This is a genomic window from Streptomyces sp. NPDC050264, assembly GCF_040655895.1.
In the GTDB taxonomy this organism is placed as follows: domain Bacteria; phylum Actinomycetota; class Actinomycetes; order Streptomycetales; family Streptomycetaceae; genus Streptomyces.
Window position 1 is genome coordinate 1 of record NZ_JBFAKV010000039.1, and the last position, 55,161, is coordinate 55,161.

41 protein-coding genes and 1 riboswitch are annotated in these 55,161 nt (G+C 71.1%); of the genes, 20 read left to right on the forward strand and 21 right to left on the reverse strand.

Features of this window, described 5'->3' with window-relative positions; genetic code table 11:
- Window positions 1–126: 126 nt before the first annotated feature.
- Genes AB0J02_RS40400 through AB0J02_RS40420 form a run of 5 tightly spaced genes read right to left on the reverse strand, consistent with a single transcriptional unit; the run spans window position 127 to window position 5,769 of the window.
- On the reverse strand, window positions 127–1,437 hold the full coding sequence (locus tag AB0J02_RS40400) for a DUF58 domain-containing protein (protein ID WP_363198906.1): 1,311 nt from the start codon (window positions 1,435–1,437) through the stop codon (window positions 127–129).
- Between the two features lie 22 nt (window positions 1,438–1,459).
- Window positions 1,460–2,452, reverse strand: coding sequence for a MoxR family ATPase (locus AB0J02_RS40405; RefSeq protein ID WP_363198907.1), 993 nt, complete (start codon window positions 2,450–2,452; stop codon window positions 1,460–1,462).
- The gene (locus tag AB0J02_RS40410; RefSeq protein ID WP_363198908.1) at window positions 2,449–3,741 is read right to left on the reverse strand and encodes a DUF4350 domain-containing protein; all 1,293 of its coding nucleotides are present in this window, start codon (window positions 3,739–3,741) and stop codon (window positions 2,449–2,451) included. The genes AB0J02_RS40405 and AB0J02_RS40410 overlap by 4 nt, the downstream gene beginning before the upstream one ends.
- Complete coding sequence (locus AB0J02_RS40415) at window positions 3,738–4,412, reverse strand: DUF4129 domain-containing protein (protein WP_363198943.1); 675 nt, start codon at window positions 4,410–4,412, stop codon at window positions 3,738–3,740. The genes AB0J02_RS40410 and AB0J02_RS40415 overlap by 4 nt, the downstream gene beginning before the upstream one ends.
- Before the next feature lie 22 nt (window positions 4,413–4,434).
- Complete coding sequence (locus tag AB0J02_RS40420) at window positions 4,435–5,769, reverse strand: glycerophosphoryl diester phosphodiesterase membrane domain-containing protein (RefSeq protein ID WP_363198909.1); 1,335 nt, start codon at window positions 5,767–5,769, stop codon at window positions 4,435–4,437.
- 140 nt (window positions 5,770–5,909) lie between these two features.
- Here AB0J02_RS40420 and mtnA point away from each other — a divergent pair, with 140 nt between their 5' ends.
- From mtnA to AB0J02_RS40455, 7 genes are all read left to right on the forward strand, one after another.
- A complete protein-coding gene (gene mtnA, locus AB0J02_RS40425; protein WP_363198910.1) occupies window positions 5,910–7,100 on the forward strand; it encodes an S-methyl-5-thioribose-1-phosphate isomerase in 1,191 nt (396 codons plus the stop codon).
- A 4-nt stretch (window positions 7,101–7,104) separates the two neighbouring features.
- Window positions 7,105–7,794, forward strand: coding sequence for a two-component system response regulator MtrA (gene mtrA, locus AB0J02_RS40430; protein ID WP_363198911.1), 690 nt, complete (start codon window positions 7,105–7,107; stop codon window positions 7,792–7,794).
- A 1-nt stretch (window position 7,795) separates the two neighbouring features.
- Window positions 7,796–9,946, forward strand: coding sequence for an MtrAB system histidine kinase MtrB (mtrB, locus tag AB0J02_RS40435; RefSeq protein WP_363198912.1), 2,151 nt, complete (start codon window positions 7,796–7,798; stop codon window positions 9,944–9,946).
- Window positions 9,947–10,031: 85 nt separating this feature from the next.
- Window positions 10,032–11,798, forward strand: a complete 1,767-nt coding sequence (locus AB0J02_RS40440) for an LpqB family beta-propeller domain-containing protein (RefSeq protein WP_363198944.1) — start codon at window positions 10,032–10,034, stop codon at window positions 11,796–11,798.
- Window positions 11,799–11,959: 161 nt separating this feature from the next.
- Entirely contained in the window at window positions 11,960–12,748 is a 789-nt protein-coding gene (locus tag AB0J02_RS40445) for a ComF family protein (RefSeq protein ID WP_363198913.1), read from the forward strand.
- 337 nt (window positions 12,749–13,085) lie between these two features.
- The gene (gene raiA, locus AB0J02_RS40450) at window positions 13,086–13,787 is read left to right on the forward strand and encodes a ribosome-associated translation inhibitor RaiA (RefSeq protein WP_363198914.1); all 702 of its coding nucleotides are present in this window, start codon (window positions 13,086–13,088) and stop codon (window positions 13,785–13,787) included.
- Between the two features lie 219 nt (window positions 13,788–14,006).
- Entirely contained in the window at window positions 14,007–14,756 is a 750-nt protein-coding gene (locus AB0J02_RS40455; RefSeq protein WP_363198915.1) for a response regulator transcription factor, read from the forward strand.
- Window positions 14,757–14,781: 25 nt separating this feature from the next.
- Here the strand turns inward: AB0J02_RS40455 and AB0J02_RS40460 are convergent, their stop codons facing one another.
- Window positions 14,782–15,945, reverse strand: coding sequence for a crosslink repair DNA glycosylase YcaQ family protein (locus AB0J02_RS40460; protein WP_363198916.1), 1,164 nt, complete (start codon window positions 15,943–15,945; stop codon window positions 14,782–14,784).
- 29 nt (window positions 15,946–15,974) lie between these two features.
- Window positions 15,975–16,547: a GNAT family N-acetyltransferase gene (locus AB0J02_RS40465; RefSeq protein WP_363198917.1), complete on the reverse strand. Its 573-nt coding sequence runs from the start codon at window positions 16,545–16,547 to the stop codon at window positions 15,975–15,977.
- Between the two features lie 197 nt (window positions 16,548–16,744).
- On the opposite strand from AB0J02_RS40465, the gene secA reads away from it, so the two are divergent.
- Window positions 16,745–19,555 carry a preprotein translocase subunit SecA gene (gene secA / locus AB0J02_RS40470; RefSeq protein ID WP_363198918.1) on the forward strand — a complete coding sequence of 937 codons (2,811 nt, stop codon included), beginning with the start codon at window positions 16,745–16,747 and terminating at the stop codon, window positions 19,553–19,555.
- Between the two features lie 94 nt (window positions 19,556–19,649).
- On the opposite strand, the gene AB0J02_RS40475 is transcribed toward secA, so the two are convergent.
- Window positions 19,650–20,087, reverse strand: coding sequence for an Rv3235 family protein (locus AB0J02_RS40475; RefSeq protein ID WP_363198919.1), 438 nt, complete (start codon window positions 20,085–20,087; stop codon window positions 19,650–19,652).
- Window positions 20,088–20,399: 312 nt separating this feature from the next.
- On the opposite strand from AB0J02_RS40475, the gene AB0J02_RS40480 reads away from it, so the two are divergent.
- The 3 genes from AB0J02_RS40480 to AB0J02_RS40490 all read left to right on the forward strand — a co-directional run bounded on the left by AB0J02_RS40480 (window position 20,400) and on the right by AB0J02_RS40490 (window position 24,119).
- Entirely contained in the window at window positions 20,400–20,915 is a 516-nt protein-coding gene (locus AB0J02_RS40480; protein WP_363198920.1) for a hypothetical protein, read from the forward strand.
- 57 nt (window positions 20,916–20,972) lie between these two features.
- Window positions 20,973–21,647 carry an HAD hydrolase-like protein gene (locus AB0J02_RS40485; RefSeq protein ID WP_363198921.1) on the forward strand — a complete coding sequence of 225 codons (675 nt, stop codon included), beginning with the start codon at window positions 20,973–20,975 and terminating at the stop codon, window positions 21,645–21,647.
- Window positions 21,648–21,827: 180 nt separating this feature from the next.
- Entirely contained in the window at window positions 21,828–24,119 is a 2,292-nt protein-coding gene (locus tag AB0J02_RS40490) for a LuxR C-terminal-related transcriptional regulator (RefSeq protein WP_363198945.1), read from the forward strand.
- Between the two features lie 415 nt (window positions 24,120–24,534).
- Here the strand turns inward: AB0J02_RS40490 and AB0J02_RS40495 are convergent, their stop codons facing one another.
- A complete protein-coding gene (locus AB0J02_RS40495; RefSeq protein ID WP_363198922.1) occupies window positions 24,535–25,101 on the reverse strand; it encodes a DJ-1/PfpI family protein in 567 nt (188 codons plus the stop codon).
- Between the two features lie 444 nt (window positions 25,102–25,545).
- On the opposite strand from AB0J02_RS40495, the gene AB0J02_RS40500 reads away from it, so the two are divergent.
- The 3 genes from AB0J02_RS40500 to AB0J02_RS40510 all read left to right on the forward strand — a co-directional run bounded on the left by AB0J02_RS40500 (window position 25,546) and on the right by AB0J02_RS40510 (window position 32,977).
- Entirely contained in the window at window positions 25,546–30,486 is a 4,941-nt protein-coding gene (locus tag AB0J02_RS40500; protein WP_363198923.1) for an NAD-glutamate dehydrogenase, read from the forward strand.
- A gap of 210 nt (window positions 30,487–30,696) precedes the next feature.
- Window positions 30,697–31,497: a polyprenol monophosphomannose synthase gene (locus AB0J02_RS40505; RefSeq protein WP_363198946.1), complete on the forward strand. Its 801-nt coding sequence runs from the start codon at window positions 30,697–30,699 to the stop codon at window positions 31,495–31,497.
- Window positions 31,481–32,977, forward strand: coding sequence for a hypothetical protein (locus AB0J02_RS40510; protein ID WP_363198924.1), 1,497 nt, complete (start codon window positions 31,481–31,483; stop codon window positions 32,975–32,977). The genes AB0J02_RS40505 and AB0J02_RS40510 overlap by 17 nt, the downstream gene beginning before the upstream one ends.
- On the opposite strand, the gene AB0J02_RS40515 is transcribed toward AB0J02_RS40510, so the two are convergent.
- Window positions 32,958–33,362 (reverse strand): VOC family protein, encoded by a 405-nt coding sequence (locus tag AB0J02_RS40515; RefSeq protein WP_363198925.1) that lies wholly within the window; start codon window positions 33,360–33,362, stop codon window positions 32,958–32,960. The two genes, AB0J02_RS40510 and AB0J02_RS40515, sit on opposite strands and share 20 nt — an antisense overlap.
- A gap of 130 nt (window positions 33,363–33,492) precedes the next feature.
- Between AB0J02_RS40515 and AB0J02_RS40520 the strand changes: the two genes are divergently transcribed.
- Window positions 33,493–34,488, forward strand: a complete 996-nt coding sequence (locus AB0J02_RS40520; protein ID WP_363198926.1) for a YafY family protein — start codon at window positions 33,493–33,495, stop codon at window positions 34,486–34,488.
- On the opposite strand, the gene AB0J02_RS40525 is transcribed toward AB0J02_RS40520, so the two are convergent.
- The 4 genes from AB0J02_RS40525 to AB0J02_RS40540 all read right to left on the reverse strand — a co-directional run bounded on the left by AB0J02_RS40525 (window position 34,461) and on the right by AB0J02_RS40540 (window position 40,309).
- Window positions 34,461–36,125, reverse strand: a complete 1,665-nt coding sequence (locus AB0J02_RS40525; protein WP_363198927.1) for a glycosyltransferase family A protein — start codon at window positions 36,123–36,125, stop codon at window positions 34,461–34,463. The two genes, AB0J02_RS40520 and AB0J02_RS40525, sit on opposite strands and share 28 nt — an antisense overlap.
- Window positions 36,125–38,353 (reverse strand): CDP-glycerol glycerophosphotransferase family protein, encoded by a 2,229-nt coding sequence (locus tag AB0J02_RS40530; protein ID WP_363198928.1) that lies wholly within the window; start codon window positions 38,351–38,353, stop codon window positions 36,125–36,127. The genes AB0J02_RS40525 and AB0J02_RS40530 overlap by 1 nt, the downstream gene beginning before the upstream one ends.
- A gap of 200 nt (window positions 38,354–38,553) precedes the next feature.
- Window positions 38,554–39,393 (reverse strand): ABC transporter ATP-binding protein, encoded by an 840-nt coding sequence (locus tag AB0J02_RS40535; RefSeq protein WP_363198929.1) that lies wholly within the window; start codon window positions 39,391–39,393, stop codon window positions 38,554–38,556.
- Window positions 39,386–40,309: an ABC transporter permease gene (locus AB0J02_RS40540; protein WP_363198930.1), complete on the reverse strand. Its 924-nt coding sequence runs from the start codon at window positions 40,307–40,309 to the stop codon at window positions 39,386–39,388. Before AB0J02_RS40540 ends, AB0J02_RS40535 begins: the two co-directional genes overlap by 8 nt.
- 182 nt (window positions 40,310–40,491) lie before the next feature.
- Between AB0J02_RS40540 and AB0J02_RS40545 the strand changes: the two genes are divergently transcribed.
- Window positions 40,492–41,115: a TetR/AcrR family transcriptional regulator gene (locus AB0J02_RS40545; protein WP_363198931.1), complete on the forward strand. Its 624-nt coding sequence runs from the start codon at window positions 40,492–40,494 to the stop codon at window positions 41,113–41,115.
- Window positions 41,116–41,297: 182 nt separating this feature from the next.
- Here AB0J02_RS40545 and AB0J02_RS40550 read toward each other — a convergent pair whose 3' ends face one another.
- Window positions 41,298–41,786 (reverse strand): carboxymuconolactone decarboxylase family protein, encoded by a 489-nt coding sequence (locus tag AB0J02_RS40550; RefSeq protein WP_363198932.1) that lies wholly within the window; start codon window positions 41,784–41,786, stop codon window positions 41,298–41,300.
- 196 nt (window positions 41,787–41,982) lie between these two features.
- Between AB0J02_RS40550 and AB0J02_RS40555 the strand changes: the two genes are divergently transcribed.
- Window positions 41,983–42,873, forward strand: coding sequence for an RNA polymerase sigma-70 factor (locus AB0J02_RS40555; RefSeq protein ID WP_363198933.1), 891 nt, complete (start codon window positions 41,983–41,985; stop codon window positions 42,871–42,873).
- 13 nt (window positions 42,874–42,886) lie between these two features.
- On the opposite strand, the gene AB0J02_RS40560 is transcribed toward AB0J02_RS40555, so the two are convergent.
- Entirely contained in the window at window positions 42,887–43,930 is a 1,044-nt protein-coding gene (locus AB0J02_RS40560; protein ID WP_363198934.1) for an NlpC/P60 family protein, read from the reverse strand.
- 300 nt (window positions 43,931–44,230) lie between these two features.
- On the opposite strand from AB0J02_RS40560, the gene AB0J02_RS40565 reads away from it, so the two are divergent.
- Entirely contained in the window at window positions 44,231–44,584 is a 354-nt protein-coding gene (locus AB0J02_RS40565) for a hypothetical protein (protein ID WP_363198935.1), read from the forward strand.
- Here AB0J02_RS40565 and AB0J02_RS40570 read toward each other — a convergent pair.
- Both AB0J02_RS40570 and AB0J02_RS40575 read right to left on the reverse strand, forming a co-directional pair.
- Entirely contained in the window at window positions 44,562–45,548 is a 987-nt protein-coding gene (locus tag AB0J02_RS40570) for a tellurite resistance/C4-dicarboxylate transporter family protein (protein WP_363198936.1), read from the reverse strand. The two genes, AB0J02_RS40565 and AB0J02_RS40570, sit on opposite strands and share 23 nt — an antisense overlap.
- A 25-nt stretch (window positions 45,549–45,573) precedes the next feature.
- Window positions 45,574–46,755, reverse strand: a complete 1,182-nt coding sequence (locus AB0J02_RS40575) for an NlpC/P60 family protein (protein ID WP_363198937.1) — start codon at window positions 46,753–46,755, stop codon at window positions 45,574–45,576.
- A gap of 6 nt (window positions 46,756–46,761) precedes the next feature.
- A riboswitch (cyclic di-AMP (ydaO/yuaA leader) is annotated at window positions 46,762–46,931 on the reverse strand.
- A 266-nt stretch (window positions 46,932–47,197) separates the two neighbouring features.
- Here AB0J02_RS40575 and pcrA point away from each other — a divergent pair.
- Complete coding sequence (pcrA, locus tag AB0J02_RS40580) at window positions 47,198–49,729, forward strand: DNA helicase PcrA (protein WP_363198938.1); 2,532 nt, start codon at window positions 47,198–47,200, stop codon at window positions 49,727–49,729.
- A 23-nt stretch (window positions 49,730–49,752) separates the two neighbouring features.
- Here the strand turns inward: pcrA and AB0J02_RS40585 are convergent, their stop codons facing one another.
- Window positions 49,753–51,234 (reverse strand): M23 family metallopeptidase, encoded by a 1,482-nt coding sequence (locus tag AB0J02_RS40585; RefSeq protein ID WP_363198939.1) that lies wholly within the window; start codon window positions 51,232–51,234, stop codon window positions 49,753–49,755.
- Window positions 51,235–51,548: 314 nt separating this feature from the next.
- Complete coding sequence (locus AB0J02_RS40590; protein WP_363198940.1) at window positions 51,549–52,502, reverse strand: alpha/beta fold hydrolase; 954 nt, start codon at window positions 52,500–52,502, stop codon at window positions 51,549–51,551.
- 426 nt (window positions 52,503–52,928) lie between these two features.
- Here AB0J02_RS40590 and AB0J02_RS40595 point away from each other — a divergent pair, with 426 nt between their 5' ends.
- Window positions 52,929–53,345 (forward strand): cobalamin B12-binding domain-containing protein, encoded by a 417-nt coding sequence (locus tag AB0J02_RS40595; protein WP_363198941.1) that lies wholly within the window; start codon window positions 52,929–52,931, stop codon window positions 53,343–53,345.
- A gap of 75 nt (window positions 53,346–53,420) precedes the next feature.
- On the opposite strand, the gene AB0J02_RS40600 is transcribed toward AB0J02_RS40595, so the two are convergent.
- On the reverse strand, window positions 53,421–55,019 hold the full coding sequence (locus AB0J02_RS40600; protein ID WP_363198942.1) for a DUF5691 domain-containing protein: 1,599 nt from the start codon (window positions 55,017–55,019) through the stop codon (window positions 53,421–53,423).
- Between the last annotated feature and the right edge of the window lie 142 nt (window positions 55,020–55,161).

The following is a 55,161-nucleotide window of genomic DNA, read 5'->3' on the forward strand; positions in this document are numbered from 1 at the left end:
TACTGCAGGGGGGACCCTGTGGGAGAGTAGGACGCCGCCGAACTAAATTTGATAAAGCCGCAACCCCCGAGCGATTGCTCGGGGGTTGCGGCTTTATTGCGTTCCAGGCGGGGTGCCGCCGCCCCCTCAGAGGCGGCCGGCTGATTTCAGGGAGAGGTACGCGTCCGCGAGAGCGGGGGCCAGTTCGGAGGGGGTCGCGTCCACGACGGAGACGCCGTGGCGGGTGAGCTTCTCCGCGGTACGGAGACGCTCTGCCTTGGCCTGGGCCGCTGAGGCCGCGTTGTACACGGACTCCGTTGTGCCCCGGGCCGCGGCCATCATGTCGACCGCGGGGTCGGCCACAGAGGCGACGATCACCGTGTGGCGTTTCGTCAGGCGGGAGAGGACGGGGAGGAGGCCCTCCTCGACCGGGGCTGCCTCCAGAGACGTAAGAAGGACGATGAGGGAGCGGCGGGGGGCCGTGTGCAGGGCCGTGGCGGTGAGGCCTCGGGCGTCTGTTTCGACCAGCTCGGGCTCCAGGGGGGCCATGGCATTGACCAGGGCCGGGAGGACCTGGCCGGCTGTGCGGCCCTGGACCAGGGCGCGGACGCGGCGGTCGTAGGCCAAGAGGTCGACACGGTCGCCGGCCCGGGAGGCCAGGGCTCCCAGGAGGAGGGCCGCGTCCATCGAGGCGTCCAGGCGCGGTGCGTCGCCGACGCGGCCTGCCGAGGTACGGCCCGTGTCGAGGACCAGCAGGATGTGGCGGTCGCGTTCCGGGCGCCAGGTGCGGACGGCCACCGCCGATTGGCGGGCGGTCGCGCGCCAGTCGATGGAGCGGGTGTCGTCCCCGGGGACGTACTCGCGGAGGCTGTCGAATTCGGTGCCCTCGCCTCTGGTCAACACGCTGGTGCGGCCGTCGAGTTCGCGCAGCCGGGCCAGTTTGGAGGGGAGGTGTTTGCGGCTGTGGAACGGCGGCAGCACACGGACCGTCCAGGGGACGGCGTGGGTTCCCTGGCGGGTGAACAGGCCGAGTGGCCCGTAGGAGCGGACGGTTACGCGGTCCGCCTGGCGGTCGCCTCTGCGGGTGGGCAGCAGGCGGGTCGTGACGCGGCGGCGTTCGCCCGCGGGGATCGTCACGTGGTGGCGGGACGCGTCGTGTTCCGTGCCCGGGAGCCAGGCACTGGGGGCCCACGCGTCGCGCAGGCGCGCGCGGAGGAGGCGGCGCGAGGGGTTGGTGATCGTCAGGGTGACGTCGGCCGGGTCTCCGAGGCGTACGGAGGTGTCGCCCGAGCGGGTCAGGCGTAGTCGGCGTACGGGGGCCGCGAGGGCGAAGTCGCAGGCGCAGGCCAGTGCCAAGGGGGCGTTGACGGCGAGGATGCCCGTCCAGCCGGGCTCCCAGATCCCGATGGGGAGGGAGCCCAGGGCGGCGAGCAGGGCCGTACGTCCGGTGAGGGCCATGTCGTTGTCGTCTCCGGGCCGGTCAGCGGGGGACGGGGACGTGGGTGAGGAGCGCGTTGATGACCGCGTCCGGGGTGACGCCTTCCATCTCTGCCTCCGGGCGGAGCTGGATGCGGTGGCGGAGCGTGGGGAGGGCGAGGGCTTTGACGTCGTCGGGGATGACGTAGTCGCGGCCGGTCAGCCAGGCCCAGGCGCGGGCCGTCGCGAGCAGGGCCGTGGCGCCTCGCGGGGAGACGCCGAGGGTGAGCGACGGGGATTCGCGGGTCGCGCGGCAGATGTCGACCACGTAGGCCGTGATCTCCGGGGAAATCGTGGTCTTCGCGACCGCGGCCCTGGCCGCTTCGAGGTCGGCTGCCGTGGCGACCGGGCGGATGCCGGCCGCGTGCAGGTCACGGGGGTTGAAGCCGGCGGCGTGCCGGGTCAGGACGTCGATCTCGTCCTGGCGGTTGGGCAGGGGGACGTTCAACTTGACGAGGAAGCGGTCCAGTTGGGCCTCGGGGAGAGGGTAGGTGCCCTCGTACTCGACCGGGTTCTGGGTCGCCACCACCATGAACGGCTCGGGGAGCGGGCGCGGGGTGCCGTCGACCGTGATCTGGCGCTCCTCCATGGCTTCCAGGAGGGAGGACTGGGTCTTGGGCGGGGTCCGGTTGATCTCGTCCGCGAGGAGGAGGTTGGTGAAGGCCGGGCCGGGCTGGAAGGAGAAGCGTGAGGTGTGGGTGTCGTAGACCAGCGAGCCCGTGACGTCGCTGGGCATCAGGTCCGGGGTGAACTGGACGCGCTTGGTGTCGAGTTCGAGGGATGCCGCGAGGGCTCGTACGAGAAGCGTTTTCGCTACGCCGGGGACTCCCTCGAGGAGGACGTGGCCGCGGCAGAGCAGGGCCACGACCAGGCCCGTGACGGTGGGGTCCTGGCCGACCACGGCCTTGGCGATCTCGGCGCGCAGGGCCTCCAGGGACGCTCGTGAGCTGCGGGGATCCGTCGTGGGCCCGGCGTTGTCAGTGGTCGGGTCCATCATGAATTCCGTACCTCTCTTTCGAGGGCGTCGAGGTGGTCGGCGAGTGCGATGAGCGCTGCGTCGGAGGTCGGCGCAGGGCCGAAGAGGAGGGTGTGCAAGTCCTGGTCGGGCGTCGGGAGTTGGCGTGCCAGGGCGGGGAGGAAGGTCTCCGGTGAGTGCGCCTGGGACGGGGGGACGCCGATGAGGGGGGCGAGCTTGGTGCGGGTGGAGATACGCAGGGCCGTGGCGGCGCGGTCGCGGGCGTTCGCCTTGCGGTAGAGGCGGGCGCGGCCTTCGACCGTTTCGGAGGCGCGGATCGCGACGGGCAGCCGCTCGGCGACCAGGGGGCCCAGACGGCGTGCGCGCCACAGGGCGGTCAGGGCTGCCGCGATGAAGAGCTGCAGGGTGCCCCAGAGCCAGCCCCTGGGGATCAGGTCGAAGAAGCTGCGGTCGTTCTGTGCGTCGCCGGCCGCGGCGTCGTCGGAGAGGGAGGGGAGGTACCAGACCAGGTGCGGGTGGGTACCGAGGAGTTGGAGAGCGAGCGAGGCGTTGCCCTGCTCGTCGAGGCGGTCGTTGATCAGGATGTCGGGGGAGCCGATGACCACCGTGTCGCCGTCGGTTGTGGTCGAGGGCAGGCGAAGGAGGGTGGGGGAGCCGTCGCTCGGATAGCAGGATTCGGCGTCGGCGAGCTTCGTGTTGTAGCGGTGGCCGCCCGTGTCGGCGGGGCCGGCTCGGCGGGCCGCAGGCAGGGAGCAGGCCGGGGCGAGCGTCGTGTCGGTGCTGGGCTTGGAGTCCGCGGTGACCCCGGGGGCCAGTCGGCCGACGGACGCGGCGCCGGGGGCGACGAGGAGCGTACGGCCGCCGGAGTCTGCGGTCGCGGCCCGCAGTTGCTCCTGCTGGTGCGGGGTGAGCAGGTCGGGGACGGCGACCAGGAGGGTGGTGTCGCGGTCGGTCGCGGCGCGGGCTTCCGCGGTCGTGGTGACCAGGCGGGTGTCGACGCCGTGGTCGGCGAGCAGTTCGGCGACGGCCCGGCTGCCGTACTGGTCGGCGGAGCGCGGGTCGAGCGTGCCGTGCTTCTCTCCGGAGCGGACGGCCGCGATGGCGACGCCGGCGATCAGGAGGAGGACGAGGGCGAGGGCGATGCCGCGCGTGCGGGTCCAGACCTGGCGGGCCGTGGGGGTGACGGAGGTGTCGCCGGAGGCAGGGGCCGGGGGTGGCGGTGCCGTGAGCGTCGTCGAGGCCGCGGCGGGCTGCTGGTCTCCCTGGTTGCCGCTGTCCTGGCGGGAGTTCGAGGTGCGGGGCCGGGTCACCGGGGCGCTCCCGGGGCGGCGGCCAGGGCCGGGGTGGCGCTCTCCACCTCGGTGTCCAGGGCGGCCAGGCGCTGGTACGTGTCCGGGGTGGCGGTGCGGCCGCCGTACGCGACGTCGTCGAAGTCGCGGGCCGCGGCGTGCAGGCGGTCCGCGTGGCCGGGGAGCGGCCGGGCGGCTTCCGAGGCGGCTTCGTCGGCGGTGCGGCCGGGGCGCGGGTCGAGCAGGGCGCGCTCCTCCAGGGAGCGGACAAGGGCGCGCATCCGCTCCTGGACGGCCTGGTTCCAGTGGCCCTGGGCGGCGTGCGCCTCGGCGGCCGCGCGGTGTTCGGCGGCGCTGCGCGGACGGTCGTCGAAGAGCGGGGCCGCCGGGACGGGGGAGCGGCGGGGGGTGCCGAGGCGCCACCACAGGGCGATCGCCACGGCGACGACGGCGATCAGGATCACGACCAGGCCGAGCGTGCCGCCCGGAGTGGCGTCGGAGGCGGCGGAGAACAGCTTGTCGACCCACTCCCAGAACTTGTTCAGGGCGCGTACGAACCAGCTCGGGTCATTCTCGTGGTACGCGGGCTTGGACAGCTCGCGCTCGGCCGCTTCCCGCGCGGGATCACGCGGGATAGTCACCGGTGGCTCGTCGCCGCCGGCGCTCGTCAGCCGGACCGAGGCTCTGAGCACTCCCCCTGGCGCGCTCACCGCATCAGCTCCCCGGGGTGGCGCCGGGGGTGCCGCCGTAGCCCTGCAGGCCCGCGGCGCCGGCGAGTTCGATGTCGAGGGCCTCGCGGCGGATGCGCTGGTCGATGTAGAGCAGCACGGTGACGCCCGCGGTGATCGGGAAGGTGATGGTGGAGCCGACCACGGCGCCGATGCCGCTGATGATCAGGAAGGTCCAGCCCACGTCGCCGCTGCTGTCGAGGAAGCTGCCGAGGCCGTCGCCGCTGACCGTTCCCGCGATGAGGCTGAAGGGGACCAGGATGATCGACGCCACGACACCGGCGATGATCGACGCGAGGATCTGGATGCCGAAGACCCGCCACCACGCGCCGCGGACGAGCTTGGTGGAGCGGCTCATGGCCTTGCGGATGGTCTGCTTCTCCAGCATCAGCGCGGGCGAGGCGAGCGAGAAGCGGATCATCAGCCAGATGGCGACCACGAGTCCGGCGAGGCCGCCGATGACGGCGAGGGCGAGGCCTCCGTTGGACGAGCCGAGTACGGCGACGAGGATGCCGGGGATCGTGCCGACGAAGACGATCGCGGCGGCGATCAGCGGCAGCAGCAGCGTCAGGCCGAGCAGCCGCAGGAGCTGCGGGCGGGCGTCGCGCCAGGCTTCTCCGATGGTGACCGAGCGGCCGAGCACGGCACGGCTGGTGACCGTGGTGAGCAGGGCCGTGGCGACGATCGTGCCGAGCAGCGTGACCACCTGCACCACGCCGGAGCCGATCAGGATCCCGCCCATGGCGCGGGTGACCTCGCCCGCGCTGGCGCTGGGGTCGTCGAGGGCGTCGGTGGTCGAGTCGTCGAGGACGAAGCCCTGGAGGAGGACGACGAGGACTTCGGTGATCACGGCGACGGTGAGCGAGATGCCGAGGACGGTGCGCCAGTACGTGCGCATCGTGGACACCGCGCCGTCGAGGATCTCGCCGACGCCGAGCGGGCGCAGCGGGATGACGCCGGGCTTGGCGGCGGGCGGCGGGCCGCTGCCCCAGGCACCGGGTCCCCAGCCGCCGGGGCTGCCGTAGCCGCCCGGTCCGCCGGGCGGCTGGTTGCCCCAGCCCTGACCGCCCCAGCCCTGGCCGCCCTGGCCGGGAGGTGGCGGCGGCGGTGGCGGGGTCTGGCCGGAGTCGGAATTGGGCGAGCCGGAGGGGGCGGACCACTGGGCGGGCGGTGGCTGTTCCTTGGACCACTGGGGGCCCTGGCCCGCGGTGTCCTGCGGGCCGGCGCCCTGGGCGTCGCCGCCTCCGTCGTCCTGGCGGTTGCCGTCGGGGCCGTCGGAGGGGGCGGATCCGGGCGATGCCCAGCCCGGAGTGTCGTTCATCGTCGCTCCTTCAAGGTGCCCGTCCGCGGTCGCGGCGGCAGGTTGGCTGCCATCGTGCCATGGGGTGGGCGCCAGGTGACCTGGCCCCGTAAGGGCTGGACACCTTCAATTGTCGGGCCTGTACGGGGCAGACTGGGCGGATGGCTGATCAGTACGCGCAATCCGGTGAGGACATACGGCACAGCGAAGACATACAGCCCAAGACTGTCGACCTGTCGGCGATCCGATGGGAGGAACCGGCCGAAGGGCCGGTTCTGGTACTGCTCGACCAGACGCGGCTGCCCGCCGAGGAAGTCGAGTTGGTGTGCACGGACCCGCAGGGTCTGGTGCAGGCGATCCGGTCCCTGGCCGTGCGCGGGGCTCCGCTGCTCGGCATCGCGGGTGCGTACGGGGTGGCGCTCGCGGCGGCCCGTGGGTTCGACGTGCGGGACGCGGCGGACGCGCTGGCGGGGGCGCGGCCCACCGCGGTCAACCTCGGGTACGGCGTGCGCAGGGCGCAGGAGGCGTACCGCGCCGCGCTGGAGAGCGGGCCGGGTGGCGAGGCGGCCGTACGGGAGCGGGCCGCGGCGGCGGCGGCGCTCGCCGCCGCGCGGGCGCTGCATCAGGAAGATGCCGAGGCCAGTGTCAAGATGGCCGGGTACGGGCTGCGGTTGCTCGATGAGCTGCTGCCCGGCGGGAACCACCGCATTCTGACGCACTGCAACACCGGGGCGCTGGTCTCCGGCGGTGAGGGCACCGCCTTCGCCGTGGCGCTCGCCGCGCACCGCATGGGGCAGTTGCGCCGGCTGTGGGTGGACGAGACGCGTCCGCTGTTGCAGGGTGCACGTCTGACCGCTTACGAGGCCGCGCGGCACGGGATGGCGTACACGCTGCTCACGGACAACGCCGCGGGGTCGCTGTTCGCCGCCGGTGAGGTGGACGCGGTGCTCATCGGGGCGGACCGGATCGCCGCCGACGGTTCGGTGGCCAACAAGGTGGGGAGCTATCCGCTCGCCGTGTTGGCGCGCTATCACCACGTGCCGTTCATCGTGGTGGCGCCGGTGACGACCGTGGACCTGGAGACGGCCGACGGTGCGTCCATCGAGGTGGAGCAGCGGGCCGGACACGAAGTGACAGAGGTCACGGCGCCGCAGGCGCCGCTGGCCGGAATGGAGGCAGGAGGCGGGATTCCGGTGGCACCGCTGGGAACGCAGGCGTACAACCCCGCGTTCGACGTGACGCCGGCTGATTTGGTGACGGCAATCGTCACAGAGTGGGGCGTTGTTTCGCCTGTGACAGCTGAGAGCCTGGGTGAGCTGTGTTCCAGGTCACGCCAGGTAACGAGTAGCTAATGGGATGATGTGGTCCATGAAGGGACGAGTCCTTGTCGTCGACGACGACACGGCACTGGCCGAGATGCTCGGCATTGTGCTGCGTGGTGAAGGTTTTGAGCCGTCGTTCGTAGCTGACGGCGACAGGGCGCTGGCCGCTTTCCGTGAGACCAAGCCTGATCTGGTTCTCCTGGACCTGATGCTGCCCGGCAGGGACGGCATCGAGGTGTGCCGCCTGATCAGGGCGGAGTCCGGGGTTCCGATCGTGATGCTCACGGCGAAGAGCGACACCGTCGATGTGGTCGTGGGCCTGGAGTCGGGTGCGGACGACTACATCGTCAAGCCGTTCAAGCCGAAGGAGCTGGTCGCCCGGATCCGGGCGCGGCTGCGGAGGTCGGAGGAGCCCGCCCCCGAGCAGCTGGCCATAGGTGACCTGGTCATCGATGTGGCCGGGCACTCGGTGAAGCGGGACGGGCAGTCGATCGCGCTGACGCCGCTGGAGTTCGACCTGCTGGTCGCTCTCGCGCGCAAGCCGTGGCAGGTGTTCACGCGTGAGGTGCTCCTCGAGCAGGTCTGGGGCTACCGGCACGCCGCGGACACCCGCCTGGTCAACGTGCATGTGCAGCGGCTGCGGTCGAAGGTCGAGAAGGATCCCGAGCGGCCGGAGATCGTGGTGACCGTCCGTGGCGTCGGTTACAAGGCAGGGCCGAGCTGACGTGTCCCGGGACAGTGCCGCTTCGGCGCCCCCCGGCAAGCGGGGGTCTCGCTCGGAGCGGCCTGTGGGACCGGCGGCCGGGCGCGGCTCCTGGCTGCGCCGGGTGACGGACGGCGGGCTGCTGCTCCAGGGCGGGATGAACGGCAGCCCGGTGCTGCGTCTGTTCACCCGCTGGGTGCGGCGCCCGCTGCTGCCCGCGATGCGGCTGTGGCGGCGCAACATCCAGCTGAAGGTCGTCGTCACGACGCTGCTGATGTCGCTCGGTGTGGTGCTGCTGCTCGGCATCGTCGTCATCGGCTCGGTGCGCAACGGATTGCTCGACGCGAAGGTGAAGGCGTCACAGAGCCAGGCCGAGGGCGGATTCCGCGCGGCCAAGGACAAGGCGGACCTGACGGTGACCGGCTCGGGCGGCGGCGCGTCCGAGGAGAGCCGCACCAGTCAGGTCCCCAACAGCTGGCTGAGCGACCTCGTCACACAGCTCTCCAGCGGCGGTAAGGGCGCTTTCGACGTCGTGACGCTCAGTCCTGGTGACACGGACAGCGGCAACGGACGGGGTCCGCGCGGTTCCGGCGGCGTGGTGCCGGACCGCAGTGTGCCCGACGACCTGCGCGCGCGGGTCGACCGGATGACGGGCGCGTCGCAGGAGTACGCGCGGATCATCTACAGCAGCGGCGATTCGCAGCCGGCCCTGGTCATCGGCAAGCGGCTCACCGACCCGCAGGGCCAGGCGTACCAGCTGTACTACCTCTTCCCGCTGACCCAGGAGGAGAAGTCCCTGGGTCTGGTGAAGGGCACCCTCGCGACGGCCGGACTGTTCGTGGTCGTCCTGCTCGGGGCCATCGCGTGGCTCGTCGTGCGGCAGGTCGTCACGCCCGTGCGGATGGCGGCCGGGGTGGCCGAGCGGCTCTCGGCGGGCCGTCTCCAGGAACGTATGAAGGTGACCGGCGAGGACGACATCGCGCGCCTCGGCGAGGCCTTCAACAAGATGGCGCAGAACCTGCATCTGAAGATCCAGCAGCTGGAGGATCTCTCCCGGATGCAGCGGCGGTTCGTGTCCGACGTCAGCCATGAGCTGCGGACGCCGCTGACGACCGTACGGATGGCAGCCGATGTCATTCACGAGGCGCGGGTCGACTTCGATCCGGTGACCGCGCGCTCCGCGGAGCTGCTCGCCGACCAGCTGGACCGGTTCGAGTCGTTGCTGGCCGACCTGTTGGAGATCAGCCGGTTCGACGCCGGCGCTGCGGCGCTGGAAGCCGAGCCGATAGATCTGCGGGAGGTCGTCCGCCGGGTCGTCGGCGGTGCCGAGCCGCTCGCCGAGCGCAAGGGCACGCACGTGCGCGTCGTCGGCGACGAGCAGCCGGTGGTGGCCGAGGCGGACGCCCGGCGCGTGGAGCGCGTCCTGCGCAACCTGGTCGTGAACGCCGTGGAGCACGGTGAGGGCAAGGACGTCGTGGTGCGGCTCGCGGCCGCGGGCGGCGCCGTCGCCGTGGCGGTGCGCGACTACGGGGTCGGGCTCAAGCCGGGCGAGGCGACCCGGGTGTTCAGCCGTTTCTGGCGGGCCGACCCGGCACGCGCGCGTACCACCGGTGGCACCGGGCTTGGCCTGTCGATCGCCCTGGAGGACGCGCGGCTGCACGGCGGCTGGCTGCAGGCGTGGGGCGAGCCGGGCGGTGGCTCGCAGTTCCGGCTCACATTGCCGCGGACGGCCGACGAGCCGCTGCGCGGTTCGCCGATACCGCTGGAGCCGGAGGACTCGCGGCGTGCCCGGGAGTCCGGCGAGGCGGGGCCGGTCGCCGGCGAGGGCAGGAAGCTCGCGACGGTGCCGGCCCAGATACCGCCCCGGCCGGCGCAGGCGCCGATGGCGCCGCGTTTCGCGCAGACCGCGGTGTCCGCCGATCCGACGGCGCTGCCGGGCAACGGCTCGCGCGTGGTGTCCCGCGGCGGCGGTGCGAGCGTGCCGCGGCAGCCGGAGGAGCGAGACGGTGAGGTGGGCCCCGTCGAGCCGGTGGACGCGACGGAGCTCGACGGGAGCGGGCCGGACGGGACGCGCCCCGGTTCCGGCGCGTGGCGGGGTGACGTGGCCGTGGGCGGACGCCGTACCGCGGAAACCGACGAGCGCGGCGAGGGGAGCGACGGCGGTCGTGAGTGAGCAGCAGGCGTCGCGTCGGCGGCGCGCGGTACGGGCCGGTGCGCTGGCCGGGTGCGGTGTGATCGTGCTCGCCGGGTGCGCGTCGATGCCGGACAGCGGTGGGCTCGAATCGGTCGAGGCGTCGCAGCGGCCGGACTCGCAGGTGCGGGTCTTCGCGCTGCCGCCGCGGGACGGTGCCAGCCCCTTGAACGTGGTCGAGGGCTTCCTTGAGGCGCTGACCAGTGACGATCCTTCGTACTCGATGGCGCGTAAGTATCTGACGCCGCAGGCCGCGAAGAGCTGGCGGCCGGAGCACGAGACCGTGGTGCTCGCCGACGGACCGAGCCCGCGGCCGGAGAGCCAGCAGAACGCGGGCAACGAGGGCCGCTCCTTCGTGCTGTCGGGCAGCCAGGTCGCCGCGGTCGACCAGCAGCAGGCCTACCAGCCGAAAGCGAAGCAGTACGAGACGAACCTGCATCTGTCGCTGGTCAAGACCGCCAAGGGAAACCAGTGGCGGATCGACAGCCTGCCGATGGGCGTCGTGCTCGGCAAGAACGACTTCCGGCGCATCTACCAGTCCGTCAACAAGTACTACTACGCGGTGAATTCGGGGGCCGAGGACGGTGCGCCGCAGCGGCAGCTCGTCGCCGATCCCGTCTTCGTACGGCAGTGGACGGACCCGCTGACCGAGACGGTCAAGGAGGTCCTCGCCGGGCCGACACGCTGGCTGGACCGCGGGGTGCGGACGGCGTTCCCGACGGGCGCGGAGCTCAAGGACGGCGTGGAGTCGCTCGCCCCGGACGACGCGAACAAGCTGACGGTGCCGCTGAAGCTGAAGAAGGACGCGGACACGGTCACCATGACCAAATGCAAGGAGATGGCGGCCCAGCTGCTGTTCTCGCTGCGGGACCTGTCGTCGTCGAGCGTGAGCGAGGTCGCGCTCAAGCGCCCCGACGGCAGCCTCATGTGCGCGCTGGACAAGGACGACGCCGACTCCTTCGTGGCGCCGCGCAGGTCCCCCGTCCCGGACGACCAGTACTTCCTCGACAGCAAGGGCCGGCTCGTACGGATGCCCGGGAACAGCCGCTCCGACCAGGACCCCGAGCGGGTGCAGGGGCCGCTCGGCCAGGGCGAGCAGCCCCTTCGCTCCGTGGCGGTCTCGCGCGACCAGGAGCGCGCCGCGGGGGTGTCCAGCGACGGCCGGTCGCTGTACGTGGCGTCGTTCGTCAGCAGCGCCTCCTTGGGTGACGCGCTGGTGCACAGCCAGGCCGCGGACGCGAAGGACGGCCTGTCGACGCCCAGTTGGGACGGGCGCGGGGACCTGTGGGTGGCCGACCGGGACCGGAAGAACCCGCGGCTGCTCGCGTTCGGACAGGGTCTCGGCGACAGGATGCAGGAGGTCTCCGTCGAGGGGCTCGCCGACGACGCCCGGATCGAGACGGTCAAGATGTCCGCCGACGGCCTGCGCATCGCGCTGCTCGTGAAGGAGAAGGGTGCGACGACGCTGCGCATCGGACGCGTCGGGCGGCAGTCCGACGGGAAGGGCGGCGTCGAGCTCTCGGTGGCCGATCTGCGCTCCGCCGCACCCGACATGGAGGATGTCACGGCCGTGTCGTGGGCGGGCGGCAGCCGGCTCGTGGTGGTCGGCCGGGAGGCCGGTGGGCTGCAGCAGATGCGGTACGTGCAGTCCGACGGGTCCACGCCGACCGGGCAGGCCCTGCCGGGGCTGACCCGGGTGAGCGAGATCGCCGCGTCCGAGGACGACAGGTTGCCGCTGCTGGCGCATTCGGACGACGGGATCGTGCGGCTGCCCTCCGGGGCCGCGTGGCAGTCGGTGCTGAAGGACGGGACGGCGCCGGTCTACCCGGGGTAGCGCACTTGTCCCTCCGGGGGCGGGCCCGAGCTGTCCGGGGCGGCGTAGGACGACGGTCGGGGGCTGCGCACGGTCAACCTCCCGGCAGCGCTGCCCAGTTGTCCACAGGGCGTTGTCCACAGGGGTGGCAGCCAGGCGCGCGTGTTGGCACAGTGGTGGATATGCGGGGGTGGTGGCAGGACCTCTCCGACCTGGTGCTGCCGGCCCAATGCGCAGGCTGCGGCAGGTCGCGTACGTCGCTGTGTGCGCGGTGCTCGGCGGCGTTGCGCGGCGACGTGCCCAGCCGGGTGCGGCCACGGCCGGAGCCGCCGGGGCTGCCCGTCGTGCACGCGGCCGCGCCGTACCGGGACGCGGCGCGTGCCGTGCTGCTCGCCCACAAGGAGCGCGGCGCGCTCGGGCTGGCCGGGCCGCTCGGCGTGGCCCTCGCCGGGGCCGTACGGGAAGGGCTGCCCGCACCGGGGCACGGCGGCGGTACGGGGGTCGTGGCGCTGGTCCCCGTGCCCTCCGCGCCCCGGGCCGTGCGGGCGCGCGGGCACGACCCGATGCGGCGGATCGCATACGCGGCGGCGGCCGAGCTGCGCCGCGCGGGCGTGTCCGTCAGGGTGCTGGCCGTCCTGCGGCAGCGGCGTGCGGTGGCCGACCAGGCGGGGCTCGACGCACGGCAGCGGCTCGCGAATGTGACCGGTGCGCTGGAGGCGGTGGGCGCAAGCGTCGGGCTGCTCCGAGAAGTTGGCCGGATTGTGCTGGTCGACGACCTCATGACGACCGGCGCGTCTTTGGTGGAGGCGGCCCGCGCAATACATGTATTGACCCGTTCGGCAGCGGGTAGCGGAGAAGGCGGAGCGGGCCGGGAACGCTCCGCGGCAGAGCCCGGAATGGCGGGCCCTGGCATGGTCGGAGCCGCGGTGATCGCCGCGTCTCCGGATTCCTTCGAAATAAACCGGAACTGACTGAGAATCTACGTCGTTGCAGGTAGAGAGAGGGTTATTTCATCTGGATGGAGGTACGCGCCAGTAGAGGGTGACGACATCCGTCCGGGCGAGATATGTTCGGTTGTGAGGAACTTGGCTGTAAAAGGCAGCCGCCGTACCTCGCATATCGGAATGCCGTGCCATGGGATTGCACAGAGATTCTCGCAATCACCCGGGACGGTGGGGTGGAGATCTTGTCCGTGGGGGAGGAGGAGGTGGACGTCACCGAGTCCGAGGCTCCGGAAGTGGCCGGAGCCTGGTGCAAAAGGGAGAAGCTCCGCCTCAGGAGCGGAGCTATCCGGGAACGGAGTTCTGCGTGGACATCGTCGTCAAGGGCCGCAAGACCGAGGTGCCGGAGCGGTTCCGCAAGCACGTGGCCGAGAAGCTGAAGCTGGACAAGATCCAGAAGCTCGACGGCAAGGTGATCAGCCTCGACGTCGAGGTGTCCAAGGAGCCCAACCCCCGACAGGCCGACCGGTGCGACCGCGTGGAGATCACGCTGCGCACCCGGGGCCCGGTGATCCGGGCGGAAGCCGCGGCCAGCGACCCGTACGCGGCGCTCGACCTCGCCACGGACAAGCTGGACGCACAACTGCGCAAGGAGCACGGCAAGCGGTCGACGCGGCGCGGTACCAAGCGGATCTCGGCGGCCGAGGTCGCCGAGCGCGTCCCGGACGCCGCGACGCTGAACGGGGACGGTTCGATCGCCAGGGACGAGACCGAGGGCGACGGCGTACCGACCACCAAGATGGGATCGCTCGAGGTCCAGGGCGAAGGCCCGCTCATCGTGCGCGAGAAGACGCACGTGGCGGCAGCCATGACACTCGACCAGGCGCTCTACGAGATGGAGCTGGTCGGGCACGACTTCTATCTGTTCGTCGACTCCGAGAGCAAGGAACCCAGCGTCGTCTACCGGCGCCACGCCTACGACTACGGCGTCATCCACCTCAGCACCGATCCCATGGTGACCGACGCCGAGGTGCGCAGCGCCGACGCGGGCGACGCCATCGGCGGCTGAGCCCGCTCGGGCCCGACTGTCCGAAAACCCACTCATCCGGTGCCCCTGGAGTGCGTGTGCGCCCCCGGGGGCACCTTTGTGCGACCCCCCGGTGCACCGCACCGTCGTCGCGCGGGCGCCGCGGCATGAAATCATGGCTGTGCCGGGTCAACCGGCGTGACGGCGCCTCGGGTTGGCGCGGCACAGGAAGACGGGCCACGGCCTTCAGGGGGAGGAACGATGGCGGACAGCTTCGGACCGATGCGGGGCGAGGACGCCGGCGCTGCCGACGGCGCCGGCATGGGACCGGACGCGGGCTCCCCGCGCAAGGAGCCCATCCGGGTCCTTGTGGTCGACGACCACGCACTGTTCCGGCGCGGCCTTGAGATCGTGCTCAAGGCCGAGGAGGACATCCAGGTCGTCGGTGAGGCGGGCGACGGTGCGGAGGCGGTGGACAAGGCGGCCGACCTGCTGCCGGACATCATCCTCATGGACGTCCGGATGCCCAAGAGGGGCGGCATCGAGGCGTGCACCTCCATCAAGGAGGTGGCGCCCAGTGCCAAGATCATCATGCTGACGATCAGCGACGAGGAAGCGGATCTCTACGACGCTATCAAGGCGGGCGCGACCGGCTATCTCCTCAAGGAGATCTCGACCGACGAGGTGGCCACGGCCATTCGCGCGGTGGCCGACGGGCAGTCGCAGATCAGCCCGTCGATGGCGTCCAAACTGCTCACCGAGTTCAAGTCGATGATCCAGCGCACCGACGAGCGCCGGCTCGTGCCCGCGCCCCGGCTGACCGACCGGGAGCTGGAAGTGCTCAAGCTCGTCGCCACCGGAATGAACAACCGGGACATCGCCAAGGAACTGTTCATCTCGGAGAACACCGTGAAGAACCACGTGCGCAACATCCTGGAGAAGCTGCAGTTGCACTCCCGGATGGAAGCCGTCGTCTACGCGATGCGCGAGAAGATCCTCGAGATCCAATAGCCGCGGCGGCACTCGGCAGACGCGCTCAGGTGAGTGCCTTCACCAGGGCCGGCTTGAGCTCCGCCGCGTCCACGCGCTCCACCCGTACGCTGTCGCAGCCGACCCAGGCCGCCGCCTCCAGCAGGGCTTCCGCCACGGCCTGGACCGCCTTCGGGCCGTCCAGCGAGACCTGTCTGGCGATGAGTGTGCTGCCCTCGCGGGCGGGGTCGACACGGCCCACCAGACGGCCGCCGGCCAGGACCGGCATCGCGAAGTAGCCGTGGATCCGCTTCGGCTTGGGGACGTACGCCTCCAGACGGTGGGTGAAACCGAAGATCCGCTCCGTGCGCGCCCGCTCCCAGACCAGGGAGTCGAACGGCGACAGGAGCGTGGTGCGGTGGCGGCCGCGCGGTGTCGACGCCAGCGCCGCCGGATCGGCCCAGGCCGGCTTGGACCAGCCCTGGACCGTCACCGGGACCAGTCCGGTGGCCTCGACCACCGCGTCGAACTGCTCGCTCTTCAGACGGTGGTAGTCCGCGATGTCCGCGCGGGTGCCGACGCCCAGCGCCTCGCCCGCCTGGCGGACCAGACGGCGCACGCACTCCCGGTCGTCGATGTCGTCATGGAGCAGTTCGGCGGGGATCGCGCGCTCCGCCAGGTCGTAGACCCGCTTCCAGCCGCGGCGCTCGACGCACACCACCTCGCCGTACATCAGCGCGCGCTCGACGGCGATCTTCGACTCCGACCAGTCCCACCACTCGCCCTTGTTCTTCGCGCCGCCCAGCTCGGTCGCGGTGAGCGGGCCCTCGGCGCGCAGCTGCTTGATCACCTGCTCGTACGCCCCGTCGGGCAGGTCGTGGTGCCAGTGCGGGCGGGTGCGGTAGGCGCGGCGGCGGAACGCGAAGTGCGGCCACTCCTCGACCGGCAGGATGCACGCCGCGTGCGACCAGTACTCGAAAGCGTGACCGTCGCTCCAGTACGCCGACTCGACCTTCTTGCGGCCGACCGCGCCCAGACGCGCGTACGGAATCAGCTCGTGGGAGCGGGCCAGCACCGAGATCGTGTCGAGCTGGACCGCGCCGAGGTGGCGCAGCACGCCACGGACCCCGCCCCTGCGGTCCGGGGCGCCGAGGAAGCCCTGGGCGCGCAGCGCGATGCGGCGGGCTTCGTCGGCGGACAGATCGGCGGCGGGACGCGGCAAGGTCGTCATGTCCGAACGATAAGGCCGGGCACTGACAGTCAGGCGGGCATCGGCAGGTAGGGCAGGGGGCACGGCAGGCCCAGGTCCGAGGGGAGCAGGGCGCCGATCCAGCAGTCGCGCAGCACTCCCTTGTTGAGCAGGCCCGAGCGCAGCACGCCCTCTATCGTGAAACCGGCTTTCTCGGCGACCGCACGCGAGCCCACGTTGCCCACTTCGGCCCGCCACTCCAGGCGCGTACAGGCGAGGTCGGTGAAGGCCCAGCGGGCCAGGCCGAGGGCGGCTTCCCGCATGTAGCCGCGGCCGCGGTGCTCCTTGGCGGTCCAGAAGCCGATCTCCCAGGCGCCCGCGCGCGGGTGGTGCAGCGAGATCGCGCCGAGGACCGGGCCGTACTCCTCGGTGCGCAGGGCGAACGTGTACTCGGTGTCGGTGCGCCAGCCGTCCGCGACCATGCGCAGCACGAAGTATTCCGCGTCCACGCGCGCGTACGGCGAGGGGACCGGGACCCAGCGCTGGATCTCGGGATCCTGGACCGCCGCCCACACCTCGTCGATGTCGGCGGGCACGAATGTGCGCAGTTGCAGGCGGCCGGTGGTCAGCGTCACGGGGTCCATCGCCCGATTGTGCTCGGCGTCATGGAGGGATGTCACCACTTTTCGTGTCCCTTACCGGCACCTTCCGAGGGCCCTGTCCGTTGGACCTCACGGCAGACCTCCCGGCGCGGTGGGGTCCTCGCATACGATGGCCGTTGCTCAGGCTGTCGCTTGAGTAACCGACCGTGCCAGGCCCGACCGGCAAGGAGACCAACCGCGTGTCCGTCCTCCAGAAGATCATGCGTGCAGGCGAAGGCAAGATCCTGCGCAAGCTGCACCGCATCGCGGACCAGGTCAACTCCATCGAAGAGGACTTCGAGAGTCTCTCCGACGCCGAGCTGCGCGCCCTGACGGATGAGTACAAGCAGCGCTTCGAGGACGGCGAGTCCCTCGACGACCTGCTGCCCGAGGCCTTCGCGACGGTGCGTGAGGCCGCCAGGCGCGTCCTGGGCCAGCGTCCCTACGACGTCCAGCTGATGGGCGGCGCCGCACTCCACCTCGGTTACGTGGCCGAGATGAAGACCGGTGAGGGCAAGACCCTGGTCGGCACGTTGCCGACGTACTTGAACGCGCTGTCCGGCAAGGGCGTCCACCTGATCACGGTGAACGACTACCTGGCCGAGCGCGACTCCGAGATGATGGGCCGCGTCCACAAGTTCCTGGGACTGAGCGTCGGCTGCATCCTGGCGAACATGACGCCGGCGCAGCGCCGCGAGCAGTACAACTGCGACATCACCTACGGCACGAACAACGAGTTCGGCTTCGACTACCTGCGCGACAACATGGCGTGGTCGCAGGACGAGCTCGTCCAGCGCGGCCACAACTTCGCGGTGGTCGACGAGGTCGACTCCATCCTCGTCGACGAGGCCCGTACGCCGCTGATCATCTCCGGCCCCGCCGACCAGGCCACCAAGTGGTACGGCGACTTCGCCAAGCTCGTCACGCGCCTCAAGAAGGGCGAGGCGGGCAACCAGCTGAAGGGCATCGAGGAGACCGGCGACTACGAGGTCGACGAGAAGAAGCGCACCGTCGCCATCCACGAGCCCGGCGTCGCCAAGGTCGAGGACTGGCTGGGCATCGACAACCTCTACGAGTCGGTGAACACCCCGCTCGTGGGGTACCTGAACAACGCCATCAAGGCCAAGGAACTCTTCAAGAAGGACAAGGACTACGTCGTCATCGACGGCGAAGTCATGATCGTCGACGAGCACACCGGCCGTATCCTCGCCGGCCGCCGCTACAACGAGGGCATGCACCAGGCGATCGAGGCGAAGGAAGGGGTGGACATCAAGGATGAGAACCAGACCCTGGCGACCATCACCCTCCAGAACTTCTTCCGCCTCTACGGCAAGCTCTCCGGCATGACCGGTACGGCGATGACCGAGGCCGCCGAGTTCCACCAGATCTACAAGCTGGGCGTCGTGCCGATCCCGACGAACAAGCCGATGGTCCGCAAGGACCAGGCCGACCTGATCTACCGCACCGAGGTCGCCAAGTTCGACGCGGTCGTCGACGACATCGCGGAGAAGCACGAGAAGGGCCAGCCGATCCTCGTCGGTACGACGTCGGTCGAGAAGTCCGAGTACCTCTCGCAGCAGCTCAGCAAGCGCGGCATCCAGCACGAGGTGCTCAACGCCAAGCAGCACGACCGTGAGGCGCCGATCATCGCCCAGGCCGGCCGCAAGGGCGCCGTCACCGTCGCCACGAACATGGCCGGCCGTGGTACCGACATCAAGCTCGGCGGCAACCCGGACGACCTCGCCGAGGCCGAGCTGCGCCAGGCGGGCCTCGACCCCGTCGAGCACGTCGAGGAGTGGGCCGCGGCCCTGCCCGCCGCCCTGGAGAAGGCCGAGCTGGCCGTCAAGGCGGAGTTCGAAGAGGTCAAGGACCTGGGCGGGCTGTACGTCCTTGGTACCGAGCGGCACGAGTCGCGGCGTATCGACAACCAGCTGCGCGGTCGTTCCGGCCGTCAGGGCGACCCCGGCGAGTCGCGGTTCTACCTCTCGCTCGGCGACGACCTGATGCGGCTCTTCAAGGCGCAGATGGTCGAGCGCGTCATGTCGATGGCGAACGTGCCGGACGACGTGCCGATCGAGAACAAGATGGTCACCCGCGCCATCGCCTCCGCCCAGTCGCAGGTCGAGCAGCAGAACTTCGAGACGCGTAAGAACGTCCTGAAGTACGACGAGGTGCTCAACCGCCAGCGCGAGGTCATCTACGGCGAGCGCCGCCGCGTCCTGGAGGGCGAGGACCTGCAGGAGCAGGTCGTGCACTTCATGGACGACACCATCGACGAGTACATCGGCGCCGAGACCGCCGAGGGCTTCGCCGAGGAGTGGGACCTCGACCGGCTGTGGGGCGCCTTCAAGCAGCTCTACCCGATCAAGGTGACGGTGGAGGAGCTGGAGGAGGAGGCCGGTGACCGGGCCGGTCTGACCGCCGAGTTCATCGCCGAGGCCGTCAAGGACGACATCCACGCGCAGTACGAGGAGCGCGGGGAGCAGCTCGGCGCCGAGATCATGCGTGAGCTGGAGCGGCGTGTGGTCCTCTCCGTGCTCGACCGCAAGTGGCGCGAGCACCTCTACGAGATGGACTACCTCCAGGAGGGCATCGGCCTGCGCGCCATGGCGCAGAAGGACCCGCTGGTCGAGTACCAGCGCGAGGGCTTCGACATGTTCACCGCCATGATGGAGGGCATCAAGGAGGAGTCCGTCGGCTACCTGTTCAACCTGGAGGTCCAGGTCGAGCAGCAGGTCGAGGAGGTCCCGGTCGAGGACGCGGCGCCCACCACGTCGCTCGACAAGGAGGACGCGATCCCGGCGCAGGCCGGCTCCCGTCCGGAGATCCGGGCCAAGGGCCTGGACGCTCCGCAGCGGCCCGACCGGCTGCACTTCCAGGCGCCGAACGCCGAGGGCGGCGTCGACGAGGGTGACTTCCTGACCGAGGACGGGCCGGCGCGGTCCGAGTCGGACGGGCTGACCCGGGCCGAGCGCAGGAAGCAGTCGAAGGGCCGTCGTCGCAAGAAGTGACAGTCGCTTTTTGAGGGGCGTTTCCTGAAGGGCGCATTTTCTGGGAAGGACCGGGCACGGTGTGCCCGGTCCTTCCTTTGTCTCAGCTGCCTTTTCAGAACGTGTCCCGGGGCGGGCGGCCGTCCAGTTCCACCGCTGTGACGCGCCAGCGATGGTCGTGGGAGAGGTGGAGGCGAAAGGCCAGGGCGTGCAGGCGGGGGCCCGCGGTGATGCGGGCGAAGACCTCGTAGGTGCCGGTCGACGGTTCGAAATGGCCGATGCGGTGGATCGTCGGGCGGGGACCCCCGGTGCCGAGAGGACGCCGGGCCACCAGCCACAGGAGGTCGTCGTAGGCCTGGTTCGCGGTGTGGCGGGCGAACCAGTACGGGGGCTTGTGGCCGGACAGGACCAGGAGCAGGCGCTGCGTGAAGAGCTCGGTCGGGTGCGGCGGGGCCTGCGGCGGCACCCGGTGGTCGGCCGGGCGCCGGGAGTCCCGGCGGGTCGGGGGCCGGGTGGTTCCGCGGGGCCCCCGCCTGGTCATCACCTTCTGCATGTCGCCTCCGGATACCAGTCGGTAACTCTGTGTGGGGATCTTGTACGGGCTCCGGCGAGGCCCGCGCAAGAGAGGACGGAGCCGGTCGGGCAGGGGCGGGGAGTTCACCTATCCGGGTGGCCGGGCGGCGGACGGGCCGGTGATCGGGCGGGCGTGGCGAGTGGCCGGGGTCGGCCCCGTTGACGTGCGTGCGAGGGGCGGTCGGCAGTCCGAAGGGGGACTCCCGCACGTATCCTGAAGGCCCCGTTCGACCATGAGCACGGCTCCGACCGACCGTGAGCACGGCTCCGAAGACGACGAAAGCGGCCCGTCATGCGCGTGTACGTACCTCTGTCCCTGCCCCGCCTCGCAGAGGCGTACAAGGTGGGCGAGCTGGGGCCCGCGCCGCTGACCGCCTACGCCGTGACGCCCGCACTGCGCGAGTGGTACCTCTCCGACGACATCGAGGAACTGGAGTACGCGGCCCTCAACCGCGCCGCGCTGGCCTCGCTGCGACTGCTCGCCGGGGAGCCCGACGCGGCGCGGCGGCGGGTCGTCCTCGCCGTGGACGTGGCGGACAAGGCGGCCGTCGTCGACCCCGACAGCGGGCTCGACCCGACCGCGCTCGGCGAGGTGTCCGTGCGCGAGACCGTGCGGCTGGCCAAGGCCGCCGCCGTGCACGTGGACGCGGACGACGCCGAGGCCGACGTCACCGCCGCGGCGGCCGCGCTCGGCGCCGCCGACCACGGGGACGACGACGCGCAGTTCGTGGTGGACGGGGCCGAGGACCACGAGCTGCTGTGGTTCGCCACGCAGGAGATCGCGAACCTGGTGGGCCGCGGGTACTGAGGTGGTGCGGAACCAGGGCATGTGGCGCCCCGGAGCGCGAGGGGTACGTTCTCTCGCATGGGGAAGCACATAGCCGTGGCGCACATCGTCTGGGACTGGAACGGGACCCTGTTCCACGACAACGACGCGATCATCCGCGCCACCAACGCGGCCTTCGAGGAGATCGGGCTCGCCCCGATCACGTTGGAGAAGTACCGCGCGCTGTACTGCGTGCCGGTGCCCAAGTTCTACGAGCGGCTGATGGGACGGCTGCCCACCGCCGCCGAGTGGGACGTGATGGACGAGGCGTTCCATCGGCAGTACGCACTGCACTCCGTGGCGTGCGGGCTCGCCGAGGGCGTGGATCTGCTGCTCGCCGGATGGCAGGACGCCGGGCGCAGCCAGTCCATCCTGAGCATGTACGGGCATGAGGAACTGGTGCCGTTGGTGCGGCAGTTGGGGATCACCGAGCGGTTCGTCCGGGTCGACGGCCGGACCGGGCCCTCCGGCGGCAGCAAGGCCGAGCACATGGTGCGGCACCTGGGCGCGCTGCGGGGTGTGGCGCCGGAGCGGACCGTCGTGATCGGGGACGCCGCGGACGATGCCGTCGCCGCGCTGGGCGCGGGCGCGCGGGCCGTGCTCTACACGGGCGGTTCGCACAGCCGGGCCAGCCTCGAAGGGGTGGGGGCGCCCGTCGTGGACACGCTCGCGGAGGCGGTGCGCGAGGCGGAACGGATCGTCGCGGCGGCCTGAAGCGCGTCGTGTCCGTCCCCTTGTCCCTGCTGGTGGCCACTGCTCTCTACCTCACGGCCGGCGTCCCCGGGGCTTCTGCGCCGATTCGCTCACGCTCCGCATGGCGCTGCGTACCCTGTGGTGAGCGTGATGAGCGTGATGAGCGCGGTGGTGCGGTACGGCGCGACGGGGGATGGAAGCATGGAGTTCGGCTTCGGGCAGCGGCGTGGCGGTCAACTGCCCGTCGAGGTCACCACGTTCGTCGGCAGAGCGGACGAACTCGCGCAGGTCCAGGGCGCGTTCGAGCGGGCCAGGCTGGTCACGCTGGTCGGGCCCGGAGGGGTCGGCAAGAGCCGTACCGCGCTGCGGGCGGCGGCCGGGCTCGCCGGGCGGTTCCCCGACGGCGTGTGGCTGGTCGAGCTGAGTGCGCTGCGCGACCCCGAGCTGATCCCCGTGACGCTCGCCGCCGTGCTCCAACTCCCCGAGCAGGTCGGTATGGAGCCGCTCGACGTGATCGTCGAGCATCTGCGGGGGCGGCAGCTGCTCATCGTCCTCGACACGTGTGAGCATCTCGTCGACGCGTGCGCGATGCTCGCCGATGTGCTCCTGCGGGAGGCGGCCGGGGTGAGTGTCCTCGCCACCAGCCGGCAGCCGCTCGATGTGCCCGGCGAACACTGCTGCGCCATCGCGCCGCTCGAACCCGACGACGCCCTGGAACTGTTCGTGCAGCGGGCCGCGGCCGTCGTGCCCGGGTTCGCCGTGACCGACGCCAACCGCGAACAACTCGCCGCGCTTGCCGGGCGGTTGGACGGCATCCCGCTCGCACTGGAACTGGCCGCGGTGCGGTTGCGGGCCGTGTCGCTCGAACAGCTGGTGGAGCGGCTCGGCCAGCGGTTCGAGGTGCTCACCGGTGGCCGCCGCACCTCCCTGACCCGGCATCAGACACTGCGTACGGCCATCGGCTGGTCGCACGGACTGTGCACACCGCAGGAACGGCTGCTGTGGGCGCGGCTGTCCGTCTTCGCCGGCTCCTTCGAACTGTCGGCCGTCGAAGTGGTCGGCGCGGGAGGGGAGTTGGCCGACAGTGAGGTCCTGGAGTGCCTGATCGGGCTCGTCGACAAATCCGTCGTCCAGCGCATCGGGGAGAACGGCGGCCGCTACCGGCTGCTCGACACGATCCGTGAGTACGGTGCCGAGTGGCTGGCGCAGACCGGGCAGGAGGCCGCCGTCCGGGAGCGGCACTTCGCGTACTACCGGGAGCTCGGCCGACGCTACTGGGAGGAGTTCCTCACGCCCGCGCAGCCCGCGCACTACCGGCTGCTGCGTGCCGAGACGTCCGACCTGCGGGCCGCGCTCGAATACGCCTATGAGAACCCGGAGTCGGCGGCTGAGGGGCTGTGGCTCGCCGCGCAGCTGGGGCCCTTCTGGCGGGCGCTCGGGGTGCTGTCCGAAGGGCGCTACTGGATCGAGAAGGGGCTCGGACTTCTCGACGAGGTGGGTGAGGAACAGGCGTGGGGACGGTTCATGGTCGCCCTGTTCGCCGTCTGGTCCGGGGACCTGCCCGGCGCCCTGGAACTGTTCCACCGGGCCGTCGCGGTGGCCCGGGCATCCGGCAACGACCGCGTGGAGCTGTTCTGCGAGGCCTACCTCGGCGGCCTCCGCGCGCTGTGCGGGGAACCCGAAGGGCTGACCGCGCTGGAGGACGCGCGGCAGCGGATCGTGGCACGCGGCGACGGGCTCGGCATCGCGGTCGTCCACTACGAAAGCGCGCTGCTGCTCGGAGTGCTCGGCGACACCGACCGTGCGCTGGAACTGTGCCGCGTCGGCCTCGCGTACCTGGAGCGGACCGGCGAGCGGCAACTGTTCGCGTCCACGCTCCTCGTGCACGGGCTGATCCGGTGGCTCGGCGGGGAGCGCGCGGACGCGCTCGACTCGCTCTGCCGGGCCCTGGAAGCCGCCGCCGAGGTCGGCGAGGTGCTCATCGCCGCGATGTGCTGCCTCGGGCTCGGCTGGGCGTCCGCGCACGAGAAGCGGTACGTGCGGGCCGCCTGGTTGCTCGGGTACGCGCAGAACGCGCGGCGGCTGGCCGCCGGGGATCCGATCGCCATGCTGCCCTCGCTCTTCGAGGAGCAGGAAGCCGTGCGGGGCGCTGTGCAGCGGGCCCTGGGGGACGAGGAGTTCCGGCGGTGGACCGAGGTGGGGGCGCGGCTTTCCGGGGCCCGGGTGCTGGAGGCCGTGCTGGCCGGGGCCGATACGCCGGGGCCCGCGGTTTCCGCTGCGCGGGCCGCCGGGGGTGATGCGCTGACGCGGCGCGAGCGCGAGGTGGCCGCGTTGGTGGTCGAGGGGTTGTCCAACCGGGAGATCGCGGAGCGGCTGGTGATCTCCAAGCGGACCGCTGACGCGCATGTCGAGCACATTCTGGCGAAGCTCGGGGTGGGGTCCCGCACGGAGGTCGCCACCGGGTGGGGGCGGGTGGACAGTTCGGGGGGCTGAGCGCCGGTTGTGGGTGGCTGGGCGCGCAGTTTCCCGCGCCCCTGGCGGGGCTGGTCGTGGCCGGGACGCCCGAGGGCGGGAAGCCCCGGCACGCTCGCGCTACTGAGCCGCATGTTGACGCCGGTCCGCGCCCCGACCTCGCCCTCTAGGTATACGGACGCCCCACCCCTACGCAGAGATGCGTATACCTGTCTCCCGGCATACCGATGCCCCGCCTCCACCAGCCCCGCTTAGCTGTATGCGCGCCGAGCTTCGGGACGTAGCGCTTGGCGGGGGGCCGGGCAGTAATGGTCAACTCCCCACGGCTGTCGTGGCAACGGTCCCTCGTCGTGGTGCCGGAGCGGTGCGTTTCGGTGGCTGCCCTCGTCGGCGGGGCAGCCACCTCTCCTACGGTCCGCCGTGACCCCGCGGGCTGTCAGACCACCGGGGCCTTCGCCCGCAGCACCGTGAGGAACTCCCGCATCCAGCTCGGGTGGTCCGGCCAGGCGCGGGCCGAGACGAGGGTGCCGTCGACGACCGTCTCCGTGTCCTGGAAGGTGGCCCCGGCCGCCTGCATGTCCGGTTCGAGGGCCGGGTAGGCCGTCACGCGGCGGCCCCGCAGGCCATCGACCGCGGCGGTCAGGAGCGGGCCGTGGCAGATCTGGGCGACGGGTTTGTCGGTGTCGAAGAAGGACTTGACGATCTTGCGGAGTTCGCCGTCGCCGCGCAGGTACTCCGGCGCCCGGCCGCCCGGGATCACCAGGGCGGCGTACTGCCCCGGGTCGACTTCCGCGAAGGACAGGTCGGCCGGCCAGGTGTAGCCCGGTTTCTCCGTGTACGTATCGAAGCCGGGCTCGAAGTCGTGCACCACGAAGCGCAGCTGCTTGCGGTTCGGGGCCGCGATGTGGACTTCGTATCCCTCCTCGCGCAGCCGTTGGTACGGGTAGAGGACCTCCAGCGACTCCGCCGCGTCGCCGGTCACGATCAGGATCTTGGGTGCCATTGGTCACACGCTCCCCTCGACGAACCGGTATCCGCCGTCGTGCCCAACCTGCCGCCGCCCAGTGCTCCTGGCAAGAGGGCGCGGTTCTGTGCAGAGTGTCAAAGTTCCGACGCTTGTTTTGTACACATGCAGCTCATGACGGGTCCCCCGTGGGGAGCGATAGCCTGGGTCCCGTGATCAGCGCGATATCTCGCGGGGGCATCGTCGCCCCCTGCCCGCGCCGGGAGTACACGGGTCGCCACAGCGACCGTGCCCGGCGCTCAGCCACTGATCGTTTCGGGCAGATGGCCAGTTCGTTGAAAATGGCGCATTTCCGTCCGCCCTTCTTCCAATCCGGCATAACGTCGAGTCAGACCGGACACCCCGCGTCGCGGCGTTATGTCGAGCGATTCATGATCGTCACGTCTACGTCACGCAATGGCGCGCGACAGGAGCCAGAGGACAATGCAGACCAAGCTGGACGAAGCCAAAGCCGAGCTGCTCGCACGGGCCGCCCGGGTAGCTGAGAACAGCCCGGTGGGGGGTCACCTACCGACTGGGGCGGCGGACGGGGGCCCGCCCGGTCCCCTGGACCAGGAAACCGTGCTCGCGTTCCTCCAGCGCTACTACCTGCACACCGCAGCCGAGGACCTCACGGACCGCGACCCGGTCGACATCTTCGGAGCGGCGTACGCGCACTACCGTCTCGCCGAGAACCGGCCGCAGGGCACCGCGAACGTCAAGGTGCACACCCCGACCGTCGAGGAGAACGGCTGGACCTGCAGCCACTCCGTCGTCGAGGTCGTCACCGACGACATGCCGTTCCTCGTGGACTCCGTCACCAACGAGCTGTCCCGGCAGGGTCGCGGCATCCACGTCGTCATCCACCCGCAGGTCGTCGTCCGCCGCGACGTCACGGGCAAGCTCCTGGAAGTGCTGCCGGCCGGCAGCACCGCCGAGGGCCACGACGTGCTCACCGAGTCGTGGATCCACGTGGAGACGGACCGCGAGAGCGACCGCGAGGACCTCAAGCAGATCACCGCCGATCTGCTGCGCGTCCTGTCCGACGTGCGGGAGTGCGTCGAGGACTGGGAGAAGATGCGCGACGCGTCGCTGCGCATCGCCGACGAGCTGCCGCGCGAGCCCACCGCGGGCGACCTGGACGAGCAGGAGGTCGAGGAGGCCCGCGAGCTGCTCCGCTGGCTGTCCGCCGACCACTTCACGTTCCTCGGCTTTCGCGAGTACGACCTCACCGAGGACGACTCGCTCGCCGCCGTGCCCGGCACCGGACTCGGCATCCTGCGCGCCGACCCGCAGCACGAGGGCGACGACCACCACCCGGTCTCGCCGTCCTTCAACCGGCTGCCGGACGACGCCCGCGCCAAGGCCCGCGAGCACCGCCTGCTGGTGCTGACCAAGGCCAACAGCCGCTCCACCGTGCACCGGCCCAGCTACCTCGACTACGTAGGCGTGAAGAAGTTCGACGCCGAGGGCAATGTCGTCGGCGAGCGGCGTTTCCTCGGGCTCTTCTCCTCCGCCGCGTACACCGAGTCGGTGCGCCGCGTCCCCGTCATCCGCCGCAAGGTCGCCGAGGTCCTCAAGGGCGCGGGCTTCTCGCCCGCCAGCCACGACGGTCGCGACCTGATGCAGATCATGGAGACGTACCCGCGCGACGAGCTGTTCCAGACCCCGGCCGACGAGCTGCGGGCCATCGTCACCTCCGTGCTGTACCTCCAGGAGCGCCGCCGGCTCCGCCTGTACCTGCGCAAGGACGAGTACGGGCGCTACTACTCGGCCCTCGTCTACCTGCCGCGCGACCGCTACACCACGGGTGTGCGCCTGCGGATCATCGACATCCTCAAGGAGGAACTCGGCGGCACCAACGTCGACTTCACCGCCTGGAACACCGAGTCGATCCTCTCCCGGCTGCACTTCGTCGTCCGGGTCGCGCCCGGCACCGAGCTGCCACAGCTCTCCGACGCCGACAAGGACCGCATCGAGGCCCGGCTCGTCGAGGCCGCCCGCTCCTGGGCCGACGGCTTCGGCGAGGCGCTGAACGCCGAGTGCGGCGAGGAGCGCGCCGCCGAGCTGCTGCGCCGCTACGGCGGCTCGTTCCCCGAGGGCTACAAGGCGGACCACTCGCCGCGCGCGGCCGTCGCCGACCTGGTCCACCTGGAGCAGCTGAAGCGCGGGGGCAAGGACTTCGCGCTCTCCCTGTACGAGCCGGTGGGCGCGGCCCCCGGCGAGCGCCGCTTCAAGATCTACCGGACCGGCGCGCCCGTCTCGCTCTCCGCCGTCCTGCCGGTGCTCCAGCGCCTGGGCGTCGAGGTCACCGACGAGCGCCCGTACGAACTGCGCTGCAACGACCGTACGACCGCGTGGATCTACGACTTCGGGCTGCGGCTGCCCAAGCCGGCCAACGGCGGCGCGGACGACCTCGGTACCGACGGCCGCGAGCGGTTCCAGGAGGCCTTCGCCGCCACCTGGACCGGGCTCGCCGAGAACGACGGCTTCAACTCCCTCGTGCTGGGCGCCGGGCTGAACTGGCGGCAGGCGATGGTGCTGCGCGCGTACGCCAAGTACCTGCGCCAGGCGGGCTCCACGTTCAGCCAGGACTACATGGAGGACACCCTCCGCACGAACGTGCACACCACCCGGCTGCTCGTCTCCCTCTTCGAGGCGCGGATGTCACCGGAGCGCCAGCGCGCCGGGACCGAGCTGATCGACGGGCTGCTCGAAGAGGTCGACGGCGCCCTCGACCAGGTGGCCTCGCTGGACGAGGACCGGATCCTGCGGTCCTTCCTGACCGTCATCAAGGCGACGCTGCGGACCAACTTCTTCCAGGAGGCGGGTGGCGGTCAGCCGCACGCGTACGTCTCCATGAAGTTCGACCCGCAGGCCATCCCGGACCTGCCCGCGCCGCGGCCCGCGTACGAGATCTGGGTGTACTCGCCCCGCGTCGAGGGCGTGCACCTGCGCTTCGGCAAGGTCGCGCGCGGCGGTCTGCGCTGGTCCGACCGGCGCGAGGACTTCCGCACCGAGATCCTCGGCCTGGTCAAGGCGCAGATGGTCAAGAACACCGTCATCGTGCCGGTCGGCGCGAAGGGCGGGTTCGTCGCCAAGCAGCTGCCCGACCCGAGCGTGGACCGGGACGCCTGGCTCGCCGAGGGCATCCGCAGCTACAAGACCTTCATCTCGGCGCTGCTCGACATCACCGACAACCTGGTGGCCGGCGAGGTCGTGCCGCCCAACGAGGTCGTGCGGCACGACGGGGACGACACGTACCTCGTGGTCGCGGCCGACAAGGGCACGGCGACGTTCTCCGACATCGCCAACGAGGTCGCGGGCAGCTACAACTTCTGGCTCGGCGACGCCTTCGCCTCCGGCGGCTCGGCCGGATACGACCACAAGGTCATGGGCATCACCGCGCGCGGCGCCTGGGAGTCCGTCGAGCGGCACTTCCGCGAGCTGGGCGTCGACACCCAGTCCGAGGACTTCACGGTCGTCGGCGTGGGCGACATGAGCGGTGACGTCTTCGGCAACGGGATGCTGCTCAGCGAGCACATCCGGCTCGTCGCGGCCTTCGACCACCGGCACATCTTCATCGACCCGAAGCCGGTCGCGGAGACCTCGTACGCCGAGCGCCGCCGGATGTTCGAGCTGCCGCGCTCCTCGTGGGCCGACTACAACAAGGAGCTGATCTCCGCGGGCGGCGGCATCTTCCCGCGCTCCGCCAAGGCGATCCAGCTCAACGCCCACATCCGTACGGCCCTCGGCATCGAGTCGCGTCAGGCGAAGATGACTCCGGCCGAGCTGATGAAGGCCATCCTGCAGGCGCCCGTCGACCTGCTGTGGAACGGCGGCATCGGTACGTACGTGAAGTCCTCTGCGGAGTCGAACGCGGACGTCGGCGACAAGGCCAACGACGCCATCCGCGTCGACGGTCACGCCGTGCGGGCCCAGGTCATCGGCGAGGGCGGCAACCTCGGCGCGACCCAGCTGGGCCGCATCGAGTTCGCCAGGACCGGCGGCAAGGTCAACACCGACGCGATCGACAACAGCGCCGGCGTGAACACCTCCGACGTCGAGGTCAACATCAAGATCCTGCTCAACGGCCTCGTCGCGGAAGGGGACTTGACGGTCAAGCAGCGCAACAGGCTGCTCGCCGCGATGACCGACGAGGTCGGGCACCTGGTGCTGCGCAACAACTACGCGCAGAACGTGGCGCTCTCCAACGCCGAGGCCCAGTCGCCGTCCCTGCTCCACGCCCACCAGCGGTTCATGCGCCGGCTCGGCAAGCAGGGTCACCTCGACCGGTCCCTGGAGTTCCTGCCCAACGACCGGCAGATCAAGGAACTCCTCAACTCCGGGCGCGGGCTGAGCCAGCCGGAGTTGGCCGTCCTCCTCGCGTACACGAAGATCACGGCCGCGGACGAGCTCATCCACACGAGCCTGCCCGACGACGACTACCTGCGCCGCCTGCTGCACGCCTACTTCCCGCAGCCGCTGCGCGAGAAGTACGGCGAGGCGATCGACGGGCACGCGCTGCGCCGCGAGATCATCACGACGGTTCTCGTCAACGACACGGTGAACACGGGCGGTTCGACCTTCCTGCACCGGCTGCGCGAGGAGACCGGGGCGTCGCTGGAGGAGATCGTGCGGGCGCAGCTCGCGGCCCGCGAGATCTTCGGGCTCAGCGAGGTGTGGGACGCGGTGGAGGCCCTCGACAATGTCGTCGCCGCCGATGTCCAGACCCGGATCAGGCTGCACTCGCGCCGGCTCGTCGAGCGCGGCGCGCGGTGGCTGCTCAACAACCGGCCGCAGCCGCTGCAGCTGGCCGAGACGATCTCCGCGTTCAAGGACGGCGTCACCGAGGTGTGGGCCGCCATGCCGAAGATGCTCAAGGGCTCGGACGTCGAGTGGTACCAGTCGATCTTCGACGAGCTGACCGGCGCGGGTGTGCCGGAGGAGCTGGCCGGGCGGGTCGCCGGGTTCTCCTCCGCGTTCCCGACGCTCGACATCGTGCAGATCGCCGACCGCATGGGCAAGGACGCGCTGTCCGTCGCCGAGGTGTACTACGACCTCGCCGACCGGCTCTCCATCACCCAGCTCATGGACCGCATCATCGAGCTGCCGCGGGCCGACCGCTGGCAGTCGATGGCCCGCGCCTCGATCCGTGAGGACCTGTACGCGGCGCACGCCGCCCTGACGGCCGACGTGCTGGCCGCCGGGAACGGGACGTCCACGCCGGAGCAGCGGTTCAAGGCGTGGGAAGAGAAGAACGCGCCGATCCTGGGCCGGGCGCGTACCACCCTGGAGGAGATCCAGGGCTCGGACGCCTTCGACCTGGCGAACCTGTCGGTCGCGATGCGGACGATGCGGACGCTGCTGCGCGTGCACTCGTAGGGGCCGCGCGGAGGGGGGCGCCCCGGACCGGTCGTGTACCGGCCGGGGCGCCCCCGTCTCCGTTCTCCTCCGTTCCCCTCCGTTCCGATGTTCTGACCCGACGTTCTGACCCGACGGGCGGGTTCGACATACGCCGCGAATCCGGGCATTCCGTCTAAAGTGAAACTGATTGTCTGACAGATGACAGATCAGGGAGAGCCGATGCCGTCGATGCCGTCGAAGCCGTCCGGGCCGGATGCGAAGCCGGCGGCCCGCGCGGTCGCACTGCCCGCCGACTGGGCCGCGACGCCGCTGACCGTCGTCATGCCGACGTACAACGAGGCGGGGAATCTGCCCGGGATGGCCGAGGCGCTGATGGCGCTGCCACTGCCGGGCCTGCGCCTCCTCGTCGTCGACGACTCCAGCCCCGACGGGACGGGCGAGATCGCCGAGGAGCACGTGCGCCGGTTCGGCCCCGAGCGGATGGCCGTCCTGCACCGGGCCGGCAAGGAAGGCCTCGGGCGCGCGTACGCCGCGGGCATGGGGCAGGCCGTCGCCGACGGCGCGCGGTATGTCCTGCAGATGGACGCCGACGGCAGCCACCCCGCCGCGAAGGTCCCGGAGATGCTGGGAGTCGCCCTCTCGACCGGCGCCGGGGTCACCATGGGCAGCCGCTACGTCCAGGGCGGCACCCTCTCCGACGCCTGGGGCGCACACCGCCGGCTGCTGTCCCGCTGGGCGAACGCGTACGCGGGCACCATCCTCGGCACCCGGGTCCGCGACATCACCGGCGGCTTCAACCTGTGGCGCGAGGACACGCTGCGCGCCATCGACCTGGCCTCCGTGGACAGCGCGGGCTACAGCTTCCAGGTCGAGATGAAGTACCGGGCGCTGCGCCGCGGTTACTCGGTGATGGAGGTGCCGATCCACTTCGAGGACCGCACGGTCGGCGAGTCCAAGATGAGCCTGATGGTGCAGCTGGAGTCCGTCGCCATGCCGTGGAAGCTGCGCGCGAGTGCGCGCCGCCGGTAGCTGGACGGCGCGGGGCGCCGCCCTGCTGCTCCTCGTCCTGCTGACGGCCGTCGTCGTACGCCTGCCGTGGGTCGGGGACCTCGGCATCCACGCCGCCACGATCGAGCGCCTGCGGCACGACCTGCTCGACCCGGGCGATCCGCTGGTCGCGGCCGACGCCCCGAGCCCGTACTACACGCCCTGGACGCTGCTGCTCGGCTGCGTCGCGAAGCCGACCGGGCTCGGGGTCTTCGTGGTGCTGCGCATCGGGGCGCTGGTGTCGCTGGCGGTGCTGGTCACCGGGGTGTGGTCATTCGTCGGTACGTTCGTGGAGAGCGCGGCCGGGCGGTGGCGGCAGAGCGCCGTGGTCGCGCTCGTGCTGCTCTCGCTGGTGCTGCTGTGGGGCACGGCCCTGTTCCGCTGGAGCGGGTTCCTGGGCCTCGACTCCCTTGCCCTGACGGTCTCCTACCCCAGTACGTTCGCGCTCGGCGCCTCCTTCTGGCTGTGGTCGCTGCTGCGCCGGGCCACCGCCTGGGCGCACTTCCTGGGGGCGGGGGTCCTGTGGGCGGTGATCCTGCTCAGCCACCAGTTCACCGGGGTGGTCGCCTCGCTCGGGGCGGCGGCGATGCTGCTCGGGGCGCGGCCGTGGCCCGGGCGGGCGGCGTGGGTGCGGCTCGGCGCGGGGCTCGCGCTGGGCGTGCTGCTGCTGGCCGTCTGGCCGTACTACTCCTTCTTCGGTCTGTTCGGCGTCGGCGGCCTGGAGGAGATCCACCGCTCGCTGTACCGGGATCTGCCCGGCCGGTTCTGGCTGGTGGCGCTCGTCGGCGGCGCGGCCCTCGCGCTCCGCTGGTGGCGTGACCGGCGCGATCCGCTGGTCCTGTTCTGCCTGTTCGGGGCGGTGGTGTTCGCGGCGGGCGGGCTGAGCGGGCACTGGTCGTGGGGCCGGGTGCTGCCCGCGGTGCTGGTCCCCGCGCAGGTCGCGGCGGGCCTGGAGGTGTTCTGCGCGCCGCGCCGCGCGGTACGGGCCGGGTTCGGCTGGGTGGTCGCCGGGGCGCTGGCCCTGGGGGCGTGGACCCAGTCCGGGGTGCTGGGTTGTGTCCTGCCGCGCTCGGCCCTGCCGTCCGCGGTCGCCGCCAAGTACCGGGAGCCCTGGGCCGGTTACCACTGGATCACGCCGTGGGTGAAGTACGGGGACGTGGTGCTGGCCAAGAAGTTCCCGGCCCGGCAGATCCCGGCGTACGGGGCGTACACGGTGGCCCCCGGGTACCCGGACTTCTTCCTCGCGGACGAGAAGGCGCGGGTCTCGGCGATGCGCACGTACTTCGCGGCGGGTTCGTCGCGGGACCAGCGGGCGGGCGTGCTGCGGCGGTACGGGGTGCGGTGGGTCGTGGCGTATCCCGGTGACGGCGGGCTGCCGCTGGAGCGGGTCGCCGCGGGTCCGCGCGGGCAGGTCCTGTACCGCGTGCGGAATGCGGCCCGCGTCAGCGCGCGAACTTCTTGACGGCCGCCTCCGTGACGGGGGTGAAGAAGTTGACGAGGTTGCCGTCGGGGTCGCGGAAGAGCAGCGAGCGGTTGCCCCAGGGCATCGTGGTGGGCTCGGCGACGAACTCGGTGACGTACGCGGAGTCGGCCAGGTCCCGGTGGACGCGGTCCACGTCGTCGACGAGGAACTCGGTGATCACACTCTGGTTCGCCGCCGGGCGCGCGGAGTCCGGGGCGAACAGGGGGACCGTGCGGGTGCTCGCGATCGCGAGCGTCGCGGCGGGGGTGCTGAGCTCGGCGAAGTCCTCGGTGGCCCAGGCCGCCTTCACCCCGGTGACGCGCTCGTAGAACGCGACGAGGCGGGCGACGTCGGCGGTGATGATGCGGATCGAGACGAAGTTCATGGGGGCTCCTGTGGTGCTGAAGTTTCTGTTCTTGCCTGTGATGTCTGTGTTGCTTGTTGCTGTTGCTGTGTTCGCAGCCTAGGAGGGATAGAGGACAGAATCGGTCCGGTATCGGCGTTAGTCTTTGAACATGCCTCGCCCCGCCGCCCGCGTACTCACTCTCCTGGAGCTGCTGCAGTCGGGCGGCACCCGCACGGTCGCCGAGCTGGCCGAGCGACTCGGCGTCGAGGGACGCACCGTGCGCCGCTACGTGGGCCAGCTGATCGACCTCGACGTACCCGTGGAGTCGGTGCGCGGCCGCTACGGCGGATACCGGCTCGCTCCCGGGTACCGCCTGCCGCCGCTCATGCTCAGCGACGACGAGGCGCTGGTCGTGCTGCTCGGCCTGATCGCCGGGCGCAGGACCGGACTGATGACGGCGGGGCAGACCGCGAGCGAGACGGCGTCGGCCAAGATCCGGCGGGTGCTGCCCAAGCACGTCGCCGGCCGGCTCGACACGCTGCTGGAATCGCTCGACTTCACGGACCGGCCGGGGGAGTTCGAGGCCCCGGACGCCGGTGTCCTGCTCACCGTCGCCGACGCGGTGCGCCACCACCGGCCTGTCTCGATGCGCTACACCGACGGCGGCGGCCGGCGCAGCGAGCGCACGCTGCACGCCTACGGGATCGTCGCCCATTCGGGGCGGTGGTACGTCGCGGGCCGGGACGGCCGCAGCGGCGAGGACCGGACCTTCCGGCTCGACCGGATCACGGACGCGCGGGCCCTGCCCGGCTCGTTCGAGCCGCCCGAGGGCGCCGGCCCGGCGGAGCGCGTGCTGACGGGGTTCGCCACGGCCGAGTACCGGCATGAGGTGACCCTGCGCGTTCAAGGGACGCAGGAGCAGATCCGCGCCCACCTCCCGGCCAGTGTCGCGCTCCTGGAAGAACTCGAAAGCGAGGGTGAGGGCGGGGAGACCGGTGGCTGGCTGCGCGTCCGGCTGCGGGCGGAGCGGCTCGACTGGCTGCCCCCGGTGCTGGCCGCGCTCGACCGGCCGTTCGTCATCGAGGGCCCCGACGAACTGCGCGACCTCGTCGGGGCGTTCGCGGAGCGCCTCGCGTCCTACGCGAGGATCAGCCGGACCGCCTGACGGACCTTGCGGACCAGCGGCGTGCCCGCCACCCGGCGCACGACGGGCTGCACCAGCCTGGCCGCCGGCCCCACCGGTTCCCACCGCACCTGCAGCCGCCCGGCCCCTCGCCCCTCCGGCTCCACGGTCACCCGGTGCTGGTCCACACGGCACGTGAACGCGGGGAAGTCCAGCGGCGCCAGCAGCAACCCCGTGTTGCGCAGGCCCCCCGCGGTCTGGAGCTGCAGCAGCGGATGACGGATCCCGTCGAAGCCCTGCAACGGCAGCGCGGCGGCGGCCAGGTCGAGGAGGACCCGCCCCTCGAAGACGCCGGGCCGCACCGGATCGAGCCGGAACCGGACGGTCAGGCGTTTGCGGCCGGGGGAGATGACCAGCGAAGCGACCTGCGGGCCGACCGGCAGGCGCAGCCCGGGATCGTAGGTGCGCACCCGCAGCAGCACGGACGCGGGCCCCGGACCCCGTTCGAGCCGCGCGATCTCGTGCCGGAACTGGGCCCGGGGGAAGGGCCGGGAGCCCAACGCCAGGTCGGTCAGGCACAGTTCACGGCGCCCGGCCCTCGTCGCGGGGATTTCGGAGCCCCAGTAGACGGTCCCGGCCGGGTCCGCGACGGTCGCCTGCGGAGCGACCCCGTGGCCGAGCCCGCGCGCCGCGATCCGCGCGTCGTCGAGGCGGCCGTCGCGCACCAGTTGCAGCACCACCCGCTCGGCGCGCGGCAGCCGCGCGTACGCCCCGGTCATGAGCCGCGCCAGATACGGGTTGACGAGGTCCGCGAACCCGGACAGCCACTCCTCGTCCCGGTAGGGCAGGTCGCCCGCGTACATCCGGAAGTCGTGCTTGAGGAACTTGTAGTCCTTGGCCTCGCGCAGCGCCGGGCTGTAGCCGCCCTCCGTCAGGAAGTCGTCGATGAGTTCCTGTACGTGGACGCGGTCGCCGACGTTGCTCAGCTTGTGCCGCTGGTTGGAGATGGAGGCCGCGGACTCCTCGGCGTACGGCGCGATGTACCAGCGGTACACCCGCTCCGGGATGATCGTGAACGCCTTCGCGAGGCAGTAGGCCTGCGCGGAGAAGAGCTGGTCCTCGTAGTGGATGCCCTCGGGGAAGCGCAGGTCGTGGCGGTCCAGGAAGGCGCGGGCGTACATCTTGCTGGTCGACAGGTGCTCGAAGAACAGGCCGGGCTCGGACTCGATGCCGTCCACCGTGCGGCGCTCGGCGACCAGGTGCGGCATCCAGACCGAGGTGCGGCCCGTGTCGACGCGGACCCGCTCCACCGCGCCCATCGCGAAATCGATGCCGGGCCGCTCGCGGTGTGCGGCGAGTAGCAACTCCACTGCGCGCGGCGGGAGTTCGTCGTCGCTGTCGAGGAACATCAGGTAGGGCGCGCGGGCGATGTCGATGGCCCGGTTGCGCGGAGCACTGCAACCGCCGGAGTTCTCCGGGAGGCGCAGATACGTGATGCGGTCGTCGCCTGCCGCCAACGCCCGTGCCACCTCCGGGGTGTTGTCGCAGGAGTGGTCGTCGCTGATGACGATCTCGATGTTCGCGTGCGTCTGCGCCAGGAGCGAGGCGACCGCGCGCGGGAGGCGCTCCGCGTCGTTGTAGACGATGACCGTGACGGTGACATCCGGGGTGAGTGCCATCAGCGGGTCGCCTCCTCGGGCGTGGGGGCGGGGGTGCGCGACTCGACCGGCACGACCGGCGGCAGGGCCTCCTCGGGCTCGCCGAGGAAGACGCGGCGCACGACCCGCTCGGCGGCGTGCCCGTCGTCGAACTCGCAGAAGCGGCGCCGGAAGTGGGCGCGGGCCTTGGCGGAGACGTCGTCGCGCCAGGCGTCGGTCGTGAGGAGTTCCGTCAACTCGCCCTCGCTGCGCGCGACATGGCCCGGCGGCTCGGCCATCAGGTCGAAGTAGACGCCGCGGGTCTTCGCGTACGTGTCCCAGTCGTCGGCGTAGCTGATGACCGGGCGGTCCAGGTTGGCGTAGTCGAACATGATCGACGAGTAGTCCGTGATCAGCGCGTCCGAGGCCAGGGCCAGCTCCTCCACCGGGTCGTACGCGGAGACGTCGATGACGTGGCCGCTGCGGCGCAGGGTCGCGAGCGGGGAGGCCGAGCCGCCGTAGAAGTAGTGGCCGCGGACCAGCAGGACCGTGTCGTCGCCGAGGCGTTCGGAGAGCGCGGCGAGGTCCAGGCGCGGGGTCCAGCTCGCCTCGTAGTCCCGGTGCGTCGGCGCGTACAGGATCGCGCGCCTGCCGGGGGCGATGCCCAGGCGGTCGCGGACCGCGCGGATGTCGGCGGCGCCCGCGCTGTAGTAGACGTCGTTGCGCGGGTAGCCGTGGTCGAGGGACACATAGCGCGAGGGGTAGGCGTGCTCCCACATGCGGGTGGAGTGGCCGTTGGCGCTGACGCTGTAGTCCCACTTGTCGACGCGGGAGAGCAGCGCGTCGAAGTCGAGGCCCTTGGACGCCGTCGGATAGTCGCGCTGGTCGAGGCCCATCTTCTTCAGCGGCGTGCCGTGGTGCGTCTGGAGGTGCACCGCGCCGGGGCGCTTGACCACGGCGTTGGGGAAGTTGACGTTGTTGACGAGGTACTTGGCGCGGGCCAGCACCTCCCAGTAGCGGCGCGTGCCGGGCACGACGTGGTCCGTGCCCGGCGGCAGCAGCGGCTCCGCCGCCTTGGAGACGACCCACACCGGGTGGATGTGCGGCGCGAGTTCGGCGAGCTTCGCCGCCGTCGCCCCCGGATTGCAGGCGACCCCACGGTCCCAGTACGCGGAGAACACGGCCAGGCCGGGGTCGACCGGCTCACGCAGCACCCGCTGGTAGTGCAGGTCGCGCACCTTGACGCCGAACTTCTTCTTGCCGGAGCGCACCGCTTTGCGCAGGTCGCGCCGCTTGTGGTTGGCGCTCTGGAACGCGCGGTACTTCGTGTACGCGTCCTCTTCGAGGAGGCGCCGCCGGATGCCCTCCAGGCCCGCGGGGCGCCGGTACCCCTCCGGCCGCCAGCGCACGGCCGCCGCCGACGCCCGGTGGAAGAACTCCCGCGCCACCGCGTCCGGCATCGCCTGGCGGGCCACGATCCGCATCGACTCCGTGGCCATCAGGTCGTACAGGACGGCGCGCGGCCGGACCGGGGTGGCCACGCGCCGCATGATCCGCTGCAGATCCTCGTACGCCCCGACGAGTCCGTACCGCTGCCCGGCCGTCACCGGCGGCAGGCTCTCGGTCCGCAGTACCCGTACGTCGACGATCGCCTGCTCCAGGCAGGCGATCCGGTCGGCCAGGACCAGGGCGGCGCGGGCGGCGAACATCTCGGCGGACGCCTCCTCGGCGTCGGCCAGTTCGGAGTGGTGCGCGTGCCAGAACGCGGCGCGCACGACGCGGTTGCCGAGCAGCGGAGCCACGCGCAGCAGCTGGGGGGCGTCGGCCAGGGTCAGGTCGCGGCGGCCCACGCGGGCCAGGCGCCCGGCGTCGATGCCGGCCCCGCCGGTCGAGCGCCAGGTCGACCGGACGTGGTCCGCGACCACGACATCCACCTCGCCCGCTCCTCCCGCCGCGTCCCGCACCTCGGCCAGCCGGTCGAGCAGGGCCCGCGGCGCGCCCGTCGGCACCCGGTCCTTGGAGTGCACGAACCAGAGCCAGGTGCCGGCGGCCCGCTCGGCGCCCGCGGCGCGCGCGGCGGAGTCGGAGGCGTCCTGCGGCAGTGGTACGACGGTGCCGCCGTGCCGCGCCGCGACGGACTGCGCGCCCTCGCCGACCGCGGCCGTCAACAACTCGGTGTCCGGCGGGAGTTGAGAGGCGACGCTGTCCAGGCAGGCGCCCAGCAGGCCCTGCACGTCGCGGCCGTACACGATGACGCTCAGCTGTGTCATGACAGACCCCGCCCTTCCCGGCGGCGCGCCCCGGGCCCGGTTCCGGCCCGGGATATGACGGTCACACTCAGCCCGGTCCTGGCCATGACCTGCACGCGCGCTCCTCATCCTCTTCTGTTCACCGCTCAGCGCACCATATTGGCATCAAAGCGGACAAAGGGTTAAGTTCACTGCGCCGTTGGTGGACCTTGTGCGGGGCCTCAGGAGGGAAGAGACGCCTTCGGGCGTTTAGGTTCCGGCTTGGCCGGGTTCGTGAACGCCTCGTACGCCTTGAGAACGTCCTCCGTCGGCCCGTCCATCCGCAGCTCGCCGCGCTCCAGCCACAGCACCCGGTCGCACGTGTCGCGGATCGACTTGTTGCTGTGGCTGACCAGGAAGACGGTGCCCGCGTGCTTGCGCAGCTCGCGGATCCGCTGCTCGGAGCGCTTCTGGAAGGAGCGGTCGCCGGTGGCCAGGGCCTCGTCGATCAGCAGCACGTCGTGGTCCTTGGCCGCCGCGATGGAGAACCGGAGCCGCGCCGCCATGCCGGAGGAGTACGTGCGCATCGGCAGCGTGATGAAGTCGCCCTTCTCGTTGATGCCCGAGAAGTCGACGATCTCGTCGTAGCGGTCGCGGACCTGCTCGCGGCTCATCCCCATCGCGAGGCCGCCGAGCCGCACGTTGCGTTCGCCCGTCAGATCGTTCATCAGGGCGGCATTCACGCCGAGCAGCGAGGGCTGTCCGTCGGTGAAGATGCGCCCGTTCTCCACGGGCAGCAGACCGGCCACGGCCTTCAGCAGGGTCGACTTGCCGGACCCGTTCGTGCCGATGAGCCCGATGGCCTCGCCGCGGTGAGCGGTGAACGACACGTTCCGTACGGCGTGCACCGTGCGCACGCCCGCCCGCTTCTCGGCCTTCTTCCTGCCGCCCAGCATCCGGTTGAGGGCAGCGGTCGCGGTGCCCCGGCCGGCGCCCGTGCCGTTGACGCGGTAGACGATGTCGACGCCGTCGACGATGACGGTGGGAACGGTCTCGTCCCGGTCCTTCGTGAAGTCAGCCACGGCCGTACGTCTCCTCTGCCTTCCAGAAGTAGATGAACCCGCCGACGCCGACGAGCAGCGCCCAGCCCAGGGCCAGGGGCCACACATGGGGCGGCAACTGGTCCGCGGTGTAGCTGTCGATCAGCGCGAAGCGCATCAGGTCGATGTAGACGGCGGCCGGATTGGCCCGCAGCAGCACCATCACGATGTGCGGCAGGTCCTTGTCGCCGATCAGGTGGTTCAGGCTCCACATCACGCCGGACAGGTACATCCACGTCCGCAGCAGGAACGGCATGAGCTGAGCGATGTCCGGCGTGTGCGCGCCGATCCTGGCCGTGATCAGGGCGAGCCCGGTGTTGAAGGCGAACTGCAGGAGCAGCGCCGGGAGCACCAGGAGCCAGGACGCGGACGGCGGGATGCCGAAGCAGAGCAGGATCACCACGAGCGCGCACATCGAGAACAGCAGCTGCTGGAGCTGCTGCAGGCAGTACGAGATGGGGAGCGAGGCGCGCGGGAAGTGCAGCGCCCGCACGAGCCCGAGGCTGCCGGAGATCGCCCGGGTGCCCGCCATCACCGACGACTGGGTGAACGTCCACACGAAGACGCCCGTGACCAGGAACGGGACGAAGTCCGGCACGCCCTTACTGGTGCCCATGAGCACGCCGAAGATGAAGTAGTAGACCGCCGCGTTCAGCAGCGGCGTGGCCACCTGCCAGACCTGCCCGAGCTTCGCCTGGCTGTACTGCGAGGTCAGCTTGGCGGTCGAGAAGGCGGTGATGAAGTGCCGGCGCTGCCACAACTGGCCCACGTAAGCGGCCAGGGAGGGGCGGGCGCCGCTGACGGTCAGCCCGTACCGGGCCGCGAGGACCGCGGGGTCCGTCACGTCGGGGGCGGGGGAGGGGGCCGGTGTGGGAGGCGTGTCCAGGACCTGACTCACATCCGCTGCTTTCGCTCGGGGGGACGGCGTGGCATCGGGTCCGCGCGGTACGGAGGCCTGCTGTTCGCCTGCTGCTTGCCTGCCGTTCACGTCGGGACGGACCCGTATCGTCGTGACGTGAGAGTAGGCCCGGGGGACGTCGGAACGCAACCGTTTCGTCGTAACGGAACTATGCTGGCGGTATGACGACCAACGCCGACTCCGCCAAGCCGACGCGTCGCCGGGCCCCGGCCGGAGCCGCCGTCCTCCGCGAGGACGTGACCGACGCCATCCGCGCCGCCGTCTTCGAGGAACTCGCCGCCGTCGGCTACGCCCGCATGTCCATCGAGGGCATCGCACGCCGCGCGGGCGTCGGCAAGACCGCGGTCTACCGCCGCTGGCGCTCCAAGCTCCACCTCGTCCTCGACCTGGTCTCCGCCATAGCCGTACAGGGCCTGCCCGCACCCGACACCGGCTCCCTCCAGGAAGACCTGCTGCTCCTCTACCGGGTGACGTCCAGGGCCCTGAGGCACCCGGTGGCCGGCCAGATCATCCCCGACCTCCAGGCCGAGGCGGCCCGCAACCCGGAGATCGCCGAAGCGATGCAGAAAGCCCTGCGGGAGGGCCAGCACGGGGTGGCGAACGGCATCGTGCGCGCGGCCGTGGCGCGCGGGGACCTGCGCGACGGACTCGACGAGGAACTCGCGCTCGACCTCATCTCCGGCCCCCTGTACTGGCGCTCGGTCGTCGTGCGGACGCCGGAGCTGCCGAAGGGCCACCTGAAGCGGCTGGCGGCGGCCACGGCAGCGGCCCTCAAGGCGCTGTAGCGCGCCTTGAGGAGAATCGCAGACGGCCTTCACCCAAGGTAAGGACGGCGCGCCGCCGGCCCGGAGCTCCACCGGGCACCGTCCTCCCCACCCGCGGTCGCATCACTACGGGAGGGGACGTGTCGCGGTGCCCCCGCAGGACACCGCGGGAACCCGGCACCGGACGGCCCGCCTGAGCCGGGTCAGCCGAACTGGCCCGGCTGGTAGTCGCCGCCGGTCATCCGGTTGATGACGCCCATGCGGTTGGAGGCGTTGATGAGGGAGATGAAGAGGAGCAGGGCCGCGAGCTGCTCCTCGTCGTAGTGCTTGGCGGCGATCGCCCAGACCTCGTCCGGGACGCCGCCGGCGGCATCGGCGATGCGCGTGCCCTGTTCCGTCAGTTCGAGGGCGGCGCGCTCGGCGTCGGTGAACACGGTGGACTCGCGCCAGGCGGCGACCAGGTTGACCCGCGCGGCGCTCTCCCCGGCGTGCGCGAGGTCCTTGCTGTGGGCGTCGGTGCAGTAGCCGCAGCCGTTGATCTGGCTGGCCCGGAGCATCACCAGGTCCTGGGTCGCCCTGGGCAGCCGCGCGCCGTCGATGAGCGCCCGGCTGGCCGAGGAGAAATGCTTCAGGGCTTTGGCCACGACGGGGCTGCTGCCGAAGAGATCGAGTCGGGGTGCGTGGGATTCCATGACGTGGTCCTCACTCGCGTTGTGGGCAGTGACGAACACGAGATGCCGGTGACCCGACGGGCGTGACGACGCGGCAGTGTGACGTGAGCCACACGGCGAGAGGTGTCACAGAACAGCGGCGCCCGACGTCTCATGCGCGAGACCGCCGGGAACCGGCGAAGCAGGCAGCGCAGAAGCCAGTGAAGAGGAGCCCTCCATGGCAGGCCCGCCGCAGACCGCGCCCGACCCCGCCACGGAGGCGTTCGTGGCCCACCGCAACCTGCTGTTCACCGTCGCCTACGAGATGCTCGGCTCGGCCGCCGACGCCGAGGACGTGCTGCAGGAGACCTGGCTGCGCTGGGCCGGCGTCGATCTCGGCACGGTGCGGAACCGGCGCGCCTACCTGGTCCGGATCGCCACGCGCCAGGCACTGACCCGGCTGCGTACGCTCGGCCGCCGCAAGGAGACGTACGTCGGCCCGTGGCTGCCCGAGCCGCTGCTCACCGCGCCCGACGTGGCGGAGGACGTCGAGCTGGCCGACAGCGTCTCGATGGCGATGCTGCTCGTCCTGGAGACCCTGGCGCCGACCGAGCGGGCGGTGTTCGTACTGCGCGAGGTGTTCGACCTCGGGTACGGCGAGATCGCGGAGGTCGTCGGGAAGAGCCCGGCCACGGTCCGGCAGATCGCGCACCGGGCGCGGGCGCACGTCGCGGCGCGCCGGCCGCGCGGTCCCGTGTCGCAGGCCGAGACACGCGGCGTCCTGAAGGCGTTCCAACAGGCCGTGGAAACAGGTGACTTGCAGGGTCTGCTCGACATCCTCGCGCCGGACGTCGTCTTCCTCGGCGACGGCGGCGGAGTCGTACAGGCCGCGCTGGAACCCATCGTGGGGATCGAGAACGTGGCCCACGTGCTGGGCAGGATCGCCTCCGCGGTATCGGTCGAGCCGACCCGGATCAACGGTGCCCCGGCGCTGCTGCTCCGAGCCGACGGCGAGATCATCGCCGTCCTCGCGGTACGCATCGACGACGGCCTCGTCACCGGCCTCTACGCCGTACGCAACCCGGAAAAGCTCTCGCGCGTGGAACGGGAGACCCCGGTGAGCCGGTGACCCGCGGGGTGGCTCACGCGACCCGCGTCGCCCCCGCGAACGGCATCTGGTCGATCGGGGCGATCCGCACGGGCGCGCTCGGGTTCGGGGCGTGGATCATCTGGCCGTTGCCGATGTAGAGGCCTACATGGCTGATGCCGGAGTAGAAGAACACGAGGTCGCCCGGCTGGAGTTGGGAGCGGGAGACGCGCTGCCCCGCGTCGATCTGCGCGTACGTGGTGCGCGGCAGGGAGATGCCCGCCGCGCGGTACGCGGCCTGTGTCAGGCCCGAGCAGTCGAAGGCGTTGGGGCCCGTCGCGCCCCATACGTAAGGGCTGCCGATGGCGCCCTGTGCGAAGGAGATGGCCGCCTGCACGCGGGAGTTGGACGACGTGTCGAGGTCGGCTCGCGGCGTGGAGCGGGAGGCGCGGTCGCCGGTGTCGGAGGTGGCGACCGCCCGGTCCGCGGGAGTGAGCCGGGCGAGCAGTTTCCGGGCGTCCGCCAGCTTCTTCGTCACCGTCTTCTTCTGCTTCTCCAACTCCGTCTGCTTGGCGCGGAGTTCGGAGAGAGTCCCGTCGGCCTGCGTGTGCAGCTGGTCGATCTCGCGCAGCTGCTTGCGGACGCGGGTGATCGTGGCGGCCTGCCGGGTGCCGACGCGGTCCGCGAGGGACGCCTCGTCGAGGTACCGGTCGGGGGAGGAGGAGAGGAGCAGTTGGACGGACGGGTCCACGCCGCCCGTGCGGTACTGCGCCGCCGCGACCGCACCCAGCTTCTGCCGCTGGGTGTTGAGGGACTCGGTCCTGCGGGACGCCTCGTCCTGCAGCGAGCCGACCTTCTTGCGGGCCTGCCCGGCCTTCTCCTTCGCGCCGTTGTACTTCTCGGTGGCGACCTCCGCCTCCTGGTAGAGCCGGTCGACCTTCGCCTTGACCTGGGCGGGGCTGAGGTTCGGCTCCGCGTGCGCCGCGCCGCCGTCGAAGACGGTGGCGGTGGCCGCGGAGGCGAGAGCGAGGGTGGCCGCGGTGCGGATCGTACTGCCACTGAGCGAACGCCGTTTCGGCTTGCGATGCGCTGCGGGCACGAAGAGCCACGTCCTTCCGGTTCCTACTGCCGCCGGTCGCGCGTCCGGCGGCGGCCCGCACAGGGGGGGCGGGCCGCCGCCGGACTTTTCTCGGCGGTGGTGTCCGACTGCCGCCCCTGGCCCGGGCGGCGGTGGGGAGCCGGGCACCTGAGGAAGGACGCTAAACCTCGGCGTAACGGGGTGGCGTTGGATTGTTCGGAACTGGCTCGTTTGTTACGGGTGGTGGCAGAGAGTGACAGTCGGTTGTCCGGGGACGCCCGGCGCACAGAGGAATCCGGCATCCCGTTAGGCTCCGGAGCCATGGACGTACTCATCCATCTCTTCGTCGGCCTGCACATCATCGGCATCGCCGCGCTCCTCGGCGGTTTCCTCACGCAGATGTCGGCGATCGGGCAGGGCACCGCCCGCTTCAACAAGGCGATGTTGCACGGCGCCCTGACCATGCTGGTGACCGGCGTCGCCCTGGTTGGCCTGAATCAGGCCGACGGCAGCACCGTGAACAACATCAAGATCGGTGTGAAACTGGCGATCCTGATCGTGATCCTCGGCATCGTGTACGTGAAGCGCGACGAGGAGACGGCGGAGAAGGGCTTGTTCGCGGCGGTCGGCGGCCTGACCGTGGCCAACATCTTCATCGCCGTTCTCTGGACCTGACCCGCTCCGTGGATCTGACCGCCCCCACCGCGGTGACGATCCAGACGGCCACCGCGATCCACAGCAGCACCTGCCCCGGCCCGTCGAGCCAGGACGCCTCCACGGCGGTGGCCACCGTCAGCATCGCCACCGCCGTCATCCCCATCGGGAACACCGTCGACCAGCGCCGCACGTCGTACGTGAACCGCGGCTCCAGCACCTCCGCCACCGCGAGCACCACGTAACAGGCGACATCGAGCGCGAGCAGCACCCCGCACATGTCGCGCAGCACCCCGGTGACGTCGGAGTTCCAGAGGCCACCGGCCCGCCCCGCGAGCACCAGCTTCGACGCGGCGAGTGCCGAGATGGCGAGCGCGCCGCCCGCGACCCAGTGGTCCCCGGCCCCCGTGAACACCTGCCGGAGATCGAACCGGGTGAACGCGGCGACGTACATCACGATGCCGAACCAGAACACCACCATCGACGCGTAACCGAGCCAGTCCACGCCCAGGCCCGCCGACAGCGTCGCCCCGAGCACGGCCGGCCCCTGCGTCGCCACACAGGCCAGGAAGACGGCCCCCGGCATCCGTGGTGTCCAGTGCCGTACGACGACGCAGAGCAGCCCCGGCCAGGCGAGCACGGCGATCACCAGCAGCACCTCGGCGATCCCTTGCCGGCCCATGAGGGAGATCCGGGTGCCGAGCACGCAGGTCGCCGCGACGGCGGTCAGCGCGGGCGGGGTGTCCGCCTCGTGCCGCCAGCGGCCGCGGTCGCGCAGCAGCCGGAGCGCGAAGTCTGCCGCCAGAAGCACCCAGAGCGCGGCGGCGAGCACCAGGAGGATGGCGGACAGAACGCCGTACCCGGTCAGACGGAGCCCGACCGAGATGATGCCGGTCGCCATGACAGCGGCGCCGGCGGCGGGCGGGAGCTGGGACCAGAAGGGCCGCGGGGGCACGTCGGCGCGGTGGTTCGGGCGGTGCTGCACCGCCCGAACGTAACCGCGGCCGAGGTCAGGCGGGGCGCACCACGCTGTGGATCGACGCCGTGCCGTCGTAGTAGATGGATTCCTCGCGGACGTACGCGCCCGGCTTCGGCGCGTGGATCATCATGCCGTCGCCCATGTAGAGACCGACGTGGCTGATGTCGTCGTAGAAGAACACCAGGTCACCGGGTTGGATATCGGAGAGGGAGACCGTCGTGCCGACCTCCACCTGGTCCCACGTGGTACGCGGCAGCGAGATGCCGGCGGCCTTCCACGCGGCCTGGGTGAGGCCCGAGCAGTCGTACGAGTCCGGTCCCGTGGCGCCCCACACGTATGGCTTGCCCTCCTGGGACTTGGCGAACGCGAGGGCCTTCGCGGCCTTGGCCGCGTAACCGGACGAGGTGCCGGCCGACGTGTCGGACGAACCGGTGCCGGAACCCGAGCCGCCCTCCTGCTGAGCCGCCTCCTCGGCCGCCTGGCGCTTCTTCTCCTCCTCGGCCTTCTGCTTCTCGGCGAGCTCCGCGGCCTTCTTGCGGGCCGCCTCTTCCTTCTTCTTCTCGATCGCCGCGAGCCGCTGCTTCTCCTCGGCGGTCAGCTTGGACAGCAGCTCGCGCGCGTCGGACAGCTTCGTCTGCACGCTCCGTTTCGAGGTCTTCAGCTCGGTCTGCGACGAGGTGAGCTGCTGGAGGTTCTCCTGCGCCTCGGTGCGCTTCTTCGCGGTCGTGCGCTGCTGCTCCTGGTAGGCGTCGACCGCCTTCTTCTGGCTGGCCGTCATCCGGCTCATCAGCCGGTTCTGCGCGAAGTAGTCCTCGGGATCGTCCGCGAGGAACATCGTCGCGGTGTCGCTGATCCCGCCCGAGCGGTACTGCTGGGCGGCGAACCGGCCCAGCTCCTGGCGGGCCGTGTTCATCTTCTCGGTGCGCTGCGCGATGTCGTCGAGGAGCTTGTCGACCTGCTTCTTCTTGCTGTCCGTCTGCTCCTTGGCTGAGTTGTACTTCTGCGTGGCGGCCTCGGCCTGCCGGTACAGGCTGTCGACCTTCTTCTGCACCTCTTGGAGGCTCGGTTTGGCCGGCTGCGCGGGGGCGGCCTGCGCCGTCTGCGAGAGCAGCGCCACGGAGGTGAGGGCGGCGGTCGTGATCCCGACCGCCGGGGTCGTGCGAAGGCCGCCGGACATCCGGGAGCGGGTGCGCGGCTTGCGGTGCGACGCCAAGGAGGCGACTCCTTCCGTGGTCCGCCTACCGGGTTAGCTGTCGGGTTCGGGCCTACGGAAGGCTGCCCTACGGTCAACTGCCCGGTACCGCTGGGCTGTTGAGCCGATTCACCCCAAGGTCGGTTGGGTCCCCGGTTCCCTGCCTCTCGGCGTACGGGACTCGGCGGGGGCTGACCGCTCGCCGCGTTGTTCGCGGTCGGGGGGACGGACTGCCCGCGCAGCACCGTAGCCAACTCGTGTTGCTGCTGTGAAGGTCGTTGTTCGATTTGCCCGATACATTTTCGTGACCTTGGCGACACCGGGGGCCGGACGCCCGGGCGGAACCGGAGCCGGCCGCGCCAGGTGACGAAGTGATCGCACCGGGTGATGGCGGATGCGTGAATGTGCGGGGTTGTGAAGGTGGGGGCGGGCTGTCAGTGGGGCGGCCTAGACTCGTATGGCGATGAGCAGCCTCTTTGACGACAGCTTCCTGGCAGGCCTCCAGAACCGGACCGAGGAGCCCCCGCCGCCCGACAGCGAGCACGAAGGACCGGTACCGGAGCCGATCCCGGACGACCTGTTCGGCGGGAAGTTCGACGTGCCCCCGGCCAGGGACGCGTACTACCGCGACGGCGCCCCGCGCCCGGCCCTCGACCCGGCAGCCCTCCTGGACGGGCTGAACGAGAACCAGCGGGCGGCCGTCGCGCACGGTGGCTCCCCGCTGCTCATCGTGGCGGGCGCCGGCTCGGGCAAGACCCGCGTCCTCACCCACCGCATCGCCTACCTGCTGGCCGAGCGCGGTGTGCACCCCGGCCAGATCCTCGCGATCACCTTCACGAACAAGGCCGCGGGCGAGATGAAGGAGCGCGTCGAGTCCCTCGTCGGACCGCGCGCGAACGCCATGTGGGTCTCCACCTTCCACAGCGCGTGCGTGCGCATCCTGCGCCGCGAGTCGAAGAAGCTCGGCTTCACGTCGTCGTTCTCGATCTACGACGCCGCCGACAGCAAGCGCCTCATGGCCCTGGTCTGCCGTGACCTGGAGCTCGACCCGAAGAAGTTCCCCCCGAAGTCCTTCAGCGCCAAGATCTCGAACCTGAAGAACGAGCTGATCGACGAGGAGGACTTCGCGGCGACCGCCGCCGACGGGTTCGAGAAGTCCGTCGCCCAGGCCTACGCGATGTACCAGTCGCGGCTCAGGGAGGCCAATGCCCTCGACTTCGACGACCTGATCATGACGACGGTGAACCTGCTGCGCGCGTTCCCCGACGTCGCCGACCACTACCGCCGCCGGTTCCGGCACGTCCTGGTCGACGAGTACCAGGACACGAACCACGCGCAGTACGCGCTGGTGCGCGAACTCGTCGGACCGGCCACGGACGCGGAGGGCAACGACGCCGACCCCGCCGAGCTGTGCGTCGTGGGCGACGCCGATCAGTCCATCTACGCGTTCCGCGGCGCCACGATCCGCAACATCCTCCAGTTCGAGGAGGACTACACGGACGCGACGACGATCCTCCTGGAGCAGAACTACCGCTCCACGCAGACGATCCTGACCGCGGCCAACGCGGTCATCGAACGCAATGAGTCGCGCCGCCCGAAGAACCTGTGGACGAACGCGGGCGCGGGCTCCCAGATCACCGGCTACGTCGCGGACACCGAGCACGACGAGGCCCAGTTCGTCGCCGAGGAGATCGACCGGCTCACGGACGCGGGCGACGCGAAAGCCGGCGACGTCGCCGTCTTCTACCGGACGAACGCGCAGTCGCGTGTCTTCGAAGAGATCTTCATCCGCGTCGGCCTGCCCTACAAGGTCGTCGGCGGCGTCCGCTTCTACGAGCGCAAGGAGGTCAGGGACGTCCTCGCGTATCTGCGGGTCCTGTCGAACCCCGAGGACTCCGTCCCCCTGCGCCGCATCCTGAACGTGCCCAAGCGCGGCATCGGCGACCGCGCCGAAGCCATGATCGACGCCCTCTCCCAGCGCGAGAAGATCTCCTTCCCGCAGGCGCTGCGCCGGGTCGACGAGGCATACGGGATGGCGGCCCGCTCCACGAACGCGGTACGGCGGTTCAACACCCTCATGGAGGACCTGCGGACCATCGTGGAGTCGGGCGCCGGCCCGGCCACGGTCCTGGAGGCCGTCCTGGAGCGCACCGGATACCTCGCCGAACTGCAGTCCTCCACGGACCCGCAGGACGAGACCCGGATCGAGAACCTTCAGGAACTCGCCGCCGTCGCGCTGGAGTTCGAGCAGGAGTCCGCCACGGCTTCGGAGCCGGACGCGAATGCGGATTCCGGTGCGGATTCGGCTCAGGGTGAGGACGAGGGCGAGGGCGAAGCGACCCGCGGTGATCTCTCCGCCTTCCTGGAGCGCGTCGCGCTCGTCGCCGACTCCGACCAGATCCCCGACGAGGAGGACGACGGCAGCGGCGTCATCACCCTGATGACCCTGCACACCGCGAAGGGCCTCGAATTCCCGGTGGTCTTCCTGACCGGCATGGAGGACGGCGTCTTCCCGCACATGCGGTCCCTGGGACAGACCAAGGAACTGGAGGAGGAGCGGCGCCTCGCGTACGTCGGCATCACCCGCGCGCGGGAGCGGCTGTATCTGACCCGGTCCTCCATGCGCAGCGCCTGGGGCCAGCCCTCGTACAACCCGCCCTCGCGTTTCCTGGAGGAGATCCCGGAGGCGCATCTGGAGTGGAAGCGCACGGGCGGCTCCGCGCCCGCGCCCTCGACCAAGGGCATCGGCGGCGGTATCGCCGCATCCCTGTCGTCGTCCCGCTCCCGCACGACACCGGCCTTCGCCACGCGCCGCGCCAACGAGAAGCCGGTCGTCGCCGTGGCCGTCGGCGACCGCGTCACACACGACCAGTTCGGCCTCGGCACGGTCGTGGGCGTGAGCGGATCAGGGTCGAACGCGGAGGCGACGATCGACTTCGGCGACCCCAAGCCGAAGCGTCTGCTGCTGCGGTACGCGCCGGTCGAGAAGTTGTAGCGCCCGGCCCGGCCGGGGTGGCTTCACGTCGGGTCGAGGCCGTGGCTGCGGAGCCACGGCAGCGGGTCGATCGCCGAGCCGCCCCCGGGTCGTACCTCGAAATGCAGGTGCGGCCCGGTCGAGTTCCCCGAGTTGCCCGAGTGCGCGATCACGTCACCGGCCTTCACGGGCCCGCTCATCACGGTGTGCGAGGAGAGGTGGCAGTACCACGTCTCCGTACCGTCCTTCGCGGTGACTATCGCCATGTTCCCGTACGCGCTGTTCCACTGCGTGCGCACGGTCCCGTCCGTCGCCGACATCACCTCGGTCCCGTACGAGACGGGGAAGTCGATGCCGCTGTGCACGGACATCCAGTTGATACCGGCCTGCCCGTAGTAGGCGCTCAGCCCGTGCTGCTTCACCGGCAGCGCGAACTTGGGCCGCATCGCCTCCTTGTGCGCGGCCTCCTCGGCGGCCTTCTTGCGGTCGGCCTCCTGCTTCGCCTTCAGGTCGATCCGCTCCTGCGTGCGGCTCGCCCGGTCGGCGAAGTCGCCCGCGTCCGCGGACACGTCCTTGAGCTGTGTGTCCAGCTTGTTGTTGGCGACGGACGGCTTCACCGCGCTCGCGTCGGGCGCCGACGCGGCCTGCGTCTCCTTGCCGTCGTCCCCGCCGATGCCGCCCACGGACGCCGCCGCGACCCCGGCGACGCCGACCACGCACACCGACGGCACGGCGATGGTCAGCAGAGCGGAGCGCTTGGCGGGGGTGCGGCGCCGGGACCGGCCGCCGCGGGGTGCCGCGCGCCGCGTGAACTCCGGTCCGGCGGGGGCCGCTTCGGCCTCCGCGGGTTCCAGGTCCAGGGCCGTTCCCGGCTGCGGGTCCGGCTCGGTCTCGGAGTCCTCGTGTGCCCGGGGATGTTCGGTGGGGGTGTACTGGTCCGGCACGAAGGTGTGCACGGCCGTTCCGTCGAGGTCGCCATGCACGGCGGTTCCGACGGGCATGTCATGCACGGCCGTCCCGACGGGAGCGTCCAGCACGGCGGTTCCGTCGGAATTCCACGCCGTGGCGTCGTACGCGCCCGTGTCGTAGGCCGTCGTCCCGAAGACCGGCGCCTCGAAAGTCTGCGTGTCGTAGGTCTGCGCGCCCCACTGGCCGGTGTGCTGCTGCCCGTAACCGGCGTCGCCCGCCGCCCACATGGCGGTCGTGTCGTAACTGCCCGTGTCGTACGCGGAGGTGGGGTACGCCGATGTCTCGAACGCCGGTGCGGTGAACGTCGATGTGTCGTACGGCGATGCCGCGTAGGGAGCCGCGTACTGCTGCTGTTCGCCGGTGGTGGGCCACTGGCCCGTGGCGTACGCGCCCGTTTCGTAGGAACTCGTGGCGTAGGTGCCCGTTTCGTGGGAACCAGTGCTGTACGGGTCGTTGCCCGGCAGGTCGCCGAAGAGAGGATCGGCTACGAAGCTGGTCGTGGAGTAACCGTCGTGCGCCGCATAATGCGCGGTTCCCGACGGATGACGGTCGTTCACCCACTTCTCTTTCGCCTCGACAACAGGGCTGCCAGAGCAGTGCGGCGACTGTACCCGGCAGTACGTGGGCGCGACAATCTTCGGCCGGTTTCATGCCCCGCGGAATGGGGCAATCAGCCGCCTTTCGGTGAACAGTGGGCACAGCTTTGGCGCTGGGTTCGAGGTGCGTTCGACGTTTCGCCGGATTTGCCCGGTCGGATCGGACCGGTCGGAGGTGTCGGCCGGAGGTGCCGGTTCGGAGCGCCGGTTCGGATCTGACCCGTCGCAGGCGTTGGTTCGGAGGTGTCAGTCCGGACGTGTCCGGCCGGGCCTCGTCACGCCACCGTCAGGCCGCCGAACGAGTCGGCGGCGCCCGCTCCTTCCCTCGTCGGGTCGGCGTCGAGCGCCTGGCGGACGCCCGTCGCCACGGCCGGGTGCACCGGCAGCGCCAGATGACCGATCCCCGTCACCCGCACGTTCTGCACGAGAAGATCCGGGTGCTCGACGCACGCCGTCTCCAGCGGCACCATCAACTGGTCGAGATCGCTCCAGAAGCTCACAAGGCGCGTACGACAGTCCGGCGCCGGCCTCTTCAACTCCTCGATGACCGACGAGCCCGGACGCATCTGCCGCACGATCGGATGCGCGTCCGCGAGCGGCACGGCCCTGGTCCCCGCGTGCGGTGTGCCGAGCGTGACGAGAGTGCGCACCCGCTCGTCGCCGTCCAGGCACTGCACGTAATAGCGCGCTATCAGACCGCCCAGGCTGTGGCCCACGATGTCGATCCGCTCCTGGCCCGTCCGCTCGCACAACTCCTCGACGTGCCGGGCCAGCAGCGCCGCCGCCGTCCGTATGTCGCAGGTCAGCGGCGAGTAGTTGAGCGACTCGATCCGCTGCCTGCCGTGCTGGATCAGCGAACGGCGCAGCAGGACGAAGATCGAACGGTTGTCGATGAAGCCGTGCAGCAGCAGCACCGGAGGTTTCTCGGCGGTGGGCAGGCGCGGCGCGTCCGCCAGGCCGCTCATGTCCTTCAGGTCGTCGGCGTCGGTCGCGTTCTCCAGGTTCTCGAGATCCGCCGGCGTGAGGGCGGCGTCCGACGACGCCATCACCGGCAGCGCCGCCGGATGCCTTCGCTCCGGGAGGATTCCCGAGGGATAGAGGAGCAGATGCCCCGCGAGGATCGCCAGCTCCAGCGCGGTCGCCTTCAAGAGCGCGATCGACAGACCTGCCAGTCCGGTCGGCAGCAGGTGGCAGAGCGGGCGAAAGGGCAAAGCCCTCGTGACCTTCATCGGTCGACCTCCCGTCGGCACGCGGGGGAGACCTCTGTCCCCCGTGTGCACTCATGAGGAGCCGAGCGAAGCAAGCCCACGATCAGGCCGATGTGCCGACCGATCCAAACGTACGAAGGCCGAACGTGCCGTGCCACCGTGACGTGCGGCTGTCGGCGCGGTGGCCGGGCGACCTCGAAGCGGCTCCCCTCGCGCCTGTACCGGATGGACTGATCAGCCGACCGATACGGTTGCGGCGCGCAGCGAACGTGTCCCACTGTGTGATTTCCCCCTCGCTGAGCACCGTGAAACGGCCGGTTGCGGGATGCTGTGGATAACGTTCGTTCACTGACGTTCGTTCACTTCGGATGCCCTGGATGGGGTATCCGGCACCCGGGTGCGGGTACCACCACGGTCCCGGGGGTCAGTCACTTCATGGAGGCAGTGATGGGTGTGGCAGCCGGTCCGATCCGCGTGGTCGTCGCCAAGCCAGGACTTGACGGCCACGATCGCGGGGCCAAGGTGATCGCGCGGGCGCTGCGCGACGCCGGCATGGAGGTCATCTATACGGGTCTGCACCAGACGCCCGAGCAGATCGTGGACACCGCCATCCAGGAAGACGCCGACGCGATCGGTCTGTCCATCCTCTCCGGCGCGCACAACACCCTCTTCGCGCGCGTCATCGAACTCCTCCGGGAGCGCGACGCCGACGACATCAAGGTCTTCGGCGGCGGCATCATCCCCGAGGCCGACATCGCTCCGCTGAAGGAACAGGGCGTCGCGGAGATCTTCACCCCGGGCGCGACCACCGCGTCGATCGTGGACTGGGTCCACGCCAACGTGCGGCAGCCGGCCCAGGCGTAGGCCTCCGGCTCCGGGCGCGTTGTTGCGCGTTATGGGGCGGGCGGTGACTGTGGCGTTCGCCGGGGTGGGCGTTGGCTACAGCGGGGTGGGCGTCGACTGCAGCGGCGGGCTGAGTTCGGTGCGCATTGTGTGGCGTAGCCGCAACGTGCCCACCAGACGTTGGAACGCCTCCGCCCAGTAGCCGCCGGCCCCCGGCGCCGCGTCCTCCGCCTCCTCCACCGTGGCCGTGAGCCCCTCCAGGCGCACGGCCTCCTCCGGGTCCAGGCACCGTTCGGCCAGGCCCATCACCCCGCTGAAACTCCAGGGGTAACTCCCCGCGTCCCGCGCGATGTTCAGCGCGTCGACCACCGCCCGGCCCAGCGGCGGCGCCCAAGGCGTGGCGCACACCCCGAGCAGCTGGAACGCCTCCGACAGACCGTGCGCCGCGATGAACCGCGCCACCCAGTCCGCCCGCTCCGCCCCCGGCAGCGCCGCCAGCAGCTTCGACCGCTCCGCGAGCGAGACCGCGCCGGGGCCCGCCGCATCCGGTGCCGTCGGGGCGCCGAGCAGCGCCCTCGACCAGCCGATGTCGCGCTGCCGCACCGACGCCCTGCACCACGCCGCGTGCAACTCGCCCCGCCAGTCGTCGGCCACCGGCAGCGCCACGATCTCCTCCGGAGTGCTGCCGCCGAGCCTCGCCGGCCAGCGGTCCAGGGGTGCCGCCTCCACCAACTGGCCGAGCCACCACGACCGTTCGCCCCGGCCCGCGGGGGGTTTGGCCACCACACCGTCGCGTTCCATCGCCGCGTCGCACTCGTGCGGGGCCTCCACGACGACCGTCCGCGCCGCCCGGTCCAGAGCCACGCAGGACAGCGCTCGGTCCGCCATCCGACCGGCCAGCGCCGAATGCGGGAGCGCGGAGAGCAACTCGGCGGCTGTCGCCCGGACATTGCGGCTGCGGTCGGTCAGCGCCCGCTCCAGGAACGGCTCGTCCGCGTCGCCCAGGCCCGCACGCAACGAATCCAGGAACATGAGCCGGTCCTCGGCTCGCTCCGTACTCCACGCGCTCTCCAGGAGAACGCGCGCCGCCTCGGAGTCGTGTGCGCGGACCGCTGCGAGCAGCGCCACTCTCTCCGCGAACAGGCCCTCCGCCCACAGAGTTCGTACCCGCTCCGTCTCCTCCGGGGCGGGCAGCGTGGTGCCCGCGCCCGGGGTGGCGCGCAGCGCGAACTTCCAGTCCGGGTTGAGGCGGGCCAGCCACAGGGCGCGGGGGCCCGCGAACGTGAGGGCTCCCTGACGCAGGTCGGTACGGCCGCGGGCCGCGTCCAGGAGGGCCGGGAGGAGTTCGGGCGGAGGCGCGTAGCCGTGGTCGTTGGCCGTGGCCAGCCACTGCGGGAGCAGTTCCAGGAGGTCGGGGGCGGAGCCTCGGCGGGTGGTGGCGGTGCCGGGGCGGTCCGTGAGGAGCATGGCCAGGCGGCTGCGGGCCGGGGCCGGGAGCCGGGGGCGCGGGTCCGCTGCCGCGGGGGCGGGGGGTGTGGCGGCCGGGGCGGGGCGGAGGCCTGCGCGGCGTCGAACGGTCTGGACGGCTGCCTCGTCGAGGAGGGCGGCCGGGGTGGTGGACGAGCGGCGCTCCGTGCCGAGCAGCGCGGTCGTCACCAGGTCGTCCCAGGATGTGGTGGGCGTCGGGCTGGTCATGTGGATCCCTCCTATTGCGTGTGGGCACCTGGTCACGTGCTCGCCCTGTTGTGTCGTGGGGCGGGGGCTGTGGCGGGGTTCCTCCTCGGCCGGATCGGTGTCGTCGTTTGTTGCCTGCTGTAGGTGGGTCGTCCGGCGGGTC

Bases quoted from the DNA above. Each gene is read 5' to 3' on its own strand.
- AB0J02_RS40400 (WP_363198906.1), bottom strand. From the start codon at position 1,437: ATGGCCCTCACCGGACGTACGGCCCTGCTCGCCGCCCTGGGCTCCCTC.
- AB0J02_RS40405 (WP_363198907.1), bottom strand. From the start codon at position 2,452: ATGATGGACCCGACCACTGACAACGCCGGGCCCACGACGGATCCCCGC.
- AB0J02_RS40420 (WP_363198909.1), bottom strand. From the start codon at position 5,769: ATGAACGACACTCCGGGCTGGGCATCGCCCGGATCCGCCCCCTCCGAC.
- mtnA (WP_363198910.1), top strand. From the start codon at position 5,910: ATGGCTGATCAGTACGCGCAATCCGGTGAGGACATACGGCACAGCGAA.
- mtrA (WP_363198911.1), top strand. From the start codon at position 7,105: ATGATGTGGTCCATGAAGGGACGAGTCCTTGTCGTCGACGACGACACG.
- AB0J02_RS40440 (WP_363198944.1), top strand. From the start codon at position 10,032: ATGCCGGACAGCGGTGGGCTCGAATCGGTCGAGGCGTCGCAGCGGCCG.
- AB0J02_RS40445 (WP_363198913.1), top strand. From the start codon at position 11,960: ATGCGGGGGTGGTGGCAGGACCTCTCCGACCTGGTGCTGCCGGCCCAA.
- AB0J02_RS40455 (WP_363198915.1), top strand. From the start codon at position 14,007: ATGGCGGACAGCTTCGGACCGATGCGGGGCGAGGACGCCGGCGCTGCC.
- AB0J02_RS40460 (WP_363198916.1), bottom strand. From the start codon at position 15,945: ATGACGACCTTGCCGCGTCCCGCCGCCGATCTGTCCGCCGACGAAGCC.
- AB0J02_RS40465 (WP_363198917.1), bottom strand. From the start codon at position 16,547: ATGGACCCCGTGACGCTGACCACCGGCCGCCTGCAACTGCGCACATTC.
- AB0J02_RS40475 (WP_363198919.1), bottom strand. From the start codon at position 20,087: ATGCAGAAGGTGATGACCAGGCGGGGGCCCCGCGGAACCACCCGGCCC.
- AB0J02_RS40480 (WP_363198920.1), top strand. From the start codon at position 20,400: ATGCGCGTGTACGTACCTCTGTCCCTGCCCCGCCTCGCAGAGGCGTAC.
- AB0J02_RS40485 (WP_363198921.1), top strand. From the start codon at position 20,973: ATGGGGAAGCACATAGCCGTGGCGCACATCGTCTGGGACTGGAACGGG.
- AB0J02_RS40490 (WP_363198945.1), top strand. From the start codon at position 21,828: ATGGAGTTCGGCTTCGGGCAGCGGCGTGGCGGTCAACTGCCCGTCGAG.
- AB0J02_RS40495 (WP_363198922.1), bottom strand. From the start codon at position 25,101: ATGGCACCCAAGATCCTGATCGTGACCGGCGACGCGGCGGAGTCGCTG.
- AB0J02_RS40500 (WP_363198923.1), top strand. From the start codon at position 25,546: ATGCAGACCAAGCTGGACGAAGCCAAAGCCGAGCTGCTCGCACGGGCC.
- AB0J02_RS40505 (WP_363198946.1), top strand. From the start codon at position 30,697: ATGCCGTCGAAGCCGTCCGGGCCGGATGCGAAGCCGGCGGCCCGCGCG.
- AB0J02_RS40515 (WP_363198925.1), bottom strand. From the start codon at position 33,362: ATGAACTTCGTCTCGATCCGCATCATCACCGCCGACGTCGCCCGCCTC.
- AB0J02_RS40520 (WP_363198926.1), top strand. From the start codon at position 33,493: ATGCCTCGCCCCGCCGCCCGCGTACTCACTCTCCTGGAGCTGCTGCAG.
- AB0J02_RS40525 (WP_363198927.1), bottom strand. From the start codon at position 36,125: ATGGCACTCACCCCGGATGTCACCGTCACGGTCATCGTCTACAACGAC.
- AB0J02_RS40530 (WP_363198928.1), bottom strand. From the start codon at position 38,353: ATGACACAGCTGAGCGTCATCGTGTACGGCCGCGACGTGCAGGGCCTG.
- AB0J02_RS40545 (WP_363198931.1), top strand. From the start codon at position 40,492: ATGACGACCAACGCCGACTCCGCCAAGCCGACGCGTCGCCGGGCCCCG.
- AB0J02_RS40550 (WP_363198932.1), bottom strand. From the start codon at position 41,786: ATGGAATCCCACGCACCCCGACTCGATCTCTTCGGCAGCAGCCCCGTC.
- AB0J02_RS40555 (WP_363198933.1), top strand. From the start codon at position 41,983: ATGGCAGGCCCGCCGCAGACCGCGCCCGACCCCGCCACGGAGGCGTTC.
- AB0J02_RS40565 (WP_363198935.1), top strand. From the start codon at position 44,231: ATGGACGTACTCATCCATCTCTTCGTCGGCCTGCACATCATCGGCATC.
- pcrA (WP_363198938.1), top strand. From the start codon at position 47,198: ATGAGCAGCCTCTTTGACGACAGCTTCCTGGCAGGCCTCCAGAACCGG.
- AB0J02_RS40590 (WP_363198940.1), bottom strand. From the start codon at position 52,502: ATGAAGGTCACGAGGGCTTTGCCCTTTCGCCCGCTCTGCCACCTGCTG.
- AB0J02_RS40595 (WP_363198941.1), top strand. From the start codon at position 52,929: ATGGGTGTGGCAGCCGGTCCGATCCGCGTGGTCGTCGCCAAGCCAGGA.
- AB0J02_RS40600 (WP_363198942.1), bottom strand. From the start codon at position 55,019: ATGACCAGCCCGACGCCCACCACATCCTGGGACGACCTGGTGACGACC.